The 56355-nt window shown below is 72.1% G+C and carries 48 protein-coding genes and 2 pseudogenes (1 of these 50 only partly in view); 15 read left to right on the forward strand and 35 right to left on the reverse strand.

Features of this window, described 5'->3' with window-relative positions; all coding sequences use genetic code 11:
* The first annotated feature begins 105 nt into the window (after positions 1–105).
* Positions 106–726: an L-threonylcarbamoyladenylate synthase gene (locus ACF1CT_RS16340; RefSeq protein ID WP_391784501.1), complete on the forward strand. Its 621-nt coding sequence runs from the start codon at positions 106–108 to the stop codon at positions 724–726.
* 188 nt (positions 727–914) lie between these two features.
* On the opposite strand, the gene ACF1CT_RS16345 is transcribed toward ACF1CT_RS16340, so the two are convergent.
* Positions 915–1547: a TetR/AcrR family transcriptional regulator gene (locus ACF1CT_RS16345; RefSeq protein ID WP_391784502.1), complete on the reverse strand. Its 633-nt coding sequence runs from the start codon at positions 1545–1547 to the stop codon at positions 915–917.
* A gap of 181 nt (positions 1548–1728) precedes the next feature.
* Between ACF1CT_RS16345 and ACF1CT_RS16350 the strand changes: the two genes are divergently transcribed.
* On the forward strand, positions 1729–3201 hold the full coding sequence (locus ACF1CT_RS16350; RefSeq protein WP_391784503.1) for an amidase: 1473 nt from the start codon (positions 1729–1731) through the stop codon (positions 3199–3201).
* A gap of 65 nt (positions 3202–3266) precedes the next feature.
* Here ACF1CT_RS16350 and ACF1CT_RS16355 read toward each other — a convergent pair whose 3' ends face one another.
* The 5 genes from ACF1CT_RS16355 to ctaD all read right to left on the reverse strand — a co-directional run bounded on the left by ACF1CT_RS16355 (position 3267) and on the right by ctaD (position 9530).
* Positions 3267–3737 (reverse strand): hypothetical protein, encoded by a 471-nt coding sequence (locus ACF1CT_RS16355; protein ID WP_391784504.1) that lies wholly within the window; start codon positions 3735–3737, stop codon positions 3267–3269.
* A 293-nt stretch (positions 3738–4030) separates the two neighbouring features.
* Positions 4031–4954, reverse strand: coding sequence for a hypothetical protein (locus tag ACF1CT_RS16360; RefSeq protein ID WP_391784505.1), 924 nt, complete (start codon positions 4952–4954; stop codon positions 4031–4033).
* Positions 4955–5238: 284 nt separating this feature from the next.
* Positions 5239–7275 carry a hypothetical protein gene (locus ACF1CT_RS16365; protein WP_391784506.1) on the reverse strand — a complete coding sequence of 679 codons (2037 nt, stop codon included), beginning with the start codon at positions 7273–7275 and terminating at the stop codon, positions 5239–5241.
* Positions 7276–7362: 87 nt separating this feature from the next.
* Positions 7363–7725, reverse strand: coding sequence for a hypothetical protein (locus ACF1CT_RS16370; protein ID WP_391784507.1), 363 nt, complete (start codon positions 7723–7725; stop codon positions 7363–7365).
* A gap of 50 nt (positions 7726–7775) precedes the next feature.
* The gene (gene ctaD, locus ACF1CT_RS16375; protein ID WP_391784508.1) at positions 7776–9530 is read right to left on the reverse strand and encodes a cytochrome c oxidase subunit I; all 1755 of its coding nucleotides are present in this window, start codon (positions 9528–9530) and stop codon (positions 7776–7778) included.
* A 521-nt stretch (positions 9531–10051) separates the two neighbouring features.
* Between ctaD and ACF1CT_RS16380 the strand changes: the two genes are divergently transcribed.
* The gene (locus ACF1CT_RS16380) at positions 10052–11755 is read left to right on the forward strand and encodes a GAF domain-containing protein (RefSeq protein WP_391784509.1); all 1704 of its coding nucleotides are present in this window, start codon (positions 10052–10054) and stop codon (positions 11753–11755) included.
* Positions 11756–11851: 96 nt separating this feature from the next.
* Here ACF1CT_RS16380 and ACF1CT_RS16385 read toward each other — a convergent pair whose 3' ends face one another.
* Positions 11852–12595, reverse strand: a complete 744-nt coding sequence (locus ACF1CT_RS16385) for a response regulator (RefSeq protein ID WP_391784510.1) — start codon at positions 12593–12595, stop codon at positions 11852–11854.
* Between the two features lie 251 nt (positions 12596–12846).
* Between ACF1CT_RS16385 and ACF1CT_RS16390 the strand changes: the two genes are divergently transcribed.
* On the forward strand, positions 12847–14214 hold the full coding sequence (locus ACF1CT_RS16390) for a globin domain-containing protein (protein ID WP_391784511.1): 1368 nt from the start codon (positions 12847–12849) through the stop codon (positions 14212–14214).
* Here ACF1CT_RS16390 and ACF1CT_RS16395 read toward each other — a convergent pair.
* Together ACF1CT_RS16395 and ACF1CT_RS16400 are read right to left on the reverse strand one after the other, a co-directional pair.
* A complete protein-coding gene (locus ACF1CT_RS16395) occupies positions 14165–14773 on the reverse strand; it encodes a vitamin K epoxide reductase family protein (RefSeq protein WP_391784753.1) in 609 nt (202 codons plus the stop codon). The genes ACF1CT_RS16390 and ACF1CT_RS16395 overlap by 50 nt on opposite strands.
* A 125-nt stretch (positions 14774–14898) precedes the next feature.
* A complete protein-coding gene (locus ACF1CT_RS16400) occupies positions 14899–15378 on the reverse strand; it encodes a hypothetical protein (protein ID WP_391784512.1) in 480 nt (159 codons plus the stop codon).
* 249 nt (positions 15379–15627) lie between these two features.
* Here ACF1CT_RS16400 and ACF1CT_RS16405 point away from each other — a divergent pair, with 249 nt between their 5' ends.
* Complete coding sequence (locus tag ACF1CT_RS16405) at positions 15628–16161, forward strand: pyridoxamine 5'-phosphate oxidase family protein (protein ID WP_391784513.1); 534 nt, start codon at positions 15628–15630, stop codon at positions 16159–16161.
* Between the two features lie 60 nt (positions 16162–16221).
* Here the strand turns inward: ACF1CT_RS16405 and ACF1CT_RS16410 are convergent.
* The 5 genes and pseudogenes from ACF1CT_RS16410 to ACF1CT_RS16430 all read right to left on the reverse strand — a co-directional run.
* Positions 16222–16464, reverse strand: a pseudogene (locus tag ACF1CT_RS16410) (MFS transporter); the annotation flags it as partial.
* A 27-nt stretch (positions 16465–16491) separates the two neighbouring features.
* Positions 16492–16803, reverse strand: a pseudogene (locus tag ACF1CT_RS16415) (MarR family transcriptional regulator); the annotation flags it as partial.
* A 232-nt stretch (positions 16804–17035) separates the two neighbouring features.
* Positions 17036–17620, reverse strand: coding sequence for a TerD family protein (locus tag ACF1CT_RS16420; protein ID WP_391784514.1), 585 nt, complete (start codon positions 17618–17620; stop codon positions 17036–17038).
* A 53-nt stretch (positions 17621–17673) separates the two neighbouring features.
* Positions 17674–18462 (reverse strand): polysaccharide deacetylase family protein, encoded by a 789-nt coding sequence (locus tag ACF1CT_RS16425; protein ID WP_391784515.1) that lies wholly within the window; start codon positions 18460–18462, stop codon positions 17674–17676.
* A 236-nt stretch (positions 18463–18698) separates the two neighbouring features.
* Positions 18699–19514, reverse strand: a complete 816-nt coding sequence (locus tag ACF1CT_RS16430) for an SDR family NAD(P)-dependent oxidoreductase (RefSeq protein ID WP_391784516.1) — start codon at positions 19512–19514, stop codon at positions 18699–18701.
* A gap of 432 nt (positions 19515–19946) precedes the next feature.
* Here ACF1CT_RS16430 and ACF1CT_RS16435 point away from each other — a divergent pair, with 432 nt between their 5' ends.
* A complete protein-coding gene (locus tag ACF1CT_RS16435) occupies positions 19947–21098 on the forward strand; it encodes a galactosyldiacylglycerol synthase (RefSeq protein ID WP_391784517.1) in 1152 nt (383 codons plus the stop codon).
* Positions 21099–21222: 124 nt separating this feature from the next.
* Here ACF1CT_RS16435 and ACF1CT_RS16440 read toward each other — a convergent pair whose 3' ends face one another.
* From ACF1CT_RS16440 to ACF1CT_RS16465, 6 genes are all read right to left on the reverse strand, one after another.
* Positions 21223–22359 carry a hypothetical protein gene (locus ACF1CT_RS16440; RefSeq protein WP_391784518.1) on the reverse strand — a complete coding sequence of 379 codons (1137 nt, stop codon included), beginning with the start codon at positions 22357–22359 and terminating at the stop codon, positions 21223–21225.
* Between the two features lie 142 nt (positions 22360–22501).
* On the reverse strand, positions 22502–23563 hold the full coding sequence (locus ACF1CT_RS16445) for a hypothetical protein (protein ID WP_391784519.1): 1062 nt from the start codon (positions 23561–23563) through the stop codon (positions 22502–22504).
* Positions 23560–24846, reverse strand: a complete 1287-nt coding sequence (locus ACF1CT_RS16450; RefSeq protein WP_391784520.1) for an MFS transporter — start codon at positions 24844–24846, stop codon at positions 23560–23562. The genes ACF1CT_RS16445 and ACF1CT_RS16450 overlap by 4 nt, the downstream gene beginning before the upstream one ends.
* Positions 24846–26192 carry a discoidin domain-containing protein gene (locus tag ACF1CT_RS16455; protein ID WP_391784521.1) on the reverse strand — a complete coding sequence of 449 codons (1347 nt, stop codon included), beginning with the start codon at positions 26190–26192 and terminating at the stop codon, positions 24846–24848. The genes ACF1CT_RS16450 and ACF1CT_RS16455 overlap by 1 nt, the downstream gene beginning before the upstream one ends.
* Positions 26193–26652: 460 nt before the next feature.
* On the reverse strand, positions 26653–28242 hold the full coding sequence (locus ACF1CT_RS16460; RefSeq protein WP_391784522.1) for a helix-turn-helix domain-containing protein: 1590 nt from the start codon (positions 28240–28242) through the stop codon (positions 26653–26655).
* Positions 28235–28588, reverse strand: a complete 354-nt coding sequence (locus tag ACF1CT_RS16465) for a hypothetical protein (protein ID WP_391784523.1) — start codon at positions 28586–28588, stop codon at positions 28235–28237. The genes ACF1CT_RS16460 and ACF1CT_RS16465 overlap by 8 nt, the downstream gene beginning before the upstream one ends.
* Positions 28589–28885: 297 nt before the next feature.
* Between ACF1CT_RS16465 and ACF1CT_RS16470 the strand changes: the two genes are divergently transcribed.
* Together ACF1CT_RS16470 and ACF1CT_RS16475 are read left to right on the forward strand one after the other, a co-directional pair.
* Positions 28886–29092, forward strand: a complete 207-nt coding sequence (locus ACF1CT_RS16470; RefSeq protein ID WP_391784524.1) for a DUF5988 family protein — start codon at positions 28886–28888, stop codon at positions 29090–29092.
* 438 nt (positions 29093–29530) lie between these two features.
* Entirely contained in the window at positions 29531–30103 is a 573-nt protein-coding gene (locus ACF1CT_RS16475) for a hypothetical protein (RefSeq protein ID WP_391784525.1), read from the forward strand.
* A gap of 105 nt (positions 30104–30208) precedes the next feature.
* On the opposite strand, the gene ACF1CT_RS16480 is transcribed toward ACF1CT_RS16475, so the two are convergent.
* Together ACF1CT_RS16480 and ACF1CT_RS16485 are read right to left on the reverse strand one after the other, a co-directional pair.
* Positions 30209–30724 carry a lytic polysaccharide monooxygenase auxiliary activity family 9 protein gene (locus ACF1CT_RS16480; protein ID WP_391784526.1) on the reverse strand — a complete coding sequence of 172 codons (516 nt, stop codon included), beginning with the start codon at positions 30722–30724 and terminating at the stop codon, positions 30209–30211.
* 284 nt (positions 30725–31008) lie between these two features.
* Entirely contained in the window at positions 31009–31524 is a 516-nt protein-coding gene (locus ACF1CT_RS16485) for a DinB family protein (RefSeq protein WP_391784527.1), read from the reverse strand.
* 181 nt (positions 31525–31705) lie between these two features.
* Here ACF1CT_RS16485 and ACF1CT_RS16490 point away from each other — a divergent pair, with 181 nt between their 5' ends.
* On the forward strand, positions 31706–32362 hold the full coding sequence (locus ACF1CT_RS16490) for a YoaK family protein (protein ID WP_391784528.1): 657 nt from the start codon (positions 31706–31708) through the stop codon (positions 32360–32362).
* A 463-nt stretch (positions 32363–32825) separates the two neighbouring features.
* Positions 32826–34298, forward strand: coding sequence for a PP2C family protein-serine/threonine phosphatase (locus ACF1CT_RS16495; protein ID WP_391784529.1), 1473 nt, complete (start codon positions 32826–32828; stop codon positions 34296–34298).
* Positions 34299–34468: 170 nt separating this feature from the next.
* Here ACF1CT_RS16495 and ACF1CT_RS16500 read toward each other — a convergent pair whose 3' ends face one another.
* Positions 34469–35968 (reverse strand): hypothetical protein, encoded by a 1500-nt coding sequence (locus ACF1CT_RS16500; protein ID WP_391784530.1) that lies wholly within the window; start codon positions 35966–35968, stop codon positions 34469–34471.
* A 230-nt stretch (positions 35969–36198) separates the two neighbouring features.
* Between ACF1CT_RS16500 and ACF1CT_RS16505 the strand changes: the two genes are divergently transcribed.
* Positions 36199–37335: a phosphotransferase gene (locus ACF1CT_RS16505; protein WP_391784531.1), complete on the forward strand. Its 1137-nt coding sequence runs from the start codon at positions 36199–36201 to the stop codon at positions 37333–37335.
* Between the two features lie 102 nt (positions 37336–37437).
* Here ACF1CT_RS16505 and ACF1CT_RS16510 read toward each other — a convergent pair whose 3' ends face one another.
* Positions 37438–38769 (reverse strand): N-acetylmuramoyl-L-alanine amidase, encoded by a 1332-nt coding sequence (locus ACF1CT_RS16510; RefSeq protein ID WP_391784532.1) that lies wholly within the window; start codon positions 38767–38769, stop codon positions 37438–37440.
* A gap of 397 nt (positions 38770–39166) precedes the next feature.
* On the opposite strand from ACF1CT_RS16510, the gene ACF1CT_RS16515 reads away from it, so the two are divergent.
* Entirely contained in the window at positions 39167–41380 is a 2214-nt protein-coding gene (locus tag ACF1CT_RS16515; RefSeq protein WP_391784533.1) for a germacradienol/geosmin synthase, read from the forward strand.
* Here the strand turns inward: ACF1CT_RS16515 and ACF1CT_RS16520 are convergent.
* The 6 genes from ACF1CT_RS16520 to ACF1CT_RS16545 all read right to left on the reverse strand — a co-directional run bounded on the left by ACF1CT_RS16520 (position 41356) and on the right by ACF1CT_RS16545 (position 48683).
* Positions 41356–43749, reverse strand: a complete 2394-nt coding sequence (locus ACF1CT_RS16520; RefSeq protein WP_391784534.1) for a glycoside hydrolase N-terminal domain-containing protein — start codon at positions 43747–43749, stop codon at positions 41356–41358. The genes ACF1CT_RS16515 and ACF1CT_RS16520 overlap by 25 nt on opposite strands.
* A gap of 162 nt (positions 43750–43911) precedes the next feature.
* A complete protein-coding gene (locus tag ACF1CT_RS16525; protein ID WP_391784535.1) occupies positions 43912–44412 on the reverse strand; it encodes a hypothetical protein in 501 nt (166 codons plus the stop codon).
* Between the two features lie 302 nt (positions 44413–44714).
* The gene (locus ACF1CT_RS16530; RefSeq protein ID WP_391784536.1) at positions 44715–45881 is read right to left on the reverse strand and encodes a thiolase domain-containing protein; all 1167 of its coding nucleotides are present in this window, start codon (positions 45879–45881) and stop codon (positions 44715–44717) included.
* Positions 45874–46926: a thiolase domain-containing protein gene (locus tag ACF1CT_RS16535; RefSeq protein ID WP_391784537.1), complete on the reverse strand. Its 1053-nt coding sequence runs from the start codon at positions 46924–46926 to the stop codon at positions 45874–45876. The genes ACF1CT_RS16530 and ACF1CT_RS16535 overlap by 8 nt, the downstream gene beginning before the upstream one ends.
* Positions 46927–47868 (reverse strand): Zn-ribbon domain-containing OB-fold protein, encoded by a 942-nt coding sequence (locus ACF1CT_RS16540; protein WP_391784538.1) that lies wholly within the window; start codon positions 47866–47868, stop codon positions 46927–46929. It lies immediately after the preceding gene.
* 14 nt (positions 47869–47882) lie between these two features.
* Positions 47883–48683: a crotonase/enoyl-CoA hydratase family protein gene (locus ACF1CT_RS16545; RefSeq protein ID WP_391784539.1), complete on the reverse strand. Its 801-nt coding sequence runs from the start codon at positions 48681–48683 to the stop codon at positions 47883–47885.
* Between the two features lie 205 nt (positions 48684–48888).
* Between ACF1CT_RS16545 and ACF1CT_RS16550 the strand changes: the two genes are divergently transcribed.
* The 3 genes from ACF1CT_RS16550 (at position 48889) to ACF1CT_RS16560 (ending at position 52963) form a co-directional block, all read left to right on the forward strand.
* Positions 48889–50517 (forward strand): acyl-CoA synthetase, encoded by a 1629-nt coding sequence (locus ACF1CT_RS16550; RefSeq protein WP_391784540.1) that lies wholly within the window; start codon positions 48889–48891, stop codon positions 50515–50517.
* Positions 50518–50752: 235 nt separating this feature from the next.
* On the forward strand, positions 50753–51841 hold the full coding sequence (locus tag ACF1CT_RS16555; RefSeq protein ID WP_391784541.1) for a nitrous oxide reductase family maturation protein NosD: 1089 nt from the start codon (positions 50753–50755) through the stop codon (positions 51839–51841).
* Positions 51842–51874: 33 nt separating this feature from the next.
* Positions 51875–52963, forward strand: coding sequence for a methyltransferase (locus ACF1CT_RS16560; protein ID WP_391784542.1), 1089 nt, complete (start codon positions 51875–51877; stop codon positions 52961–52963).
* A gap of 82 nt (positions 52964–53045) precedes the next feature.
* Here ACF1CT_RS16560 and ACF1CT_RS16565 read toward each other — a convergent pair whose 3' ends face one another.
* The 5 genes from ACF1CT_RS16565 to ACF1CT_RS16585 form a co-directional block, all read right to left on the reverse strand.
* Positions 53046–53378: a TcmI family type II polyketide cyclase gene (locus ACF1CT_RS16565; RefSeq protein WP_391784543.1), complete on the reverse strand. Its 333-nt coding sequence runs from the start codon at positions 53376–53378 to the stop codon at positions 53046–53048.
* 87 nt (positions 53379–53465) lie between these two features.
* On the reverse strand, positions 53466–53945 hold the full coding sequence (locus ACF1CT_RS16570; RefSeq protein ID WP_391784544.1) for an SRPBCC family protein: 480 nt from the start codon (positions 53943–53945) through the stop codon (positions 53466–53468).
* Position 53946: 1 nt separating this feature from the next.
* Positions 53947–54204: an acyl carrier protein gene (locus tag ACF1CT_RS16575; RefSeq protein ID WP_391784545.1), complete on the reverse strand. Its 258-nt coding sequence runs from the start codon at positions 54202–54204 to the stop codon at positions 53947–53949.
* Between the two features lie 15 nt (positions 54205–54219).
* On the reverse strand, positions 54220–55470 hold the full coding sequence (locus ACF1CT_RS16580; protein ID WP_391784546.1) for a beta-ketoacyl synthase N-terminal-like domain-containing protein: 1251 nt from the start codon (positions 55468–55470) through the stop codon (positions 54220–54222).
* Positions 55467–56355, reverse strand: partial view of a beta-ketoacyl-[acyl-carrier-protein] synthase family protein gene (locus tag ACF1CT_RS16585; protein ID WP_391784547.1) — the 3' portion only. It continues 380 nt past the right edge of the window; the window shows 889 of its 1269 coding nt (coding positions 381–1269); its start codon lies beyond the right edge, outside the window; it ends in the stop codon at positions 55467–55469. Before ACF1CT_RS16585 ends, ACF1CT_RS16580 begins: the two co-directional genes overlap by 4 nt.

Here is a 56355-nt window from a genome sequence, read left to right on the forward strand (position 1 = left end):
CGCCCAGATGCACAACCTCGCCCTCGCATCATGACCAGAGAACCGCCCTCACCGGCCCTGACCTGCCCGAACGCGGCCTTGTGCAACACCCTTTAGACTCGGCGGATGGCGAAGTACTTCGACGTGCACCCCGAGAACCCTCAGCCCCGCACCATCCGTTCGGTGGCCGACAGCATCCGGTCGGGGGCGCTCGTCGCGTACCCGACGGATTCCTGCTACGCGCTGGGATGCCGACTGGGCAGTCGGGACGGCATCGACCGGATCCGCTCGATCCGGAACCTCGACGACCGTCACCATTTCACCCTCATGTGCCAGAACTTCGCCCAGTTGGGCCAGTTCGTGCACATCGACAACGACGTGTTCCGTGCGATCAAGGCGGCGACACCCGGCAGCTACACCTTCATCCTCCCGGCGACGAAGGAGGTGCCGCGCCAACTGCTGCACCCCAAGAAGAAGACGGTGGGCGTCCGGATTCCCGACCACGTGGTCACCCAGGCGCTGCTCACCGAACTCGGTGAGCCGCTGCTCTCCAGCACCCTGCTCCTGCCCGACGAGGACGAACCTCTGACGCAGGGCTGGGAGATCAAGGAGCGGCTCGACCACGTGGTGGACATCGTGGTCGACTCGGGCGACTGCGGCACCGAGCCGACCACGGTCGTCGACTTCTCCGACGGCGAGGCCGACGTCGTCCGCCGAGGGGCCGGTGACGTCACCCGCTTCGAGTAAGGGCTGTCCCGCTAATCCGCGGTGGAACAGTGCGCGGCGTCGGATGCGGTGCATCGCAAGGCGGAGGGACATGCGCCTACCGGATGTATGCGGATGTTCCGGCAACGCCGCGAGGTGCCGTAGCTGCCGTCGCGCGCCCGCCAGGGATTGCGGGACAGCCCTTGGCCTTCCCGCCGCGAACGCGCGGTTCAGACGGTCCCGTGCTGTTCGTGGGGCGGATCGGCCGGCCGTTCCCAGAGGGCGCCCAGGTGCGCGTGCAGGATGTCCCGTGCCTCCGCCGGGGTCAGCCGGCCGATGAGGACATGCGTGGTGAGGCCGTCGGCGAGGGCGAGCAGCGTACGGGCCTCGCGTGGCGGATCGACGGCCGCGACGCGGTCCGCGTCGTCGGCCGCTTCCTCCAGGAGGCGGGTGACGGCCTCCTGGAGCGCCGCGTAGTTGGCCCTCAGCGTCCGGGCGAGCGGCTCGCTGACGGCCGCCTGCGCGACGAAGGCGAGCCAGACCCTGGCCTCGGCGCGGTGCTCGTCCCGGAGCAGCGAGATCTCGGTGGCCGCGTGGCCGACGGCGGTGCGGGCCGACTGGGCCGGGCTCCTGACGAGGCGGGCCCGCACCCGCTCGCCGACGCGCTCGCCGATGTGCCCGAGGGCGAAGACGAGCATCTCCTCCTTGGTACGGAAGCACCGCTGGACCGCCCCCATCGACACCTCCGCGCGGGCGGCGACATCTCGAAGGGTCACGCCCTCCAGCCCGCGCTCGTCGACGAGCCGGCAGACGGCCTCGGCGATTCGGCGGCGGCGTTCCGCGTGATCCACCTGTCTCGGCATACCGGTCGGCTCCCTGCTTCCACGGCGCTCCCCCGCACGGCGCGCTCCGTTCTGTCCTGCACCTCTGTCCTGCACCGCACTGTATCCGTCTCCCTTCCTTTATCCGATGCGGATGCATCGATTCCCGGCTACCGTTCCGATGCAAACGCATCGGAACGCTTTCGGGAAAGGACATGAGCGCATGCGCAGCCCCTTGTGGAGGATGACGGCCACCGCGCAGGCCGAGGCCGTGCGCGATGCACGGATCTCGGCCGTCGAGCTGATCGACAGCCATCTGGAACGCATCGCCGAGGTCAATCCGCGGGTGAACGCGGTCACCCAGCTCCTTGCCGAGCGCGCACGGGACGCCGCGGCCCGGACGGACCGTCGCAGGGCCGCCGGGGAAACCCTCGGGCCGCTCGCGGGGGTGCCGTTCACGGTGAAGGAGAGCACCCCCGTGGAGGGCGTGCCGACCACGTTCGGCACCGAGCGCTTCCGTGACCTGGTCGCACCGGCCGACGCACCTCCGGTCGCGCGGCTGCGCGCGGCCGGGGCCATCCCCATCGGACACAGCAACATGCCCACGCTGGTACTGGCGGGCATGCACACCCGGAGCGAATTGTTCGGCGACACGGTCAACCCGTGGAACCCCGGCCGCACCCCGGGCGGCACCAGCGGCGGTGACGGTGTCGCCGTCGCCACGGGCATGGCCGCCCTCGGCCTCGGCAACGACTCCGGAGGGTCGGTACGCATTCCCGCCCAGTTCTGCGGCGTGACGGGGCTGAAACCGACGAACGGGCGCTTCGCGGCGGACCATCGAGTCATCGGCCCGGACGACCCCGGGCCCGCCTCGCAGATGCTGGTCACCGACGGGCCGTTGGCGCGGAGCGTCGCCGACCTCCGGCTGGCGTACGAGGTACTCGCGGGGGCCGACCCCCGGGACCCGCGGGCGGTGCCGGTACCCGTGCACGGCCCGCCCCTCCCCGGCCCCGTCGAGGTCGCGGTGGTCGCTGATCCGGGCGGGCACGGCGTCCACCCCACGGTTCGTGGAGCCGTCGAGGCCGCGGCGGAGGCACTGCTCGACGCCGGGTATGCCGTGCGGGAGGTCCCGGACGTGCCGAGGCTGGACGAGGCGCTCGACGTGTACGGCCGGATCACCGTGACGGAGTTCGCCGCGAGCTGGCCGGCGGTACGCAAACTCCTCGGGCCCGGCGGGGACCGCTACATCGGGATGGCGATGGACCGGACCCCGCCCGCGAGCGCGGACGAGTTCATGAAGCTCATGGGCATCTGGCTCAACATCCGCCGCTCGTGGGCCGAATTCCTCGACGTCCACCCCCTGTTGCTCGGCCCGGTGTTCACCGAGCCGCCGGTCGAACCGGGTCTGGAGTCGCGCGACAGAGCCGGACGGGACCGAGTCGGATCGGCCATGCGCCTGTGCACCGTCACCAGTTTCGTGGGCGTGCCCGGCGTGGCCGTGCCGACCGCGGTGGTCGACGGGCTGCCGACCGGGGTACAGATCGTCGGGCGGGCGTTCCGGGAGGATCTGTGCCTCGCCGCCGCACAGGCGGTCGAGGACCGGGTCGGGGTGTTCGCGCCGATCGATCCGCGTGCGGGAGGCGGTGCGGGTCCGGACACGGACCCGGGCCGATGCGGCAACACCGCGGGCACGTGACCGCCGGTCGTCCGCCCGTCCACTGCTTCTCGGCCCGCGGCGGGCTGCCGCGGGCCGCGGGGCGCCTACCGAGGCGACGGAGGGGCGTTCACCGCCTGCCGCGCGGCCGAGACGAAGGCGAGCTTCGCCGCCACGAGGCCGTCGGGTGCCTCGTGGCGGCGCAGGCGGTCGGCGAGGACCTGCGCCGCCGAGGCGACCTCGTCCGGCCCCTCCAGGAGCACGGTGCCCAGTGCGCGTTCCAGGAGCGCCTCGTCGCCACCGCCGCCGCGCCCGCCGGACCGTTCGGTCAGGATCCGGGTCTCCGCCGCTTCGAGGAACCGCACGTAGGTCTGGCGCCGGAGGTCCAGCACACGCACCACCGCCTGCTCCTGAAGAGTCATCCGAACGGTTTCGAGCACCGCGTCGGCCTGCCGCTCCCCGGCCCGCCGTGCCGCCTCGGCCTGCCGGAGACCCGCGCTGCGGGTGTACCAGCCGGTGGCGACGCTGCCCACGATCGCGGCCCCTGCGGCGATCAGCGCGATTCCCAACTCACTCATCGCGCCATCCTCCCGGCCGGCCGGCCAGTCGCGCACCACACTTGCCGAATATGCGGTGCGGATCACCGCGCCCGGTACGGATCCGACGCGCGGTACGACCGCAATCACGTCGCCCGGCGAAACGGGAGAACCCTCCCGAACTGCGAAAACGCCAGGTTTCGGCAATCGCCCCGGTAAGCTGGAACCTTGTAGGCGATGAGCCGTGCTGCTGGCCGCGCGTTCCGCGGTGACCCTGTACCGGCTCCTGGACACGCTCCCGGTCTTCTCCGGTGACGACCGGATCACCCCCCTCTTCACCTTGGTGCCCGGGTCCGGCTTCCGCGTCGACGCGTTGTCCGTGATCGATGCCGTCGGTGGCCGGACCATGCGACCACGATCTCGTTCTCGTGGCGAGCCCGAAGGGCGAACTGAGCCTGCTCCGCGGCACACACGTGCTGCTGCCGCACGGAGCGGCTTTCAACAAGTCGATTCCGGGCGAGGGTTCGGCCGACTCCGCCTCCGGACTGGACCCCCAGTACCTGCTGTCGGCCCACGGCCACGCGCAGACCACACTGCACGCGCTGGCCCACCGCGCCCGGGTCACCCGGCTCGCCGCCGCCAGCCCGCACGCCGCCGCGCGCGCCAAGGTCGTCGGCGATCCCACCCTCGAACGCGTCCTCGCCTCGCTGGCCCTCCGCGACCGCTACCGCGCGGCGCTGGGCACCAGGCCGCGCACGCTGCTCGTCCTCGCCTCGACGTGGGGACCGGAATCCCTGCTGCGGCGGCGCCCCGAACTGCCCATGGAGCTGTCCGCCCAGCTCCCCCACGACGAGTACCAGTTGGCGCTCATCGTGCACCCCGACGAACGGAGTCTGCTCGGCAGTCACGAGCTGACCGAACGCCTGGCTCCGGCCCTCGACGCCGGTCTGGTGCTCGCGGGCCCGCACGAGGAGTGGGCAGCCGTCCTGGTAGCCGCCGACGCCCTGATCACCGGCCACGGGTCCACTGCCCTGTGCTACGCCGCGGCCGGTGACCGACCGGTCGTGGGCGTCCACCACGACGGTGCCGAGTTGATCCCCGGCAGCCCGATGGACACCCTGCTGCGCCGGGTCCCGCGGCTCGGCCCCGCCACGGCGGTACGGGAAGCGCTGGCCGCGTACCGCCCGGGCGGCGTTCGACGAGCGCGGCGAGGCGCTCGGCCGGCTGCGCGCCGAGGTGTACGCCCTTCTCGGTCTCACGCCGCCGTCCTTCGACGCCCCGCCCCGGCTGCGGCCCCCTCCCGCCGTTGCCGCCCGCCGGCCCGCCGGGCTCGGTCCGCCCGGGCATCACCTGACGGTGGAACACGGTGCCACCCGCGAGCAGTTCTCCCGTTCGGCCGGTCTGCTGTACTGCCGCGTGCTCCCGCCGACGCCCGTCGATCCGGCTGTCGAGTGGACCGCGTCCGGGTGGACCCGGCACGCTCTGTCCGCATACCCGGGCTGCCGTACTGCCGCGATCGTGCTGCCCTCGGGGCTGTCCGGGCCTACCGCCGGTCGTCCGGGCCGGGCGGAAGCAGGCCGTTGCGCCGCCGGATGTCCCGCGCGGCCGCACGATGCTCCGCCTCCTGCGCGCCCAGCCCCTGCTCCCGGTCCGTCTCGGCGAAGGCGTCGAGGATCCGCACCTGGTCGAAGGCGGAGCCGCGTCGGTGTGCACCCTCCAGCGCCTGCCGGTACAGCCGGCGGGCCTCGTCCGCGCGGCCCAGCCGTCGCAGAACCCCACCGAGCACGAACCCGGTGCGCGCGCTCATCCTCTCGCGGTGGTCCGCCACGGCCGCCTCGTACGCCTCGGACAGCAGACGACTCGCCGACTCCAGGTCACCGAGCTCGGCCCGCGCCTGACCCAACCGGTACGTCTGCAGCAGGACGCCGTACGGGTTGGGAATCGCGAGGTGCACGTCGCGGGAGCGGGCGAAATCGGCGGCCGCCGCGTTCCAGTCCCCGCGCGCGGAGTTGAGCATGCCGCGGAACTCGATGGCCGAGGCGCGGAGCTTGCGGTCCCGGTCCGATTCCCCCAGCAGGCCGACGGCCGCCATCGCGCTGTCGAGTTCGTGTCCGGCCTCGTCCAGCCGCCCCGACTCCCACAGCGGGCGGGCGAGCTGGCAACGCATCCGCACGATCCACGCCTGGTCGCCGGACCGGGCCGCGCAGGCCGCGCCGAGTCGGAAGACCTCGCTCACGTCCGACTGGTGCGGGTGGTCCAGCGCGTGGGTCCACACGGGTTCGCACAGGGCCACGGCCTCGGCGTCCAGACCTCGCGCGTGGGCCCGGCGCACGCACGCGTACAGCGTGTGCCGTTCCGCGTGCAGCCAGCGGGCCGCCCGCTCGGTCCGCACGGCCCGGACCGCGGGGTCGTCGGTCGCCCCCGGATCCTCCAGGGGAACGTCCGGGGCTCCGGGAACGGGGTCGAGGCGGTCCGCGACGACCAGGCGCCGACCGGCGGTGTACCGGTCGGCGAGCTGGGCCTGCCGCACGAACCAGCGCAGCAGACGTGCCTGTGCCTCGGCCGACTCGCCCTGTTCGTCGTGCGAGCGGGCTCGGCGCCGGGCATGCGCGTGCAACGGCCCCGGGAGCCGCATCCGGCCGTTCTCCTCCTGCCACGCCGCGGACAGTTGCAGCAGCCCCGCCCGGTCCAGCTCCTCCAGCGCGTCCTGCCCCGCTGCGGGCCCCTGCCCGAGCAGTGCGGTGGCGGACTCCGGGGTGAAGGTCGGGCCGGGGTGGTCCGGCAGCAGCCGGTAGAGCGCAGCCGCCGGGGCGGACAGGCCGCGGTAGGCCGCGTCCCAGACGCGTTCCACCCCGGACGACACGCCCTTCTCGTCCAGTTCGGAACGGAGGTCGGCGATCAGGCGCGGCAGCGGCCGCACCCGGTGGGCGCGCACCCAGCGTCCGGCGACGTGCAGGGCCGCGGGCAGACCGTGGCACATCCGCACCATGTCCCGGGCGGCCGCCGGATCGGCGGCCAGCCGTGGGTCCCGGACGACGCGCTCCAGCAGTTCCGTCGCCACGGGGTCCGTCAGCGGCGGCAGCGCCATGTCGACGGCGGCGCCGTCCTCCAGGTCGTACAGCGGGCCGTGACTCGCGACGATCACCAGGCTGTCGCCCGACGCCGGGAGCAGGGGGACGACCTCCGAGGCGTAGCGCGCGTTGTCGACGACGACGATCAGCCGGCTCGCGGACGTCATGTTCCAGTACTGCCGGCATCGCGCCCTGAACTGCCGTTCCAGAAGATCCGGTGCCACGTCGAGCGAGGTCAGCAACTGCGCCAGAACCTCACCGGGGTCCAGCTCGCCGCCCGTCCGGAAGTCGTCCAGGTCGACGGTCAGCACACCGTCCGCAAACCGGTCGCTCAGGGTGCGGGCGATGAGGAAGGCAAGTTCGGTCTTTCCCAGGCCACCCGGTCCGCTCAGCGACAGCACCAAGGGCCGGGAACGGCCCCGCCACTCCTCCACCGCGCGCACGGCGCGTTGCCGCTCCTCGTCACGGTTGACGAAGTGCACTGGTTCCGGCGGCAGTTCGACCCTCATGCAGGCTCCGATCCGATGTCGTCACCCGACATTACCCCGATCCGCCCGTGCGGATCCGTCGCCCGGAGGGCGTGCGCGGCGCCCCGCTCAGCGCTCGTCCTCGGTGTGCCGGGCGGGAGTCGCGGTGGGCATCGGGAACAGGGCGGCCCAGCGCGACTCCGCCTCGCGCCGTTCCTCGCGGCGTCGCAGCCACGCCCGGGCCGCCAGGGTGACGGTGGCGGCGAGGCCGGCCGCCGCCACCCCCGCGACCACGTGCCGGGCGACCGGCGCGAGCAGCAGGAGCATCGTGGCGGCGGCGAACGTCCACCCCGTCAGCACGGCGGCCGCGGCGGGACGCCGGGAACCGGGGCGGTCCTGGGACGCGCGCAGGTCGATGCACGCGGGCAGGTACCAGACGTGCCCCGATACGCAGATCACGGCGACACCGAGGGCCAGGACACCATGGGACATCGGGCAGCTCTCCTTCTGGGTGACGGGGCACGGACCGGTCGTCGACGGGGTCAGTGCTGAGAGGTGACGTGGTCCAGCGCGGCGATCTCCGGATGGTGCAGATCGAAGGCCGGGGACTCGCTGCGGATGCGCGGCAGGGAGGCGAAGTTGTGCCGGGGAGGCGGACAGGACGTCGCCCATTCCAGGGAGCGGCCGTATCCCCAGGGGTCGTCGACGGTGACCCGTTGGCCGTACTGGGAGGTCTTCCAGACGTTGTAGAAGAAGGGCAGGAAGGACAGTCCGAGCAGGAACGAGCCGATGGTGGAGAGGGTGTTGAGGGTGGTGAAGCCGTCGGCGGCCAGGTAGTCGGCGTACCGCCGGGGCATGCCCTGGGCGCCCAGCCAGTGCTGCACGAGGAAGGTGAGGTGGAAGCCGACCGTCAGCACCCAGAAGGTGATCTTCCCGAGGCGCTCGTCCAGCATCTTCCCGGTGAACTTCGGCCACCAGAAGTGGAACCCCGCGAACATCGCGTAGACGACGGTGCCGAAAAGCGTGTAGTGGAAGTGGGCGACCACGAAGTAGGAGTCGGACACGTGGAAGTCGAGCGGCGGTGCCGCCAGGATGACGCCGGTCAGCCCCCCGAAGACGAAGGTGACGAGGAATCCGGTGGCCCACAGCATCGGTGTCTCGAAGGAGAGCGACCCCTTCCACATCGTGCCGATCCAGTTGAAGAACTTCACCCCGGTGGGGACGGCGATCAGGAATGTCATGAAGGCGAAGAACGGCAGCAGCACACCGCCAGTGACATACATGTGGTGGGCCCAGACGGTGACGGACAGTCCGGCGATGGCGATCGTCGCGGCGACCAGTCCGACGTAGCCGAACATCGGCTTCCGGGAGAAGACCGGGACGATCTCCGAGACGATGCCGAAGAACGGCAGGGCCAGCACGTAGACCTCCGGGTGCCCGAAGAACCAGAACAGGTGCTGCCACAGCAGGGCGCCCCCGTTGGCGGGGTCGAAGATGTGCGAGCCGAACTTTCGGTCCAACTCCAGGGCGAAGAGCGCTGCGGCGAGGACCGGGAAGACGAGCAGGATGAGGACGGCGGTGAGCAGCACGTTCCAGGTGAAGATCGACATCCGGAACATGGTCATGCCCGGTGCGCGCATGCAGATGATGGTGGTGATGAAGTTCACCGCGCCGAGGATGGAACCGAAGCCGGAGAGAGCCACGCCCATGATCCACATGTCGGCGCCGATGCCCGGGGAGTGCGTGGCGTCGGACAGCGGGGCGTAGGCGAACCATCCGAAGTCGGCGGCGCCCTGCGGGGTGAGGAAGCCGGCCGCCGCGATCAGCGATCCGAAGAGGAACAGCCAGAAGGCGAGCATGTTCAGCCGGGGGAAGGCGACGTCGGGAGCGCCGATCTGAAGCGGCATCAGCCAGTTCGCGAATCCCGTGAACAGCGGCATGGCGAACAGCAGCAGCATCACCGAGCCGTGCATCGTGAACGCCTGGTTGAACTGCTCGTTGGAGATGATCTGCGTTCCGGGGCGGGCGAGTTCGGCCCGCATCACCAGCGCCATCACACCGCCGATCAGGAAGAAGGCGAACGCGGTGACGAGGTAGAGCGTGCCGATCTGCTTGTGGTCGGTCGTGGTGAGCCACGAGACGACCCGGCCGCGTGCGGGACCGGTGCCGGGAAGGGCGGCGCGGGCGTTCCCGTCGCCGGGGCGGTCCGCGCCCGGCGTGGCCACGGGCGGGGCCCCGGGGGGCTTGGGGCCCTGTGCGGGGATGGCCTCGCTGCCCTGCGATTCCGTTGCTTCCACCGGACTGTTTCCTCCAGCTGTTGCGATGCTCCGAGCGTTCTCCCGGCCGCGCGGGGCGGGCGGAAGAGGTCGGGAAGGTCCGGCGTTTCACGGGGGACGGTCTGCCGGACCTTCCCGGCGCCGCACCATGGTGGTCCGGGGCGGGGGGCGCTCCCCAGGGGCCGACGGGCACCTCCCGCGGGGGCCGACCGGCCCTGCCTCGGTCCCCGCCCAGGGCCGGTCGGCCCCCGCTCCGCACGGCGCGGGAACCGCGCACCGCCGGGCCACCGCTCTCCGGGCTGCCGTAGGCTGACAGGTCGTGTACCGGTTCCAGCCCCGCGGTGATCCGGTGAGCAGATCCCGGCGTACGGCACACGCGTACGGCACACGGCCCCAGAGAACGGCACCCGATGGCAGCGTCAGCACCTTCCGCATCCCCCTCCCCGGACTCCGCCCCCGCCGTGCCCGTGCCCGGGTCGCGCGGGGCTTCGTGCCCGCGTCATGCCGCGGCGACGTGGCCGCAGCCGAGCCGGCCGGACCGGATGCGCGGTCTGCTGGACGCCGTGATGAGTCTGGGGCGCGGGCTGGAGCTGCCCGAGGTGCTGCGTGGCATCGTCGAGGCGGCGGTGACGCTGACCGACGCGGAGTACGGGGCACTCGGCATCGTCGGCGACGGGCAGAAACTGCTGGAGTTCCTGCCGGTGGGACTGGAGCGGGAGGTCGCCGCCCGGATCGGGCAGTCGCCGTGCGGGCGCGGCATCCTCGGCGAGCTGATACGCCACCCGGAACCGCTGCGGCTCACCGATCTGGGCAGCCATCCGCGCAGCTTCGGTTTTCCGCCGCATCATCCTCCGATGCGCACGTTCCTTGGGGTGCCGATCCGGGTGCGCGACGAGGTGTTCGGCAACCTGTACCTCACCGAGAAGCGGGGCGGGGCGGGCTTCGACGACGACGACGAGGCCGTGCTCACCACCCTGTCGATCGCCGCCGGGGTCGCCATCGACAACGCCAGGATGTACGACGAGAGCCGCCGCCGGGAGCGGCGTCTGGAGGCGCTGGGCGAGATCACCCGTTCCCTGCTCTCCGGTGCGGACGCCGGCGAGGTGCTCCATCTGATCGCGGAACGGGCAAGGGAGGTGGCGGGGGCGGACCGTGCGGCGATCCTGCTGCCCACGGCCCGGCAGGGGGCCGCGGCTCAGGCTCCCGTGGGGTCGGGGGCCGAGGAGCCGGGGGCCGAGGAGCGGCTCACCGTGGCCGTCGCCCACGGGAAGGACTGCGACCGTGTGACGGGGTTGTCCGTGCCGGCGTCGGGTTCGCTTGCCGGTCTCGCCGCGCGTACCGGAACGCCCGCGCACTGTGCCGATGTCCGGACGGATCCGCGGGCGCATCCGTTCGGGGACGGCGCCGAGGACGGTCTGGGCCCGGTGGTGGCGGTGCCGTTGCGGGTCGGCACCGGGGCGATGGGGGCGCTGCGCCTCGGGCGTCCGGTCGGGCGCCCGCCGTTCGACGACACCGAGGTCGCGCTCGTGTCCGGCTTCGCCGACCAGGCGGCGATCGCCCTGGAACTGGCCCGGGGCCGGGCCGAGTCCGAGGAGCTCGCCGTGATGCACGACCGGGACCGGATCGCCCGTGATCTGCACGACCTGGCGATCCAGCGGCTGTTCGCGACCGGGATGACGCTCCAGAGCACCACCCGGGCCATCGCCGACCGTCCGGACGCGGCGGAGCGGGTCAGCCGGGCGGTGGACGACCTGGACACCACGATCCGGATCATCCGGTCCACCATCTTCGATCTGCGGACGGCGGACCGCGCGGGCCGCAGCGGGCTTCGGCACCGGATGGCGGAGACCGCGCGGACCGCGGCACGCGCCCTCGGGTTCCGTCCCTCGGTGCGGATCGACGGGCCGGTGGACACCACCGTCCCGGACGAACTTGCCGAGCACGTGGTGGCCGTCGCCGCCGAGGCGGTGTCCAACGCGTCGCGCCACGCCGGTGCGAGCCGCATCGACATCGTGCTGTCGGCGGACGACGCGGTGACGCTGACGGTCACGGACGACGGCATCGGTATCGCGGACGGCCCTGCCGCGGCCGGGGCGGAGGCGGCCGACGACGGCGCGCGGCGGGCGCGGGGCGGCGGACTGGCCAATATGCGGACCCGGGCGGAGCTGTGCGGCGGCACGCTGTCCGTGGAACGGCCGACGGGCGGCGGCACCCGGATCGTGTGGCGCGCCCCGCTCCACGGCTGACCCGCGGGCCGGGGACCCGCACCGCGTCGGGTACCGGGGCGAGTGGCGCCCCGAGGCGGGCGTGAACCGTGGGGCGGGGTGAGCCGTGAACGGGTGTCAGCTCCGCCCCGGACCGGCCCCCTCGCGGTCCTTGATCCGGCCCACGAGCATCGCGGCCTGGATCCGTCGGCCGACTCCCAGCTTCGCCAGGATCGAGGAGATGCGGTTCTTGACGGTCTTCTCGGCCAGGAAGAGGCGTTCGGCGATCTCACGGTTGGTGAGGCCCTCGCCGATGAGGTCCAGGATCTGGCGTTCCCTGGCCGTGAGCCGGTCCAGTTCCGAGAGTTCCGGCTCCTGGGCGGGGACCGGTTCGGGTCCCCTGAGCCGTGCCATGACCCGCGCGGTGGTCCGCGGGTCCAGCATCGACGTACCCGCCGCGACCGTGCGTACGGCGGCGATCAGGTCCGCTCCGTTGATCTGCTTCAGCACATAGCCGGCCGCGCCCGCCATGATGGCGTCGAACAGCGCCTCGTCGTCGTCGAAGGATGTCAGCATCAGGCAGGCGAGTTCGGGCATCAGGGCGCGCAGTTCCCGGCACACCTCGATGCCGGCGTGGTCGCCCCGGGGGTCGTCGCCGAGCCGTACGTCCAGAACGGCCACCTGGGGCCTGGTCGCGGGCACCCGCGCCAGTGCCTCCCGGGCGCAGGACGCCTCCCCGACCACCTCGATGCCGTCCTCCGCCTCCAGCAGATCGCGCACACCGCGTCGTACGACCTCGTGGTCGTCGAGGATGAAGACGCGCACGGGATCGGCCGGCCGCGGCGGGGTCGTGTTCGGCGGGGTCTTCGCTGGGTCGTTCACACCATGCTCGATCGGCTCGGGGAAAAGGCGGGCGACCACCAGTATGTGTGTCCGCCCGCCGGCCCGGGCGCCGGGGTTTCGAAACACGGGAAACAGAATCTGAACAGGGCCGAAAGGCCCTGTGACCAGGGCCGGTCGGCGAGGTGGCCGCGGTGCCATACTGACGCCGCCGAGATCGTTCCGGGCACCCCGGCGTCGCCCCGTCCCGGCCCCGCACCCCCCACCGCACCGTCCCGAGGAGTCACCCGTCCATGAACACCCCGAGCGAGGACTACCACGCACTGCTCGCCCGGCACGACGCGATGCGGCTGCGGCGGCGCATCCTGTCCCCGGCCGGCACGGAGGCCGAGCCGTGGTCCGCCCAACCGCCTCGGACGTACGACGGCACGGCGGACCAGCGGCTGATCGGTGACTGTCTGGCGCTGGTCGGCCCGTTGGACGGGCTGATCGCCGAACTGTACCGGGCCCTGTTCGACCGGCACCCGTATCTGCGGTCCCTGTTCCCCGAGTCGATGGCGTTCCAGCAGGCGCACCTCGCCGAGATCTTCCGCTATCTGATCGGCAATCTGCACCGGACGGACGACATGATCGACACGTTCGCGCAGTTGGGGCGCGACCATCGCAAACTCGGTGTGCGTCCGGCCCACTTCGAGGCCTTCGAGGCGGCACTGATCGAGGCGCTGCGTCTGCGGGCCGGCCACCGGTGGAGCGACGAACTGGAGAACGCCTGGCTGCGGATGCTGCGCCTTGCCGTCTCGGCGATGGTCAGGGGCGCCGACGAGGCGATCGCCGAACCTCCGAGCTGGGACGCGACGGTGACCTCGCACGAGCTCCGCTCGCCGGATCTCGCGGTGCTGACCGTACGCCCCCATCAGCCCTACGCCTTCACGGCGGGGCAGTACGCGTCCGTGGAGTCGCCGCTGCTGGAGCAGGCGTGGCGCCCGTACTACCTGGCCCGCGCACCGCATCCGGACGGCGATCTGGAGTTCCACGTACACGCCCGCGGCGCCGGCGGGGTGAGTGACGCGCTGGTGCACCGCACCCGGGAGGGCGACACCGTGCGCGTCGGCGCGCCGCGCGGCGCGTTGGCGCTGCCCCGTCACACCCCGTCCGCCGAGGTGCTGCTGATCGCCTCGGGCACGGGCTGGGCCGCGATGAAGTCGCTGCTCCAGCAGGTCGACGCCGAACGCTCGCGGGCCCACCGGGTACGGCTGCTGCTGGACGGCGGCGCGGGCGGCGGCATGTACGACTCGGCGTACCTGGAGGCGTTCCGGCGCGGGCGTCCCTGGCTGACCGTGCTCCCCACCGGACCCTTCACCGACCAGGGGCTGCGGACCCTGTGCGGCGGACCGGCACGGGGCCGCGGGGAGGCGTCCGGGCAGCACGTCTTCCTGGCCCTGGCCCCCGAGGTGTCCTCGTCGGACCCGACGGGGGCCGTGGCGGCCCGGCTGGCCGCCGCCGGTGTCCCGGCCGCCTGTGTCCATCACGACAGCTCCGGCGTCGTGATGGGCACGGGAGCGGCCGACGGGGCTGCCGGATACGCGGTGGCCGGCACGATCGGCGAGACGGTCACAGGAATGTCGCCCAGTACGACCAGAACCGGGTTGCTATCAGCATGACGATGACCAGGCACCAGGTCACCGGCACCGCCAGCGGGAACTCCAGTACGGCGGCGACCAGCGCCCGGGGAGCGGGCAGCACCCCGTGGCGCAGGTTGTGCACCGTGGTGTGGCAGAACATGAAGACGGTCGCCACCCAGACGAGCATGCACCACAGGCAGAGCGCACCGATCTCGTAGAGCGCCTGCGTCATCAGCCACATGCAGAAGCCGGCCCCGAGGAGGGTGCCCAGGTTCAGTCCCAGCCAGTACCACCGCCGGTAGCGTGCGCCCGCGAGCAGGCCGGCTCCGACGCCCATCACCACCCCGAAGCCGATCAGCCCCAGCAACGGGTTCGGGAAGCCGAACACCGAGGCCTGTTCGCTGCGCATCACATCCGTGCAGGACAGCACGGGGCTCAGGGAGCAGGCGGGGACGAAGCCGGGGTCGGCGAGCAGTTCGAACTTGTCGACGGTGATCATGAAGGAGCCCAGCAGCCCGAGCGCGGCGGTCACGATCAGCAGCCACCCGAATCCGGTCCGGGCACCGACACGTTCACGGTCTCCGTCGGCGCCCGGCATGCCGCCCACGGGTGAAGGGGTGTCGTCCGCCCGCCGGGTAGGCCCGTCGTCGTCTGGCCCGCTCCCCCGGTCGTGCCCGGTCCGGGAGGGCGGGGCCACCGTCCGCGGCCGCTGTGCCGGTGACCTCATGCCCTTCTCCGTTCGCAGCCGGTCGGCCAGATGACATCCACGTGGATTCCCCGCGCCCGGGCGAAGGCGACAAGGTGCGCGGTGGCGTCCCGGCCGTCCGACGGCGAGCCGTCCCACACGGCCAGTACGGTCCGGCACGTCTCCACCAGGCGCTCGTCGGCGCCGACGCACGCGTTGCGGTCGGCCGGGTCGAAGGCCAGCAGCCGCACGTGCTCGGCCAGGACCAGCAGTTCCCCGGCGGCGCGCCGGTCCCGCTCGGGCAGTACCGCGGGCACCGCCCCCTGGGCCGGCAGCAGCACCGTCAGTTTCCGCCCGGCAGCCCGGACGGCACGCCCGAACGCCAGGGGCAGGCCCGCCCCGACCCGCACGAGGGCGGCAGCGCCCTCCGCCAGGCCGTCCAGCCGTGTTCTCAGTTCCGTCTCCACCAACTCCAGAGTTCTGCTGTCGAGATCCCTGTGTCCGACGACCGCGATCACCGCGTTCCCCTCCTGCGCACTTCCGACCGAACGCACCGCACACCGGGACCCGGCCCCGGTTGCCGCCGTCGGGCCGGGCCGCGGCGTGCGGGCCCCCGCAGTGAAACCATCGGGGGCCCCGCACCGCTAGGGCCGTTCGGCCCTGGGCCGTTCGGCCCTGGCGGCGTGGAGCGGTACGCGATGTACTCGTACGGCAGACGAGCACATCAGGAACGAGGCCCGCCCCATGAGCCACGCAGGTCGACAGTCATGAGCAACGCAGGCCGCAGGCCGCCCGGATCACCGGTGTCCGTGGCCCCGGGCGGAACCGCGCGCGGATGGCCGGACGGTGTCCGGGCCCGTGGGCCGGGCGGGGCCGGGGCCCGGCGCACCGTCGAATTGACGGACCATCAGGCGATGCGGCTGCTGGCCGGGGTGTCGCTCGGACGGATCGTCTTCACCCAGCAGGCACTGCCCGCGATCCGGCCGGTGAACCATGTGCTGGACCGCGGGCGGATCGTCATCCGCACCCACCGGGACTCCGACCTGTTCGCCCAGGCGGGCCTTCACGGCGACCGGGGGGTCGTGGTCGCCTACCAGGCCGATGACATCGATCCGCTGACCCACCTGGGCTGGAGCGTCGTCGCGACGGGCTACTGCCGGCCGGTGACCGATCCCGATGCCCTGATGCGCTATCAACGGCTGATCAGGCCCTGGTCGGACCAGATGATGGAGTGCGCGGTGCACATCCGGCCCCATCTGGTCACCGGGATCCGCCTCGCCGAGGCCGGGTCCCGTGAGTGACGTCCCGGGCGGGCCCCCGCCGTCCGGGACGCACGGCGGGGCCCGGCCTCGGTGAGGCAGTCAGTGTTGTGCGGGACGCGGGACCCCTCGCGACCCGGTCGCCGCGAGGGCGGCGCCGGGCAGGCAGAGGATGCCGGTGACGGCAGCCGCGGTGTGCACACCGTTCATGAACGCCTGGCCGCTGCCCTCCACGACCGCCGCGCGAAGGCGTCCGTCCATGTCGCCGGAGACCGGGGCGACCCCCATGGCCACCGCGTCACCGGCCCCTCGCAGTCCGTCGGCCACGGGCGCCGGGACGCCGGAGGCCGGCTCCCGCCGCGCCCTCGCCGTCGGATACACATGGGCGATCCGCCTGTCGTCGGTGTCCTGCCGGCGCTCCAGCAGCCCGTGATCGGTGAGCTGGGAGACGAGCGTGCTGACGTTGTTCGGCCGCGTCAGCAGCGCGTCGGCGGCCTGCCGCACGGTGGCGCCCTCCTGCTGCGACACGCAACGCAACAGGGCGATCCGGGCCTCCGGGGGCTTGGGCCGCGGGAAGTCCGTGGCGACTCCGCGGTCCAGGGCCCGGTTCAGCGCGGGCGGGCACGACGCGAGCGCCGAGGCCATACGGTCGAGGTCCGGTGCGGACGCGCGGGAATCGGGCATGCCCGGATAGCAAGTCCGGCCACATAGGTATGTCAAAGGACGCGCCTCGGGGACCGGCCGGGATCCGGCCGGTCCCGATCCCGTCGTCGCCCCGGCCCGGACCCCCGCCGAGCCAGGCCTGGGCGGGCAGGTCGACGGGGAACGTCCACGGGGCACACCATCGGCACACGTCGACGGGGCGCGACGCGTCGACCGGGGCGGTCCGGTCGTCCGCGGGTGCGAGGCGGTCGCGCTACTTGCTGACGGCGAAGCGCATCAACGCCTGCTCGTCCCCCTGCTTGATCTTCCCGGTCTCGTTGATCACCTCAAGCTTCCAGCCCGTGCCGACACGGATCGCCTTGGCCACGGCACAACCGTTGTCGTTGGTGAGCAGGCTCGGCCAGATGTCGGCGACCTGCTGGCTGCTGCCGCCCGTCGCGTCGTACACCTTGAAGCTGATGTTGCGCGCGTTCTGGAAGGCGCTGCGCTTCTTGTACGCGGCGGCGACGAACACGATGGAGGTGATGTTCTGCGGTATCCGGGCGAACTCGACGGTCACCGTCTCGTCGTCGCCGTCGCCCTTGCCGGTCTGGTTGTCCCCACTGTGCACCAGCGAGCCGTTGCCCATCGGGTCCAGGGAGTCCAGCCCGGCCAGCCGGACCGGTTCCGCGCCCTGCAGGGCGATGGCGATCAGGTCGAGGTCGGTGCCGACCTTCTGCCGGAGTTTGCCCATCAGCCCTCCGCTGCTCCCCGACGTCGGGTCCCAGGACACCCCGATGGACAGATGCGTCACCCCGTCCAGATCGGCCGGACCGTCTTCCTTCTTCAGCGTGATCATGCGTGATCCCTCTTGGTGGTCAGACTGCTACCCCTGAAGTGTGCCTGGTGCCGTCATCGTTCGGCCCACCCGGGTGGATTTTGGCCACGCCCGCCCGGCCCGGCCGGAACGAGTCCGTGGTCGGCGAGCGGGCCGACCGTCAGCCCTGCGGCCCTGATGCCGTCGACCAGTTCGGGCAGCATCGTGAGCGCGCGGGCCCAACGCCCGGACGCCGACAGGTCGGCATCGTGCAGGAGAACCGTGCCGCCGCCGCGCAGATCGCGGCGCACCGTCGTCAGAACGCCCTCGGGGGTGGCGTCCTCCTCCCAGTCCCGGCCCCAGGCGGACCACAGGACGGGCCGCAGTCCGCAGCGCCGGGCGGCGGCCCACCGGCCACCGGTCAGAATCCCGTACGGCGGCCGGTACCACAACGGCCGTACGCCCGCGACCGTGCGGATCGCCGCCGCGGCGCGGGAGACCTCGCGCGCGTCCCGGACCGCGGCGGGGAACCACGGCCGACTGTGCGCCCACCCGTGGACGGCGAGTTCGTGGCCGCGGCGGACGATGTCCCGGCCGAGCTCCGGATGACGCAGCATGCTCCGTCCCAGCACGAAGAAGGTGGCGCGTGCCGAGAGCCGGTCCAGCGTGTCGAGGAAGAACGGGGTGGAATCGGGGTCCGGCCCGTCGTCGAAGGTAAGGGCGACGTGATGGGGGCGGCCGAGACCGGCCAGGGCGGGGAAGCAGGTACGGCGCAGACCCGGCAACCAGGTGCCGGCGGGGGCGACATGGGCGGTCAGTACGAGCGCCGCCGCTGCCAGTGGTGCGCGGAAGGCGGTGGGGATCGCCTCGCGTCGGTGTTTCATCGGGTTTCTCGTTCCTCCGTCGATGCGGTGACCGGTCCCGGCCGCGCGGGCCCCGGTGAGGGCGGTCCCGGTCGCGTCCCACTGGCCCGCGACCGCCGAGGAACGCGCCGGGCCCGTGGTCCCGGCGGCGCCCGCCGGTCCCCGCTCACCCCGGTCCGGGGAGGCCGCGGCCGTTGGCGGGGCGGCCGACAGCACCGGGGCCGGGACCGCGGCGAGGACGTTCACACGGCGGCCGCTCAGCCGAAGCGGGCCGCGAGCCGGTGGTAGAGCCGGGGCGCCACGGCGCGCACACATCCCGGCAGCCGCAGCCAGCCGGGTACGAACACCTCGTCACGGCCCGCCGTGAAGGCGTCCCAGAGCGCGTCGGCGACCTTCTCCGGCGACATGGGCCGGGGCCACGAACGGGCGTACGGCATGCCCCGCCGTTCGAAGAACGGGGTGTCCACGACGCCGGGGACCAGATGGGTGACGCGCACCCCGGTTCCGCGCAGTTCGTGGCGCAGCGCGTCGGCGAAGGTGGCGATCGCCGACTTCGCCGCCGAGTAGACGACTTCGCCGCGTACCCCGGTGGATCCCGCCACCGATCCGATCAGCATGATGTGCCCGCGTCCCGCGGCGAGCATGTGCGGGAGCAGGAGCCGCACCAGATGGACGACGGAGACCAGGTCGACGGTGAGGACCCGGTCGGCATCCGCGGCCGGCATGGTGTCGAAGGATCCGGCCCAGCCGACCCCGGCCGCCGCGACCAGCAGATCCACCCGACCGGCCGTACCGAGCGCCTCGACGACGAGCCTCTCGGTGTCGCCCCGCGACATCAGGTCCGCGCAGAGCGCCGTCGAGGACGTCGCCGCGGCGATGCCCGCCAGCCGTTCGCGGTCGCGCCCCGCGACGAGGAGCCGCCAGCCTCCTTCGGCCGCGATCCGGTGCGAGACCGCGGCTCCGATGCCCGAGGAGGCTCCCGTCACCAGGGCCACCCCGGTACGGGTGGCGCGCCCGTTTGGCACGTCGCCCTCCGGCACGCCGCGCCGGGCGGTCCCCGGACCAGATGACATGGCCTCTCCCCTGTGTCGGCACGGTGCGGCGCGATGCCCCCGCCTTCCGGGGACCGGCCCCGAGCGGACGGGGCGTGGGGCTTCGCGCCACCGGGTCTGGTTAGGAGTAGCCCGGGGGCGCCCGGGCAAAACCGTCGGCGCCCGGACCTCACTGGACCGCACCGCGGCGCTCCCGCCCGCAGAATGGGACCGACCACGTTCAGTACCCGCTGCCGCACGGCCGCCGGGTGCCGGCGGAGCGGAGGTGATCGCGTTGCCCGCTGCTCATGCGGATGGCTCCTCGGGGCCGTGCCGGGGCATCGGCCGATCGGCGGAGTCCGTCCGCGTGCCGGGACGGTCGGCGGCGCCGGAACCGGCCCGCTCCCGACGACGGGGACCAGCCGCCCGCACGGGGCACCGGCCCGTGCGCCGACGACGGACGGGAGCCCGCCGGTGAACACGTCACCCGGACGTTTCCTCGTCCTGAGCGCCGACATGGGCTCCGGGCACCACGCGGTGGCCGGTGAACTGACCCGCCGTCTGGAGGCGGACGGAGGACGGACGACGACGGTCGATGTCCTCGATCTGCTGCCCGCCGGGGTCGGCTCCGGCCTCCGCACCTTCTACCGGACGGTCATCTGTCATCTGCCGGCCGTCTACGCCGGGCTGTACGCGGCGTTCTTCCGGGGTTCGGGCGGCCCCCGGCCGAGCAGTTCCCCGTTGGCCTCGCTCGCCGGGCCGCGGCTGCTGGAGCTGGTCGCGCGGCAGCGGGCGGACGTCGTCGTCCCGGTCTTCCACCTCGCCGCCCAGCTCACCGGCGGACTGCGCGCACGCGGCGCGCTCACCGTCCCGAGCGCCGTCGTGATCACCGACTTCGCCGTTCACCGTCAGTGGCTCCACCCGGGCAACGACCTTCATCTGTGTCTGACGGCCGACGTGGCCCGCCGCGTGCGGCGGGCGGTGCGGCGCCCGGCCGTCGTCTCCGGCGCCCTGGTGGCCCCCCGGTTCCACGCCCCGGCGCCCACCGCGGCGGACTGGCGACGGCGCGTCGGCTCTCCGGACCGTCCACCGGTTCTGGTCTCGACGGGCGCCTGGGGCGCCGGGGGCGGCGTTGTGGACACCGCGCGGCTGATGGCCTCGGCGGGGTACGGACCGGTCGTGCTCTGCGGCGACAACACCCGTCTGCGCCGGAGCGTCGCCCGCGTCGAGCACGCAGAGGCCCTGGGCTGGGTCGACGACGTGCGGGGCCTCATGGCGGCCTCCCGCGCCCTCGTCGACAACGCGGCGGGCCAGACGGCGCTGGAGGCGCTGGCCGCCGGGCTGCCGGTGGTCGGATATCGCGCCATCCCGGGGCACGGGAGGGAGGGTGTGCGCCGCATGGCCGCGCACGGACTCTCGGACCACGCAGCGGATCCGTGGGCGTTGTTGCGGGCCCTGGACGACACGACCGCCGCGGGCCCGGTCCGCGAGCGACGCCTGTCCGCGGCCCGCGGTCTGTTCTCCGGTGCCGGGGTGCTCCCGCTCGAAGACCTCGTCCGGGCGGGCCGGGGGGACCGTGCCGGGGCCGGGGCTCCCCTGGCCCGCGGCGGACGGCGGGACGTCTGACCGAACCGGTACGCGGTCCTCCGGACGTTCCCGTCCCCGTTGCCCCCGTTCGCGTGCCTCGGCGCGAGCCCGCGGGGACCCTCGTCCAGGAGGCCTCCGACGCCCGCGCCGGGGAACGGACGGATCAGTAGCGCAGTGCGCCCGCGATGCCGACGCCGTCGGGAAGTGTTCCGTCGGGGACGAATCGCACCTCCGTGTCGGCGTCCAGCGCCTCCTCGATGAGACTGTCGACGATGTCCGTCTCGACGCCTTCGGGAGCCGGCTCGCCGGGCGGCACGTCGACGATGTGCAGTTGGTGGTTCTCGTCGGCGCGACCCGCCGCGCGCAGGCCCTCCTCCACCAGGACGAGGGCGGCCCGGTGCCCCATGACCGAGTTCCACACCTCCGCGAGCCCCGCCACGTACGCCTTGCGGCCGCGCGCCGCGTCCAGTTCCTCGCGGGCCCGCGCGGCCCGGTCCTCGCGGATCTTCTCGAAGACGGGTGCCAGCCGCTGCTCCAGTTGGGGAACGGCGTGTTTGTCGGCGCCCGTCAGGTCCAGCCTCCCCACCGTGGCGCCGGTGTGGCGCGAGACCTTCTCGAAGGCCGTGGTCAGCTCGGGGCTCCCCACCAGGACCAGTGGCAGCCGCCGCTCGGACATGGCCCGGGTGAAACGCTCCTCGATGTCGGTGACGTACTGCGCGATGCGCTCCGCCCGGTAGCCGGTGCGCTCCGTGCCGTACGCCGGGCCGGGAATCGCGTCCTCGCGGGAGGGAACCTGCGGTTGGGCGGGGAACCCGTGGCCGGTGGCCTCGGTCAGGTTTCCGGCATGGGCCAGGTACAGCCTGCTCTCCTCCTGGTCGAGGACCAGCACCCAGTACGGCCGTGCGAACAGATGCGCGGCGACCAGGTTGCGGGTGAGGAAGGTGTCCGTGACCTCGATGCGCTCGGGGACGTCGTGCGGAGAGCAGAACTGCCACGCCTGCGGGTCGTCGTCCGGTGCGAGCAGCACCAGCAGTCCGTCCTCGGCGCGTTGGGCGTCGAACAACCGCAGGACGGCGCTCTCGTCGAGCTGCCGCTCCAGCCGGAGGCGGCTCTCCCGGTCGACCGACGGGTCCTCCCTGACGCGCCGCGCCGCCTCGCCGAGGAGATTGCGCAGCCGGATCGGATCCTGCTCGTTGTCCGGCCTGGTCCGGTGCGTCGGCATGAGGAGCGAGATCGCCGGAAACGGGCGCGGGCGGCGCAGGTCCTTCAGTACGGCCGGGGTCAGGTCACTCGTGCGCATCCATGGCCTCCCTGGAGCGGCTGGGAACAGGTGATCGCATCCCAGGGGACCACGGCACGCCGCGACCCGCGATCGGACGCCCCACGGGCGCGCCGACGGGTGCCGACGGGTGCCGACGGGTGTCGGCACCCGGGCCCGGTGCTCAGCCCACCGCCGTCGGCGAGGATCCGCCGGCCACGGCCAGGCGGGGTGCGCCGGTGCCGTCGGCGGGAACGGTCCAGATGTCGCTCGCCCGGCCGGCGGAGCCCGGCAGGGCGTACCCGACCGCGGCATCGTCCAGCCAGGCCGCCTGGTCGTCCACGCTGTGCGTCTCGGCGAGCGCCGTCTCACGCATGGTCCGCAGGTCGAGGACGTACAACCGCCAGGGCGCGGCCGGGTCGTCGGAGACCTTCTTCTTGAAGGCGAGCCGGGTGTTGTCGGGCGACAGGGACGGGCATTCGACGTTCCGTCGCAGCGCCTTCGTCGCCCAGGTCCTCATGTCTCCCTGGACGAGGTACGTGCTGCCCCTGGTGGAGACGGTGGCGTAGAAACGGTTGTCGTCGCGGGCGAAGGACACCCCCCAGTAGTTGACGTCGGGGGCGTGGTACCGCTTGCCGTCGATGGTCAGCGGGATGTCCTCGATGGACTTGATGAGGTAGCCGGTGCGCAGGTCGAGGACGGCGGTCCGGGTGGAGAAGGCCGTGGTGGCGTACGAGTCACCGGTGGCGAACACCGTCCAGGACAGCATCCGGCCGGACGCCGAGACCCGGGCGCGGGTGGGAATGCCCGGCACGGTGATCCGGCGCTTCTCCCGAAGGTGCCGGTCGAACACGATCGCCTGGGTCCTCGGCAGCACACCGGGCCGGGTGCGCAGGCAGATGGCGCTGTCACCGGCGGCGTAGAAACGGTCGCAGGAGGGACCACCGGTGGTGCGCGCGCCGGCCGTGCGCGTGCCCACCGTGCGGGTGGCGGTCGTACGGTCGCCGTCGGCCTCGGCGAGCGGCTGGTGCGCGACGCGTCCCGTGTCCGTGTCCCGGAAGTACAGCGCGGGCCCGCTGACGGTGAACGAGGCGTCGGCGTCGGCCCGTTGCCCCTGCGCGCGGTGTTGTGCGCGCAGGGCGTAGCCGACGGAGCCGCCCGCGAGGAGGAGTACCGCGGCCGCCACGACGGCGATGCGGGACCGGGGGCCCAGCGGTGTCGCGGGCTTCGGGGACCTGGTGCTCATGCGGTCGGCCTTTCGGTGGTCGGGGCTGCCGGGTCCTCGGCACGGGGGTCGCGCGGCAGCAGCGTCCAGCCGCCCGCGAGCGCGGCGAGCAGGACCGATGCCGCTGCCCACAGCGCGGGGCCCGGTCCCCACACCGTCCAGGCGGCTCCGAAGCCTGCGGCGGCGAGCATCCGGGCCAGCGCCTGGCCGGTCTGGAGCAGGGCGAGTCCGCTCGCCCTGCCGTCGGCGGGGAGCACGGGTGAGGCGAGGGCCATCAGCACGCCGTCGGTGGTGGCGTAGAAGACACCGAGCAGGACGAGGACGGGTACGACGAGGAGCGGGAGCGGGCCACCGGCCGGGGCGAGGAGCACGACGTACACGCCGAGCAGGGCGATGTGTCCGTGCAGGAACGGCAGCCGTCGGCCGACCCGGTCCGCGATCCGGCCCGCCGGGACCGCGAGCAGCAGGTAGCACGCCGCCGCGCCGAGCGGCAGCAGCGGGAACCAGCCGATGGGCAGGTCGAGGCGTTGCTGGAGCAGGAGGTAGACGAAGGCGTCGCCGATGGTGGCGGCGCCGAGCAGGGCGGCGGCTCCGAGGATCTTCCTGAAGCCCCGGTCGCGGAGCGCGCCGAACACCTCGCGCCGCCGGGGCGCCGGTCTCGCCGCGGGCGCCGGCCGGTGCCCGGGTACGTACAGGACAAGGAGCAGTACGCCGAGCAGGCCGACGCAGAAGCTGACGACGAACACCGCGTCGTAGGCGTCGGCGGTGGCCCAGAGCAGGGCGAACGCGGCGAGCGGGCCGAGCAGGGCGCCGGTGGTGTCCATCGCCCGGTGCACGCCGAAGGACCTGCCGAGTGTCTCGGGTCTGCTGCTCAGGGTGATCATGGCGTCGCGGGGCGCGGTGCGGATGCCCTTGCCGACACGGTCGGCGGCGAGTGCCGCCGCGATCCCGGCGGTGGCGCCGCCCGCGAGGAGCAGGCCGAGCCGGGAGAGGGCCGAGAGGGCGTAGCCGGTGCCGGCGACCCGCTTGTGCCGGTGCCCGCGGTCGGCGGCATGTCCGCCGACCAGTCGGACGATGGCGGTCGCACCGTTGAACAGGCCGTCCAGGAAGCCGAATTGGAGGGGCGAGAGACCCAGTCCGAGGACCAGGTAGAGCGGCAGCACCGCGGTGACCATCTCGGAGGAGATGTCGGTGACGAGGCTGACCGTGCCGAGTGCGAGGACGGTGCCGGGGACACGCCGGCCCGCCCCGCCCGTGCGGGGCGGAGCCGGCGTGTCCCGGCGGCCTGTGGTCGCCAGGTACATCAGTGGCAGGTGTACTTCGGGCTGGTGTCCTTGGCCTTGCCGTCGGTGCCGACGTAGCTCCAGCTGTAGCCGGAGTCGGTGAAGTCCAGTTTCAGGACCCCGTATTGACCGCTGATCCGCTTCTGGCTGTTGGGCTGGACGTCCTCGATGGGGTAGGGCTCGGCGCCACCCATGCCGCCGATGATCTCGGTGATTCCGTCGGCGGTGGCCTTCCCGTCGGGGTTCTGCGGGGCGAATCGTTCGTAGTGGTGGTCGTGCCCGTTGAGCACGAGGTCGGCCTTGGCCCCGTAGAGGAGTTTCCAGACCGGCCGGCTGACCGGGTCGTTGCCGTGTCCGCCCGAGGAGTACAGCGGGTGGTGCCAGAAGGCGGCGATGCACGCCTTGTCGTTGGCGGCCAGGTCGGCCTTGAGCCAGTCGGTCTGGGCGCTCTTGTCGAGGGAGTTGGAGTCGAGGGCGATGAAGTGCCAGTTGCCCTCGTCGAAGCTGTAGTAGGTCTTGCCCTGCGGGTAGGCGATGGCGCCGAAGTACGCCTTGTAGCCGGCCAGGGATCCGGCGGGGTCGTACGTCTCGTGGTTGCCCGGTACCGGGTGCGTCTTGCTCTTGAAGGCGCCCCAGGTCTTGTCGTAGTAGGCGCGGTAGTCGGCGATCCGGGCGTCGTCGTACTGGTTGTCGCCCATCGTCAGGTAGAACTTCGGATTGATCTGCTGGGCCAGTGCGGCGGTCCTGGGGTGGGCGCAGTCGCTGTCGGAGGCAGTGCACTGGGCGGCGATGTCACCGGCGGCGACCACGGTGAAGGCGCCGGTCTGCGGGGGCGTGCCGTCGACGGTGCCGTACACCTCGACCTCGTGCAGCGAGTAGCCGTACGAGGTGCCGCGCGTGGTTCCGTACACGCGCAGGTAGCGGCCCCTGCCGGTGAGGCCGGGCCAGTCGTCGGTGCCGCCGTTCCCCGCCTTCTCCTCGGCGAGCCGGGTCCAGGCCGTGCCGTCGGCGGAGATCTCGATCCGGTACGCCTTGGCGTACGCGGCCTCCCAGTCCAGTCTCACCCGCGTCACCTCGGCGGTGGAGCCGAGGTCGACGCGGATCCACTGCGGGTCCTTGCCCTCGGCGCTCGCCCAACGGGTGGCCGGGTCGCCGTCGAAGGCGTTCTGCGGGCCGAGGCCGGAGTCCTCGCTGGAGGACGCGGTGGCCGGTTTGCCACGGGAGATGAGGGGGTCGGCCGCGGCGCCGGCCCGGTCGGGGTGGGCGAGCAGCAGGGCGCCCACGAGGGCGAGTACGGCGACGACGACCACGCCCGCCGTGCGGCGCCGCGTGGGTGCGAGAAGGGGAACTGAGCCGTTCAGGTGCATACCTGGACTCCTGGCCTGTGGGGTGGCGAGAGCTGGGCATCGGTTCGACCGCGCCCGTCCCGGACGGACGGGGCCGCATCCCGGCGGCCGGGGCAGAGCTCTCGCTGAGCGCGTCATGCCCACGGATCGGGCACCGCGCCAGGCCGCCGCCCGGAATGCTAGCGAACAGTAAAGTTTCCTACCAGTCCCCAATTCGCTTTGTTCCGGGGCGCGTTCGGGAGTGATCGACGGCTTGCGGACGCGCGTTGGGGGCGCGACGCGCCCTCCGCACGCCCGTTCCCGAAACGTGCCCGGTCGCCGCGCCGGACAGCGGCGGACAGCGCCGTCCGCACGACTGCGCCGGGCATTGGCGCTCACGGGCGGGGGGGAGCCCATCGCACCCCGGGCGCAGGGCCCCCTCGCCGGGGCCCGGGCATCCGGCCTCCGCGTCACCGGCGGGTGCGCGGAACCGGCCACCGCCTCACCCGTCGGCGTCCTCGTCGTCGCCGACGGTGTAGACGTCCTTGACCTTGACCTCGGTGACGCCCCGGCCCTCGGGGAACACCCGGCGCCAGTCGCCCACGACGTGGAGTTCGTCGGTGCCCATCGCCCGCACGACCGCGAGACCGCCCTCATGCGCCCTGAGGGCCTTCGTCCACAGGTTGGCAAAGGCCTGCGAGCGGATGATGTGCATCCAGTCCGGCCGGTACAGCTCCCGGTTGTAGTTCGACTCCCCCATGGTGGAGACGAACTTCGAGTACATGGCCTTCACGTACTCCAGTGTCACCTCGTCACCGGCGGCGATCGCCGTGTCCCTGGCGTCCTTGAGGGCGACGCGGAACTTCTCCAGCAGGTTCTCGGTGGCCCCCGAGGTGAAGGACTCATGGATCCGGGGAGGCTCGCACAGTCCGTACTTCGGCCCCGAGAGGCGCAGCAGCAGGCGCAGCGTCGGTTCGGTCACCCACAACGGGCCGGGTTCGTCCCGGTTGCCGATCGGATTGGGCAGCACCGCCGCGTGCTCCCACTCGGGCGGGGTGATCAGGTGGACACCGGCGCGGCGGCGGTCGTGGCCGAAGCCGGTCGAATGCTCGAGCTGCCCCAGCGGCAGATGCGTCTTGAGCGCGGAGAGGTAGGCACCGTTGACGTCGAGCGCCGTCACCTCATGCCGTCCGGGCGGGAGTTCCCGGCGTGTCCATTTCGGGCGGGCCTCCCAGACCTGGTCCGCGCCCCGGGACGTCTGCTTCTTCAGGATGTCGGGGATCCAGGGGTGGGCGATCACGTCGTAGCGCGCGCCCTTGCGGGTTTCGTCCAGCAGGCGCATCGCGTCCGGGATCGCGCGCTTCGCCAGTGCGGCGACGGCGGCGTCGATGTCGCCGCGGTGCTCGGCGAGCACGCCCCGCACCACTTGATGGATCAGGTCGGCCGGGCCGGACGGTTCCCGGAGCACACGCCGTGCCGTCGTACGCGGTCCGTCCGCAGCGGAGGCGGATGACCGTTGCGGGGACTGCCGGGGGGCGGGTCCGGCACCGCGGTCGGCACCGGACGCGGTGGGGGCGGCGCCGGTCGCCGAGGCGGCCGGACGGCAGTCGGCGGCGTCCAGGTGCTGGGCGAACCCCGCGACCCGTTGCCCGGCGGGGTGCCCGCACAGCACACACGGCTCGGCGGTGGCGAGGGGCTCCACGTCGTCGTTCCCCGGCCCGGGATCCGGGGCGGCCTCGCCGGCGCGCTCGGTGCCGCGGGGCGCGGGGGCGGGGCTCCCGACCGGCGCCGCCGCGGAGCGCGGCTCCGGCTCGGGCCCGGTGTCCGCCGCCGGACCCGGCTCGGGCTCGGGGCCGAGCTTGGCGTTCAGCCCGTCCAGCAGATACGCGTACTTGGCGCGCGTCTCACCGGAAGGGTCGCGGCCGTTCTCCCACCCGGCCACGGTCGACGGGCCCACGCCGAGCGCCCGGGCCACCTGCGCCCTGGACAGCCTGGCCCGCTCCCGCAGCGCGCGTCGCGCGTCGGCGGCCGGGAGCTCGGCCTCGGGGCCGACGACGGCCAGCAGCGAGTCGATGGCGTCGAATTCACCCACCGGACCGCCCTCCTCGAATGTAGGTGACGGGGTTGCGGGACAGGTGCGGGCTGGGGGTGGGGCGACCGACGCGCGGGTCGTCGCGCAGGATTTCCCCTTCGAGCGCGTAGCGGTCCCCGTGCTTGGAGATGCCGGTGATCCTCGCCACCGCGAGCACGGTGCCCGAGGTGTTGATGATCTGCGCCTCGCTCTCGGACAGGGCGCGGTCGGCATTGAACTTCCAGAGCCCCCGGCCGGCTTCCCACGCCTCGTCCTCGCTCATACCGGCACGCCAGCCGAGGACGGTCCGGGCCAGGGAGTCGCCCACGCCGGCGGCGCGTTCCGCACCGATCTGGATCTGCAGCACCCGTCCGCCCCTCGGAGACTTCTCAACTTGTTACGAAGTTAGCATCGCCGCCGGGCCGCCACCGCACCACACGTCGGCCCGGACGGTGCACCGCGCGCCGGAGCTCCTCCCGGTCCGGGCGGAACGACCGCGGAACCCGAACCGGAGACCGGGGCCGATGTGGGCGGCCGGGATCCGGGGCCGGGGCCGGGGGCCGGGTCATGGCTCCGGGCTCCGGGCTCCGGCGGGAGTCACGGCGGACCGGATGTCGGCGCGTCATGGAGGAGCCCCGCCCCCTCACCGGCGAAACTCCCCTTCATGACCAACACACCCAAGGCGTTCCTCGACGGCGGCCCCGACGATCTTCCCGAGCGCATCGTCCCGGTCACGGACACGGGGGGCGATCTCAAGATCTCGTTCCGCGGCGGATACGAGCACTTCAGGGTCACCACGCGCCACCAGGAGACCCCGGAGGGCCAATTGCCCGTCTACGAATGGTGGGAACGCACCGAGTTCCCGGGCTGAACACCGCCCGCCACGGACCACCGCCCACGGCCGGGCGACGAGCGGGCACAACACCGGACGGGAGGCAGGTCGTGCCGACCGGCCGGCACGATCCCACACGCCTCAGGGAAAGCACCAGGCCAGGGGCACGATCGCCACACCCCGGGGAACGGCGTGAGCCATTTTCCTGGCACGTCAACAAACGACACGCCGTCGCCGGGGTGAGCGGGCTTCAGAAAGTCGCCCGGACGGACCAACGTTTCATCAACTCACCGGAAACCATGGAGAGTTATCAAATGATCAGATAATCCGGAAATAGCATTTGGCGTACTTTCTGTACCTCGATCGACGTTCCGGGGGTGCGGGGCAACGTGTCCGATATGACAGGTATGAGGACCGTCAGTACGTTCAGTCTCGGGCCGACTGCTCAGCCGGCCTCTCTGAGACAGGAGAAGTGACATGGCTACCCGTTCCACCGTTGTGACCGCCGCTGTGGCGGCCGCCGCGGCCCTGGCCGCCACCGGCATCACGTACGCCTCGGCCGCCACCACCGAACCGCCGGTCCAGGCGGCCCCCGTCGTCCAGCAGGCCGCCGCCCCCACCACGGCCCTCAACGGCGGCGACGCCGGCAAGGGCAACGAGGGCAAGGGCAATGAGGGCCGGGGCAACGAGGGCAAGGACTACGGCAGGGGTCACGACCGCGGCGGTCGCGACCACTACGAAGGCCGCATCCACATCAACGAGCGCACCTACTCCGACGAGCGCGGCGGCTGCATCACCGTCGTCAGCGGGCTCGGTTCCAAGAGCCTCAACATCCGCAACGAGAGCCGCCGGAGCGTCGAGGTCTTCCGCGGTGCCACCTGCGACAACGGCGCCCCGATCGCGACCGTCGGACCGCACAGCTCCAGCGACGGGGTCTTCCCCGGCCACGTCAGGGGCGGCGTGCACGTCCACGACGGAGTCGTCGGCAGCTTCCGCGTGATCGAGCACCACGGTGACCGCGGCGGCGACCGCGGCGGCGACCGCTACTGACCCGACCGTCCATCCACACACAACCCCGGCCCGCCGGAATCGGGCCGGGGTTCCGTGTGCGTCGGGCAACCCGGGAGGTCCGGGACTCGGCGGCCCCGGCCCCGGTCAGCCGACGTTCACGTCGATGCAGGCGTAGAAGGCGTTCGCGGTGTCGGCGATGTTCCACACCGCGAGAACCTTCTGCTTGCCGGTCAGCCCACCGAAGTTCACCTGGTGGGTGACCGTGGCACCGGGCTGAGCACCGTTGTCGTTGAATTCCGCGATCTTCCGGCCGCCCGCGAAGTACTGCCAGGTGCTCGTGGCGTGCCGGGCGGTCAGGACCCACTGGAAGGAGGTGGTCCCGCTCACCGGGGTCACCTTCCAGCCCTTGGAGTCGTTGTCGAGATCGGCGAAACGGCTGTTTCCGCCGCTGCAACTGGTCAGCCCCTTGGGGCCTTCCACGCTCTGCGGCTCGTACTTGATCTCTCCGCAGCTCACGGTCCCGGCGGCGCACTGGGCCTGGCGGCTCGGCGGCGACGAGATGTATCCGTGGGCGCTGGCGGAACCGGCCGGCAGGCTCAGGGCCAGTACGGGGGCGAGCAGAGCACCTACGGCGGCGGCTGTCTTCCTTTTCGTGTGCATGCTTCTCCTTCACATGAGGCGTCGCCGCGCACAGTCGGATAGTGGGGACCCGGCCATGGCGGACCGGCCTCTCCAGTGTGGGGACCAAGAGGCGCGAAGGGCACTGCAGAACCTACGGGAGCATGCACCCGGCAGTCGCAGGCGTCCGAAGGCTGCCTTGCACTTGGACTAGACCATAACCAATGGCGACTCGGCGTCAAGAGTGCCGGCAGGAGGGAAGTTCACCGGCACGACATCTGGACGTCCCGGCCGGCCCGCCCGCCCGGAACGTCCGCCGTGACGCGTCAGCCGCCCGTCACGCCGTCGAGGCGTTCGCGCAGCAGGTCGGCGTGACCGATGTGACGCGCGTACTCCCCGATCATGTGCAGATGCACCATGCGCAGCGAGTACTCCTCACCGGCGTGGGTGAAGGTGTCGTCCAGCGAGGCATCGGCGACGATCGCGTCCGCCAGTCGGCGCTCCTCGACCAGACGCCCGTAGTCCTCCTCCGCCCGGGCGGGGTCCAGATCCTCGAAGTCGGCGTCCTTCCCCTTCGCCGGGTCGTACATCTCGTCCAGGTCCTCGCCGGCGAACCGTCGGCGGAACCAGACGCGTTCGACCTTCGCCATGTGGCGGATCAGCCCGAGAAGCGTGAGGGCCGACGGCTCCACCGTCCGCTCGGCGAGTTGCTCCCCGGTGAGCCCGGCACACTTGTGCAGCAGGGTGTCGCGGTACCACGCGAGGTACCCGGTGATCATGTCGCGCTCACCCGCCACGAGTGAACCGGACATGCGCTCGACGTGCGGTGCTTTCCAAGTCATGCCCCGATCCTGCACCGTCCGCGGTGGACCGGGCCATCCCGTGCACGCCCGCGGGGACGGATCGGCCGCGCACGGATGCCGCGCGGGCCGGGACCGCGCGACCACGCCGCGCCTCCGGCTCGCCGCGCCGCACCGAGGACGGATCGGCCCGATCGGGTACCGCCGCACCGAGAATGACGGCGTGTCCACTGTTTCCCCCTCCACCGGCCACGGCTCCCGGGGCGAATGGGCCATGCTGCTCCTCTCGGCCGCCTCGGGAGCGGCGGACGCCTTCGTCTTCATCTGCGTCGGTCAGGTCTTCGCCGGAGTGATGACCGGAAACCTCGTCCTGTTGGGCGCTTCCGCCGTCGGCACCGGTGAGCACGGGGCGGCCCCGCGGGTGCTCACCGCGCTCGCCGGGTACGGCGTCGGGGTCGCGTTCGCGGCATGGGCGGCCGAGCGGTTGCGGTGGCCGCCGCCGGTGACGCTGCTGTTCGAGGTGGCACTGCTGGCGGCGGGGGCCGCGCTGTGGTGGCTCGACCCGGTCGGCTCCGACCGCGACCGGCTGGGGCTGCTGGCCCTCATCTCCACGGCCATGGGGATCCAGGGACGCGTCCTCAGGACTCCCACGAACTACTTCACCGGCACACTCACCTCTCTCCTGGGCCGCACGGCGCTGCGGTCCTGGCAACAGGGGGATCGCTGGGTATCGGGTCGGCTGCTGGCGGTCGTGGTGGGCGCCGCCGTCACCGCGCTGGCGGTACGGGTCCGGCCGGACGTGGCGGCCGCGGTCGCGGTGGTGCCCGCGGCCGGCGCCCTGCTGATCGAGGCCGCGCCGTGGCGGTGGACCCGCGGCTGAAGCCCCTGGGCGGGGCCCACGCCTTCGGGGTCGTCGCGAGCGGCGCACGCCCGGCGAGGGGGCCCCGGCCGGATCGGGGGTCGCCGGCCGGGGCGGTCAGGACGGGGGACGCCGAAACAGCCCCCACATAGATGAATGATAAACCACCACCTTCACTCCCGGACCGCCGGACGGCGGCCACGAAACGACGCGCGCCCCCTTCCCCGCTCCGGTCGCACGTCATCCATCGACGGCGCACAACCGGCGCACAAGCAGCGCATTCACCCTCCGCCCACATGATCCAACGTCCGCCGACAGAAAGTTTGTTCGATAAAGAGCCACTCCGCACCGCCGGTGGCATATGCCGCAAGCAACAACGTATCGAGTGTTGCCGAATCCCTTACACACCCCTGCGGCCTGTGCGACAGTCGACCCCGGCCCACCCTTCAGACCTGGTCGCGCCGCGCCTGTATCGGAGTACGAGATGCCGTCCCCTCTGTCCGCGGACCGCCCCGCCCCCCGGCCGCCCGAACATGACGCCGTCGAGCTGTTGATCGATCGGACCCGGCAGTTGCGCGGCGCGGTGGACGCGGTACGGCGGGACGCGGTGCTCATCGACGACGAGGACCCACAGGCACGCTGGCAGCGCGCGCTCTGCGAACTGGCGGTCCACCACCTCGACGATCTCGGCACACAACTGGGGCAGCTCAGGGAAGGACTCGCACGGGAAACGCCCCGAACGGCGCGGCGGGCCGGGGAGGCCTCCGACCGGAACGGCCCCGACGACGCGTCCGATCCGCCGGAACCCGGTCCACCCATCGGCAGAGTGGGCAGCGCCGAGTGGAATCTGCTGACCGACGAAGTCACCTGGTCCGAAGAGCTGTTCCAGATCTTCGGCAGGTCGCCCGACAGCGGCCCGCTCTCCCTGGACGACCTCCCGTCCGTGCTTCTCCCCGAGGACCAGCCACTGCTCACCGCACTGGTCACGGACTGCCTGGTGGACGGGAAGCCGATAGACGGCGAATTCCGCATCCGGGTGGCGGACGGACACACGCGCACGCTCCACATGAGGGGCGAGCCGGTTCTGGACACGGACGGCTGCACCGCCTCGATGTGGGCGGTTCTGCGTGATGTCAGCGAACTGCGCAGCAGCCAGCGGACGGTACGACGGACCCGGGAATCACTGCACCGTCGCCGCCACATGGCCCGGACCGAGCACAGGATGGCGGTCGAGCTCCAGGAGGCCGTACTGCCCCCGTGGCGGGGATCGCTGCGCCTGCCCTCGCACGGCGCGGGCGCGCTGGACATCGCCGCCCACTACCTTCCGTCGGCGTCGAGTTCCCTGATCGGCGGCGACTGGTACGACGCCCTGGAACTGCCGGACGGCAGGACGGTGCTCACCGTGGGCGACCTGACCGGGCACGGCATCCAGGCCACCTCGTCCATGGCGATGCTGCTGGGCGCGCTGCGCGGGATGGCCGTGGCCGGGATCGAGCCCGGGGCCCTGATGGGCCACCTCAACCAGTTACTCGAATCGTCCGCCCGGCCGGCCCTCGGCAGCGCGATGTGCTGCCGCTTCGACCCGGCGGACGGCACTCTCGTCTGGGCGCAGGCGGGGCACCCCGCACCGCTGCTGTTCCGCAACGGAGAGGGGTGCCCGCTGCCACCGCCCGACGGCGTCCTGCTCGGCGCGGCGTCCAAGGTCGCCTACGAGCAGGACGAAGTGAACCTGCTGCCCGGCGACGTGCTGGTCCTGCACACCGACGGACTGAGCCGTCACAGCGACCGGGATGCGGGCCCGGACGCCCTGCTCGCCCTCGCACCGCGCTTCGCACACGCGCGCACGGCACAGGAGTGCGTGCGTACGGTCGTCACGGAGTTCGGTGGCACCGAACGCCTGGACGACGCGTGTGTGCTGATCGCCCGCATCAGTGGGCTCGGCGGCACACATGCGTGAACACGGACATCTGCGAACGCCGCGGAACGACGTGGGAGGAAGGGACCGCCCACGGGCGTGCCGTCCGGACGGCCGACGGCCGAGCACGGATTCGGTCGGACGGTGAGAAGAGGGGCTGTCGTCGGTCGTGCCTCCACGACCGGCACCCGATCGCGCGGTGCCCGCGCTTGTCAGATCTCGGACGAGCGCCTGGGCTGCTTGATGACGGAGTGCTGCGGCATGGAGACCTTGATCTCCTCGCGCAGGTCCTCGATCTTCGCGTAGCCCGCGAACTGGCCCGTCAATCGGTACATCTCGCGCAGCCTGTCCCAGGTGCGGTGCGAGGAGGTCTCCCCCATCGTCACCAGCGCCAGTCGCGCGTAGCGGTCGGCCTGTTCGGGATCGTCGGCGATGAAGCACGCCGAGGCGAGTGAGATGTAGTCGAAGATCTTGGACCGCTGGCGGCCGTTGACCCGGAGTTCCAGAGCCCGCTTGGCATGGCGCTGGGCCACCGCCGCCACCGACGGGTCGTGTTCGGCGAGCGTACGGAACGCCAGGGCCTGCATGCCGTGCAGATCCGCCTCGTCGAACATCTGCATCCAGCTCGGGGGCGGCACGTCGCCCTTGTCCGAGACGAACAGTTCCTCGGCCTTGCCCAGCGTGCGCCGCATCGTCTGGCCCCGTCCCATCGACGCCTGTGCCCACGCCTCGATGGTGTACAGCATCGCCCGGGTACGCGGCAGGACCATGTCACCGGAGCCGGACCTGGCCAGCTTCATCAGGTCGAGTGCCTCGTCCGGGCGGCCGAGGTGGACCATCTGACGAGCCGCCCGGGACAGCGCCTCGCCCGCGCGCGGGCGATCGCCGCCCTCACGTGCGGCGTGGGCGGCGATGACGAAGTACTTCTGCGCGGTGGGTTCGAGACCGATGTCGTGGGACATCCATCCCGCGAGCACCGAGAGATTGGCGGCGACGCCCCAGAGCCGACGTTGCAGATGATCGGGATGCCGGTAGGCGAGCATGCCCCCCACCTCGTTGAGCTGGCCCACCACGGCCTTGCGCTGAAGGCCGCCGCCCCGGGACGCGTCCCAGGCGCGGAACACCTCGACGGACCGTTCGAGCGCCTCGATCTCCTCCGATCCGATGGGCGCCGCCTCGTACCGGTCGAATCCGGCGGAGTCGGCGTGCGTGGGGACTTCCGTCCGTGGGACGTCGGCCGCGAGCACGGGGTCGCTGTGCAACCAGTCGTGCATCGGGCCGGTGATGGTCGATCCTGCGGCGAGCGCGGCGCCCGCGCTCACCAAGCCGCGTCGGTTGAGCATGAGGTCCATTCCCGTGAATTCGGTGAGGACCGCTGCCGTCCGCTCGGGCGCCCAGGGCAGTCCGTCGGGATTGTTCTCCGTCCCGACCTCTCGCCGTCTCCCCACACGCCCGCGTCGGCCGAACCCGAGGTCCTCGATGGTCACGACACGGCCGAGCCGCTCGGTGAACAGGGCTGCCAGCACCTTGGGCACGGGATCGCGGGGGGACTCCCCCGTCTCGATCCAACGCCTCACCCGCGAGGTGTCGGTGGCCAGTTGCGGATGGCCCATGGCCGCCGCCTGCCGGTTCACCAGTCTCGCGAGTTCGCCCTTGGACCAGCCGGCGAGGCCGAACAGGTCGGACAGGCGGGTGTTGGGTTCTCCGGTCACGTCAAGCCCCCAGGTTCTCGGCTGTGTTGACAGTAACCCCCTGTCAGATGCGTCGCGACTATTCGCCAGGGTTCGCCAGGGTTCGCCAGATGGTCTGCCACCCGCGCCCCGGTGTCAGGTAGGAAAGCGCCACCCCGCCCGGCAGCCCTAGGTACTCCCCAGGGTGCCGAACGGCCGCCGGCGGGGCGGCGCACGCAACTTGTCGGCGCACGAAGGGATCTGTCTCGCCCATGTACACAGCATCGTCCTCCGTGACCGCCCCGCCCCGGCCGCTTCGTCCCCTGGGGGCGGGCGGCGGACCGTACCTCGCTCCGCACGCCGCGGCGTCGGCGCCCGGGGCGGTCCGGCCGCGGCGACCGGTGGGGGTGGGCGGCGCGCCGCTCAGCGGACGGCTGGACCTGTCCGGTCCGCAGGGCGCCCAGCTGAGGATGGTGATCGCCTCGGTGCAACGGATCTGCCCGGAGTTCAACCCGGTACAGGTTCTGCGCCGCAGCGGCCGTTCGGTGCTCCTGGTCGGCTCCACCGGACGCACGACGGCGGTCGCCAAGTGCTTACTCGACCACTCACCCGCCTGGTCGGAGCGGTTCCGCCACGAAATAGCCGCATATCGCGCGTTCGTCCGGCACCGTCCGCCGGTACGGGCGCCCCGGCTCATCGCGGCCGACCCGGAGAACTGCGTCCTGGTGATCGAGCGGATGCCCGGCCGGGTGGCGGCGTTGACCCGGCACCCCTCGGAGGCACCGCCCAGGGCCGACGTACGGACCGTGCTGGGTGCGGTCGCCCGCGTCAACGCGTGGCGCCCGGCCCCCGGACTGTTCGACGCACCGCTGGACTACGCCTCCCGAATCGCCCGGTATCACGAGCTCGGGCTGTTCACCGATCGTGATCTCGGCGACCTGCAGAAGCTGTTGCACGGCCTGGCCCAGACGGGCGGCCGCCCGACGACATGGCAGTTCTGCCACGGTGACGCGCTGCTCTCCAACATCCTGTTGTCGCCCACCGGGCCGGTGCTGGTGGACTGGGAACACGCGGGCTGGTACCTGCCGGGATTCGACCTGGCGACGCTCTGGGCGGTGCTGGGTGACGCACCCGCGGCACGGCGCCAGATCAGCCAGCTCGCGCAGGCGGCCGGACCCGCGTCGCGCGACGCGTTCCTGGTGAACCTGATGCTGGTGCTGACGCGTGAGATCCGTACCTATGAGACGGCGGTCCAGCGGGCCATGCGCGAGCCGGTGCCCCCGGGCGCCGGCCAGGACCGGCCGGGCGCGCTCTCGTCGAGCGAGGAGCAGCGGTTGTTGCTGCGTCGCCTGCACGACGACTGCGCGATGGCCCGTCGGGCCGTTCGTGCCGCGGTCGGCACTCGCTGACCATTCCAGGGGGACACGCCGCGGGTCCGGTGCCGACACACCGGGCCCGCGGCGCTGTCGTGCGATGGGCCGTGACCGGAGTCCGCGGCGCGTCGTGCGCGCTCAGTGCGCGCGCACGATGTCCACGTCGGACGCCTTGACGAAGGCGACGCGGTGGCCGATCTGCACCGTCACGTACTTCTGCCCGCCCCGGAAGTACGCGTGGTCGAACGGGTGGGAGGAGTCGATCGTCGGGGAGTAGAAGTAGCCCGTGGGGGCCTCTCCGCCGCCGGGGTAGGACTGGCCGGCCTTGATCGTGTACGGGAGCGGCGAGCCCACCGGCCCGTCCCCGAAGCCTGCCGGGTACTCGGACTTCTCGGGGTACGCCACACCGTAGACCGGCACCTCGTCGTGTCCCGCCCGGGGCCTGACCACGTATCCGGCGGTGGGTGTGGTGGTCCGGGTGTGCGACGGGGTGCGGAACCACGCCTTTCGTCCGTACCACCAGATCGCCGTCCAGCCCGGCGCGCGGTCCGCGACGACGGCCTGCTGGGTGGCGCTGATCTTGCTGCCCCAGTCGGCGGCGCAGTTCGTGCCGGGCGAGCCGTCCGTGTGCAGACCGGGGTCGGAGAACAGCGGCGCGTCGGTGGACGGGGCGGTGTGGAGCGGGACGGCGCCGGAACCCTGCACGGGCAGGTCGACGCCCTTCTCGCAGTCCCGGAACGCCTGCTTGTTCTTCTTGAAGTCCGGGCTGAGCGTGATGAGTTCGCTGTTCTTGCGGGCGGTCGGCACGGTGGGCTCGCCGAGCAGCGCCATGAAGCGGTTCCAGTCCCAGTACGGGCCCGGGTCCCAGTGCATGTTCTTCGTTCCGGACGCGCTGGTCGGTGGCACGCCGTCGTGGCCGATGATGTGCTGGCGGTCGAGCGGGATGTCGTACTTGGCTGCGAGGTAGCGCACCAGCCGGGCGGTCGAGCGGTACATCTCGGGGGTGTACCAGGTGGCGCCCTCGACGGCGACGCCTTCCTGTTCGATGCCGATCGAGTGGCTGTTGACGTACCAGTTGCCCGCCTGCCAGGCGACGTCCTTGTTCTTCACCATCTGGGTGACGTGGCCGTCCGCCGAGCGCACCACGTAGTGGGCGGACGCCTGCTTCAGCGGATTCCGGAAGATCTCCAGGGTGGTGTCGAAGTCCTCCTCGGTGTCGTGCAGGACGATGAACTTGATCTTGTTGGTGTGGGGCCGGTCGGAGGTGTCGTAGTTCCCGTACGTCTCCTTGTCGGCCGGATCGCCGGTCTGTTGGTAGGCCGCCGGTACCCAGTCGCAGGCGAGGGAGCGCGGGCACTCGGGCCGCACCTCGTCCGCGCCGGCCTGTGTGGTGGGGCTGAGCAGTGCCATGCTCAGCGCGCCGACCGTCGTCATCGCGACCGCGAGTCCGGTCCTCTGCTTGGACGTCATGACAACCTTCCCTGGAGACGTGCGTGGAGCCGTGCGTGCGTGGAGCCGTGCGTGGTCCGATCTCGCTGTTCCGTGGTGCGCGCACACTCTCCGACCTGAGATGACAGCACGTCAAGAGTGCGGCGGACCCGGCGGATCGAGCCAGTGGACCAGACCACTGGCACCCTCTTTGACCTGCGGAGGGAAGACTCCGGGGCAATGGCGGCGGCGCCTGGTTTCCACTGGTTCCGAAGGGACGGGGCCGAAGGCCGGCGCACGGGGACACGCCTCACCCGGGACGACCATTTGTGTGACTAATCCTTCTTGTGCGTACCCCGATCGGCGGCAGGGTAGGGCTCGCGCGGACAACCGGTTCGTGCGGCCTGCGCACGGCGACATCCCGAAAGGCCCGACACACATGGCTCAGCCCTTCACCCTGCCGGACTTCTACGTCCCGTATCCGGCGCGGCTCAACCCCCATGTCGAGGAGGCGCGGCGGCACACCAAGAAGTGGGCGCGCGGCATGGGAATGCTGGAGGGTTCGGGCATCTGGGAGGAGAGGGACCTCGACTCCCACGACTACGCGCTGCTGTGCGCGTACACCCATCCCGACTGCTCGTCCGAGGCGCTGTCGCTGGTGACGGACTGGTATGTCTGGGTCTTCTTCTTCGACGACCACTTCCTGGAGCTGTTCAAGCGGACCCCCGACCGCGAGGGCGGCAAGCGGTACCTGGACCGGCTGCCGGCCTTCATGCCGATGGAACGCGGGGCGCCGATGCCCGAGCCGACGAATCCGGTCGAGGCGGGTCTGGCCGATCTGTGGGCGCGGACGGTGCCCAGCATGTCCGACGCCTGGCGGGCCCGGTTCGCCGAGGCCACGAAGAACCTTCTCGACGAGTCGTTGTGGGAACTCGCCAACATCAACGAGGGGCGCATCGCGAACCCCGTCGAGTACATCGAGATGCGGCGCAAGGTGGGCGGTGCGCCGTGGTCGGCGGGGCTCGTGGAGTACGCGGCGGGTGCGGAGGTCCCCGCGGCGGTGGCCGAGGAGCGCGCGCTGCACGTGCTGCGGGATGCCTTCTCCGACGCCGTGCACCTGCGCAACGACCTGTTCTCGTACCAGCGGGAGGTCGAGGACGAGGGCGAGAACAGCAATGGCGTACTGGTGCTCGAACACTTCCTCGGGTGTTCCACACAGGAGGCCGCCGAGGCGGTGAACGATCTGCTGACCTCACGGCTCCAGCAGTTCGAGAACACCGCGCTCACCGAAGTCCCCCCGCTGTGCGTGGAGAAGGGCCTCGACCCGGCCCGGACCGCGGCGGTTCTCGCCTACGCCAAGGGCCTGCAGGACTGGCAGTCGGGCGGGCACGAATGGCACATGCGTTCCAGCCGCTACATGAACGACGGCGGCAGGGCCGGGGGCGCGCCCGTCCCCGGCATGGCCGCCGCGTCGATCGTGCTGACGGCCCGCTCGGAGTCGGCCCGGCTGCGCAGTCACACCCATGTGCCGTACCAGCACGTCGGCCCGTCCCTGCTGCCCGACTTCGATCTGCCGTTCGGTACGACGCTCAGCCCGCATCTGGACGGGGCACGGGTCCGGATCGTCGACTGGTCGCGGCGGATGGGGATCCTGGAGGCCCAGCCGGGCGTACCGGGCTCGCACATCTGGGACGAGGAACGGCTCGTCGCGTTCGACCTGCCGTTGTGCGCGGCGGGACTGCATCCGGACGCGACCCCGGGGGAACTGGATCTCTCCTCGCAGTGGCTGACCTGGGGAACGTACGGCGACGACTGGTTCCCCGTGGTGCACGGGCGGGCCCGGGATCTGGCGGGGGCCAAGCTCGCCAATGCGCGCCTCTCGCTGTTCATGCCGCTGGACGGGGGCGGGACGCCCGAACCGGTGAACGCGCTGGAGCGGGGGCTCGGCGATCTGTGGTCGCGGACCTCGGCCCCGATGGACGAGGCCGCGCGGCGCGCGTTCCGCAAGGCGGTCGAGGACATGACCGCGAGCTGGGTGTGGGAGCTCGCGAACCAGGTCCAGAACCGCATCCCGGACCCGGTGGACTACGTGGAGATGCGGCGCAGGACCTTCGGCTCCGACCTCACGATGAGCCTGTGCCGGCTGGGCCACGGCCGGAAGGTGCCGCAGGCGATCTACCGCAGCGGCCCGATGCGCTCGCTGGAGAACGCGGCGGCGGACTACGCCTGTCTGCTCAACGACCTGTTCTCGTACCAGAAGGAGATCGAGTACGAGGGCGAGGTGCACAACGGCGTCCTGGTGGTGCAGAACTTCTTCGGGGTGGACTATCCCACCGGCGTGGAGATCGTGTACGACCTGATGAAGTCGCGGCTGCGGCAGTTCCTGCACGTCGCCGAGCAGGAACTACCGGTGCTGTACGACGACTTCGAGCTGGGGGCGGAGGCGCGGGAGACGCTGGCCGGGTACGTTCTCGAACTGAAGCACTGGCTCGCGGGCATCCTGATCTGGCACCGCGACTGCCGTCGCTACCGGGAGCAGGATCTGCGCCGGGGCACCGCCACCCCGGCGCGCCTGAGCGGACCCACCGGGATCGGTGTGTCGGCGGCCCGGGTGACGGCGCTGTTCGCTCAGCTCTCGGGCAGCAGCGTGTAGCGCCCTCCCGCACGCGCGGTGAAGACCCTCTCGCCGCTCGCGAACAGCGTGCTGCGGACGGTCGCCTCGCGGCTGCGGCCCGCCGTGATCACCACACGGCGGGCCTGCCCGGCGGCCCAGTCGATGTCGACGGTGAAGCCGCCCCGGGCGCGCAGTCCGCGTACCGATCCGTCCGGCCAGGCGGCCGGGAGGGCCGGGAGGATCTCGACGGTGCCGTGGTGGCTCTGCAGCAGCATCTCGGCGATGCCCGCGGTGGCTCCGAGGTTCCCGTCGATCTGGAACGGCGGGTGGGTGTCCCAGAGGTTGGGCAGGGTGGAGTTCCTGAGCTGTTCCGCGAGCATCCGGTGGGCGTGGTCGCCGTCCCGCAGTCTCGCCCAGAAGTTGATCTTCCATGCCCTGGACCAGCCGGTGCCGCCGTCGCCGCGCGCCCGCAGGGAGACCTCGGCCGCCTCGGCCCACTTCGTGCCGGGTTCGATCTGCCTGCCGGGGTGGAGGGCGAAGAGGTGGGAGACGTGGCGGTGGGTGTCGGCCGGGTCGTCCCGGTCGGCCTTCCACTCCTGGAGCTGGCCCCAGGATCCGGTCCGCAGTCCGGGGTCGAGCCGGGCGAGGGCCGACTCCAGCCGGGTTCGGAAGGCGGGCGCGTCACCGAGGGTGCGGGCGGCCTCCAGGGTGTTGGTGAACAGGTCGTGGACGATCTGCTGGGACATGGCGGCACCGGCGGTGAAGTCGCCGTGCTCGGGCGAGTAGCCGGGGGTGACGACGAGGAGTCCGTCGCGCGGGTCGGTACGCAGGTTGGCCAGCCAGAACTCGGCCGCCTCCTTCATCGCGGGGTAGGCGGTGGAGCGCAGGTAGCCGGTGGAGCCGCCGAACCGGTAGTGCTCGTACATCTGCTGGGTGAGCCAGGCGGCGGCCTCGGGGAACCAGAAGGCGGTGGACCAGTCGTGGACGCCGGTGAAGCCGTACGGGTTGGTCTCGTTGTGCACGACCCAGCCGTCCGTGCCGAACATCTCCTCGGCCGTTCTCCGGCCGGGGGCGCGCATCGCCTCGACGCAGCGGTCGTACGGTGCGGTGGTCTCGGGGAGGTTGGTGACCTCGGCGGGCCAGTAGTTCATCTGCAGGTTGATGTTGCCGTGGTAGTCGGCGGACCAGGGCGGGGTGGTGGAGTTGTTCCAGACGCCCTGGAGGTTGGCGGGCAGGGAGCCGGCCCGTGAGGAGGCGATCAGCAGGTAGCGGCCGTACTGGAAGAACAGTGCCGCCAGGGCCCGGTCGGCCGGGCCCGTGCCGTCGGTGTGTTCGGTGAGCAACCGGTCGGTGGGCAGGTCGGGCAGGGGCGGCGCGATGTCGAGGGAGACCCTGTCGAAGAGGGCACGGTGGTCGCGCACGTGGGTGTCGCGCAGTTTCTCGTACGGGGCGCGGGCGGCACGGTCCACGGCGGTGGTGACCGCCCGGTGCGGATCGTCGCCGCGGTAGCCGGGGTAGCGGTCGGCGTAGTCGGTGGCTGCGGCGAGGACGAACCAGGCACGGTCGGCGCCGCGGACGGTGAGCGTGCCGTCCGCGCCGGGGGTGACGGTGCCGCCGTGGGTCCGGACCCGGACCTGGGCCTCGAAGCGCAGCCCGTTGTCCTTCAGGGCGCCGCGGACGGTGAGCCGGTCCCGGTCGGCGGTGAGTGTGTGGTCGTCACGGGGCGAGGTGTGCCGCAGGGTGAACGACACCTGCCCGGGGCGGTCCGCGGCGAGGTGCCCCACGACGACCCGGTCCGGGTGGGAGACGAAGAACTCCCGTGTGTGGACGGCCCCTTGGTGGGTGTAGGTGACGGAGGCAAGGGCGTTGCGCAGGTCGAGGGTGCGCCGGTAGGCGGCGTCGGGAGCCTCGGGGGCGTCCGCCAGGTCCAGCCACAGGTCGCCGAGGACCTGGTAGGAGCCGTAGCCGCGGCGCGGCTGGCCGAGCCGGGTCGCGACGGTGTCCGGATCGAGGGCGCCCCGCTCGTCGAGCCGTTCCCGCACCTCGGCGAGGGCGCCCGGCCGGGGTGTGGTCCAGTTCCCGAAGTCGTAGCCGTCCGAGGAACCGGGGCCACCGGTCCACAGCGTCTTCTCGTTGAGGGTGAGCCGCTCGGAGGCGAGGGTGCCGAACACACTCGCGCCGAGCGCGCCACCTCCGAGGGGAAGCGACTCGCGTTCCCAGTCGGTGGCCGGGGCGCTGTAGCGCAGTGTCAGGTCCGCTGTCGCGCGGCTCGCACGGTCCGATCCCGGCGGCTCCGTCGATTCATCGGAGGTGCCGACAGCCTTCGCCGTGCCCGAGAGGGCGGGAATTCCCAGCGCAAGAGCGCCTGTTGCACCTATCGCTGTCTTCACCGTGGTACGTCGAGTCATCCCGGAAGTCATGCGGGCGACGGTAAAGGTCCGACGAATGGGCGACAAGGCATACGGCGGAGCGGCCTCTTGGACGGAGGTCGCGAGTACCTGGACGCTTGCGCGCCGACGCGCCCCTCACACCGTGCGGGCGGAGGGCGCGGGCATCGGCGGAGGGACGTTTCAGCCCTGCTGGAACAGCTCGGCGGGCAGGGGCTTCAGCAGCGTGTACAGATCGTCGGTGATCGGCCGGTCCCAGCTGGCGATGGTGACGAGCACGCCGTCGCTCCGGTCGAACTGGACGCAGGAGATCCGGCTCTCGGAGAGCTTCACGCGGCGGACGATCAGCAGGTTGTCGCCCTGCATCACCGGCATGTCCTCGGTGCCGGTGACCTCGACCGGTTCGTCGTTCTCCAGCGCGAGCAGCAGCTGGGCGACCTCGAACGGGGCCTGGCCCTCCTCGGTCTCGCGGGCGGGCGAGCCCTCCGGGAGGTTGCCGATGATCATCGCGGGGCCCCGGCCGCCGAACAGGTCGTAGCGCAGGAAGACACCCTGGCAGCTCCCGTCCGGCGCGGGCAGCAGTCCCGCGCCGAGGTTGCCGGGCCAGTCTCCCGGGTCCATGGCCAGGACGTCGAAGTCGGGGCCCGCGGGTGTGGCTGCACTGCGGCGGCGGAGGAAGGACATGCGGACATCGTACGTGGCCCGGCTCACGTCGCGGAGCCGGGTCCGGGCGCACCCGTCCCGCGGTACGGCCCGCCGGACCGGCCGGACGCCCTGTCGGACCGGTGCCCGCCGTGTCGCTCCCGCGGCCCGTCGTCTCCGGCATCGGGACGGCCTCCGCGCCCGGGGCCGGGGCCGTCGTGTCGCGGCCCGGTTCCGCGTCGGTGCGGGCCGGTGACACGGCGGCGGTGGGCCGTCCGGGTGGTTCGGGCCGTCGGGGCGGCACCGCGGCCGGGTCCTCCCCCGGATTCCGGTCGGCCCCGCGATCAGTTGCCGGGGGGCTCCGCTCCCACCAGCCACATGGAGAAGAACTGTGCCCCGCCGCCGTAGGCGTGGCCGAGCGCCTTGCGCGCCCCGTCGATCTGGTGCTCGCCGGCCCGTCCCCGTACCTGCAACGCGGCCTCGGCGAAGCGGATCATGCCCGAGGCGCCGATGGGGTTGGTGGAGAGCACGCCGCCGGAGGGGTTCACGGGGAGGTCGCCGTCGAGCTCGGTGACGCCGGACTCGGTGAGTTTCCAGCCCTCGCCCTCGTCCGCGAAGCCGAGGTTCTCCAGCCACATCGGCTCGTACCAGGAGAACGGCACGTACATCTCCACGGCGTCGATCTCCCGGCGCGGGTCGGTGATCCCCGCCTGCCGGTAGACGTCGGCGGCGCAGTCCCGGCCGGCGCGCGGGGAGACGAAGTCCTTGCCGGCGAAGAGCGTCGGCTCGCTGCGCATCGCGCCGCCGTGCACCCAGGCGGGTGGGTGCGGTGAACGGTCCGCTCCGGCACGGTCGGTGAGGATCATCGCGCAGGCCCCGTCGGAGGACGGGCAGGTCTCCGAATAGCGGATGGGGTCCCAGAGCATCGGGGCGGAGCGGACCTTCTCCAGGGTGATGTCCGGGTCGTGGATGTGTGCGTACGGATTCTTCAGCGCGTTGCGGCGGTCCTTGTACGCGACGAGCGAACCTGTCGTCCCGGGTGCGCCGCTGCGCCGCATGTAGGCCCTCACGTGCGGGGCGAAGAAGCCGCCCGCCCCGGCGAGCAGCGGTTGCTGGAAGGGGATCGGGAGCGAGAGGCCCCACATGGCGTTCGACTCGGACTGCTTCTCGAAGGCGAGGGTGAGGACGGTGCGGTGCACCCGCGCGGCGACCAGGTTGGCGGCGACCAGCGCGGTGGAGCCGCCGACCGAGCCCGCGGTGTGCACCCGCAGCACGGGTTTGCCGACCGCGCCGAGCGCGTCGGCGAGGTACAGCTCGGGCATCATCAGGCCCTCGAAGAAGTCGGGGGCCTTGCCGATGACGACGGCGTCGATGTCCGCCCAGGTCAGCCCGGCGTCCTCCAGGGCCCGGAGGGCGGCCTCGCGGACGAGTCCGGCGATGGAGACGTCCCGGCGGGCCGAGACGTGCTTCGTCTGGCCGATGCCGACGACGGCCACGGGCTCCTCAGGCATGAGCGCTCTCCCCTTCGAGTACGGCGACCAGGTTCTGTTGCAGGCAGGGCCCGGAGGTGGCGTGGGCGAGCGCCCGGTCGGACTCGCCGCGGTGGATGCGCGCCGCGGCCTCGCCGAGCCGGATCAGACCGGCGGCCATGACCGGGTTGGCGGCGAGGGCGCCCCCGGACGGATTGACGGTGACGGTGCCGTCGAGCCGGAGCGCCTTGCGCAGCACCACTTCCTGGGAGGTGAACGGGGCGTGCAGCTCGGCGGTGTCCACGGGGCGTTCGAAGACCCCGGCCCGTTCGGCGGCGAGCCGGGTGGACGGCGACTCGGTGAGTTCGCGCACCCCCAGGCTGTGGGCCTCGACGCGGTGGTCGATGCCGCGGATCCAGGCGGGGCGCGGGCACAGGGCCCGCGCGGTGTCGTCGGCGGCGAGGATCACGGCCGCCGCGCCGTCGCCGACGGGCGGGCAGTCGCCGGTGCGCAGCGGCCCCACGACGTAGTCGCCCGCCGGGACCGGTCCGGTGAGCTGGGCGTGCGGGTTGTCCGCGGCGGCGGTGCGGCTGCGGGCGGCGATCGCGGCGAGTGCGGCCTCGTCGGTGTCGCCCGCGTCGATCAGCGCCTGGGCCTGGAGTGCGGCGAGCGCGACGGAGTCCGGCCAGAGCGGGCCGACGTAGTACGGGTCGAGCTGGCGGGTGAGGACGTCGCGTACGGTGCCGGGTGAGGACTTTCCGTAGGAGTAGACGAGCGCGGTGTCCGCCTGTCCGGTGCGGATCTTGACCCATGCCTCGTACAGCGCCCAGGCTCCGTCCATCTCCACGTGGGACTCGGAGATCGGCGGGTAGGCGCCGACCCCGTCGAGCGCCATGGTGAAGGAGAAGGCGCGGCCCGCGAGGTAGTCGCTGGAGCCGGAGCAGGTGAAGCCGATGTCCCCGGCCACGAGGCCGGTCGCGTCGAGGACCCGGTGGAGCACCGGCATCAGCATCTCGACCTCGGAGAGTTCGTCGGTGCGCCGCAGGTGATCCGTCTGGGCGAAGGCGACGATCGCCACGTCTCGCATCTACAGCAGCTCCTTGTACGTGTCGTAGTCGGCGTCCGGCTCCCCGGTCGGCCGGTAGTGGTCGGGATGGCGTCCTTCCCCGGTCCAGACGGGTTCGACCCGCAGGCCCATGCGCACCCGGTCGTAGGGGATGCCGCCGATCCGGGCGTGCAGGGCGAGGTCCGCCCCGTCGAGGGCGACGTGGGCGTAGACGTAGGGGACCTCGATGTCGAGGTTCCGGGCCTTGATGTTGACGACGCAGAAGGTGGTGACCGTGCCGCGCGGGCCGGCCTCGACCCGTTCGGTGGTGGCGACGCCGCAGGTGGGGCAGGCGCCTCGGGGCGGTACGTACACCTTGGCGCAGGACGGGCAGCGTTCCCCGACGACGCGGTGCTCGCGGAGCGCTTCGAGGTACGCGGTCTGGGCGCGGCCCGGTGTGTAGCGGTAGTCGAGCCGGGCGGGGGTGACGATGCCGTGCACGGGGTCGGTGAACTCGCCGCTGTGCGGGGCGCTTTCGCCCGCCTCGCCCTCGTACGGCTCGAAGCAGGCGATGTCCGTGATCGCGCCGGTGCGCTCGGCCGCCCAGCGGATCCGGACGCGCATGCCGGTGCGGACGGCGCCGGGGCCGGGGGCGTGCAGGGCGTGCAGCAGGGAGGTGTCGGCGCCGTCGAGCCGCACCAGGATCCAGGCGAAGGGGGTGTCGAGCGGCTGGCCGGGACGCGGGGCGGGGTTCCAGGCCCAGGTGGTGACGGTTCCGGTGGGCGCGACCTCGGTCAGGTCGCGGATCTCCGCCGCGGTGACGGGGTCGTACTCGACGGGCGGGACCAGGATCTTTCCCGCCTCGGTGCGGACACCGAGGACGGTGCGTTCGCGCAGTCCGGTGAGGAAGGCGCTCTGGACCGGTCCCAGGGAGCGGGTGAAGGGGAATTCGACCACCAGGGGTGCGCTGAGGATGTCGGGCACGGTTGCCTCCGTGTTCAGGAGCGCCGGTAGACGGGCGGGCGCTTCTCGGCGAAGGCGCGGGCGCCTTCCTTGGCGTCGTCGGTGGCGAAGATCGGCCACCCGCGTTTCAGTTCGGCCGCGAGGCCCTCGGTCTCGGTCAGGTCGGCGCTCTCGTACACGGACGCCTTGACGGCCTCGACGGCGAGCGGTCCGCAGGCGTTGATCCGCTCGGCGACGTCGAGGGCCGTTTCCAGGGCGGTGCCGTCGGGCACGACGCGGCCGATCAGCCCGATGGCGGCGGCCTCCCCGGCGCTGTAGGGGCGTCCGGTGAGGAGCATTTCGAGCGCGTGGGTGCGGGCGATCTGGCGCGGCAGCCGCACCGTGGAGCCGCCGATGGGGAAGAGACCGCGCACGACCTCGAAGAGTCCGAAGGTGGCGCCCGCTCCGGCGATCCGGATGTCGGTGCCCTGGAGGATCTCTGTGCCGCCCGCCACGCAATGGCCCTCGACGGCGGCGACGACCGGTTTGCGCGGGCGGTGGTGCCGCAGCATCGCCTTCCAGTGCAGGTCGGGGTCGGCCGTCATCCGGTCGCGGTACTCCTCGCCCGCCATCCCCGTGCCGGCCAGGGCCTTGAGGTCCATTCCGGCGCAGAAACAGCCACCGGCGCCGGTGAGGACGATCGATCGGACCGTGTCGTCCGCGTCCGCGGCCAGCCAGCCGTCGTACAGCCCGACCAGCATCGGCAGCGACAGGGCGTTCTTCGCCTCGGGCCTGTTCAGGGTGAGGACCAGTGTGGCGCCCTCGCGCCGCACGGTGAGGTGTTCGGTACCACCCATGGTTCGCCTGCCTCCCGTCTCACGACCTGGCGGCCCTCCGGCGGGCCCTGCCGGTCGCGGCACTGGAACAGGTTGCAGTAGGCGGAGGACCAGTTCAATAGTTTTCTGACAGGTAGTCAGATTTATTCGGCGGCGCCCTTCCCACTTGCGCCTCCCGGCGCTCTAATGACGCCGTGTCAGTCAGCAGCCGGGGTCAGGAGGAACGGTGGAGTACAACCTTGCCGACCTGTTCGAGTCGGTCGTCGACGCGGTCCCGGGACGCGAGGCGCTCGTCTACGTCGACCATCCCGGTACGGGTGCGGAACGCCGGCTGACGTACGCGGAGCTGGACGCGGCGGCCAACCGCGTCGCCCACCACCTGCTGGACAGCGGGATCACCGCCGGTGAACACCTGGGGCTGCACCTCTACAACGGAATCGAGTACCTCCAGACGTTACTTGCCTGCCTCAAGGCCCGTATCGTCCCGGTCAACGTCAACTACCGCTATGTGGAAGATGAGTTGGTCTACCTCTACCGGGACGCGGATCTGGCGGCCCTGGTCTTCGACGCCGAGTTCGACGACCGGGTCCGGGCCGCCGCCCCGAAGGCCCCGGCCCTGCGTCACCTGATCCGGGTGGGCGGGCCGCCGGCGGGCGCGGACGGCCCGGACGCCGTGGCGTTCACGGACGCGGAGGCGGCGGGGAGCCCGGGGCGCGGTTTCCCCCGGCGTTCGGCCGACGACCAGTTCATCATCTACACGGGGGGCACCACCGGCATGCCCAAGGGCGTGATGTGGCGCCAGGAGGATCTCTTCTTCTCCGGCCTCGGCGGGGGCGCGCCGACCGGCGAGCCGGTGAAGTCCCCGCAGGAGCTGGCCGAGCGGGTGGCCGCGGGCGGGGACGGGATCACCTTCTTCCCCACTCCCCCGCTGATGCACGGGACGTCGACGCTCACCGCGTTCATCGCCTTCAATTTCGGCCAACGGGTGGTCGTCCACCGCAAGTTCGTACCCGCCGAGGTGCTGCGGACGATCGAGAGGGAGAAGGTCACCAGCGTCTCGCTGGTGGGCGACGCGATGCTGCGGCCGCTCATCGACGCCCTGAAGGGACCGCTGAGGGGCACCGACTGCTCGCCGTTGTTCTCGGTCTCCAGTTCGGGCGCGATCATGTCGGACTCGGTGCGCGCGGAGTTCCAGTCGCTGGTGCCGTCGGCGATGCTGCTCAACAACTTCGGTTCCTCGGAGTCCGGTTTCAACGGCACGGCGACGGCCGACTCGGGCCCCGAGAGGGGATTCCGGCTCCAGGTCAACTCCCGAACGGCCGTGGTCGATCCCGTGACGCTCGAACCGACCGCCCCCGGCGAGCCGGGGCGGATCGCCCAGTGCGGCCATGTGCCGCTCGGCTACTACAACGATCCGCGCAAGACCGCCGAGACCTTCTTCCACCGGGGCGGGCAGCGCTGGGTCCTGCTCGGCGACATGGCGACCGTGGACGCGGACGGCATCGTCACCGTCCTCGGCCGGGGCTCGCAGTGCATCAACACCGGGGGCGAGAAGGTGTACCCCGAGGAGGTCGAGCAGGCGCTGAAGGCGCATCCGGACGTGTACGACGCACTGGTCGCCGGAGTGCCGGACGAGCGGTGGGGCAGTCACGTCGCGGCCGTCGTGCAGTTGCGCGAGGGGGCGGCCGAGCCCTCGCTCGACGACGTGCAGACCCACTGCCGGTCCCGGCTGGCGGGCTACAAGGTCCCGCGACGGCTGGTGATCATCCCGCGAATCCGGCGCTCCCCGAGCGGCAAGGCCGACTACCGGTGGGCCCGCGCGGTCGCCGCCACCGGGCGCGACCACGAGGACTGAGACCCGGTACCGGGGCCGGAGCACGCCGGCCGGCCCCCGGGCACCCGAACGGCCCCGCCCGGGACCGCCGGGCGGATGGACCGTGACGACCGGAGCCGATCCGGCGAAGTGCCGCGGCAGGACGTCCGCCTCCGGCGCGGGGCGGCGGGCCCGCCGTGAGCCATTGCGGCTATGCCGGGTACCCGACCGCTCACCCTATGTGGCAAAGGGGGGAAATCGCCCATAGCTTCGGCACATGAGAAACCGACACCTCAAGGCCCTGGTCCCGGTCGCGGTCCTCTCGACCGCGGGACTCGGGGCGTCCATACCCTCCGCCTCGGCCACGAGCCCCCATGTGGTGCGGCCGGGCCAGTCGATCCAGAAGGCGGTGGACGCGGCGGCGCCGGGTGACACCGTCGTCGTCCAGCCCGGCACGTACCGGGAGACGGTCCTGATCACCAAGCCCGGGCTCACCCTGCGCGGCCACGGCGACCGGACCGTCATCCGTCCGCCCGACAAGCAGGCGCCGGGCGCGGCCGCCGACGGCTGCGCGAAGGCCGGCAGCGGCATCTGCGTCCTGGGACGGTCCGGCCGGACCGTCGACAACGTGACCGTCGACTCGCTGACCGTCTCCGGCTTCCGGAAGCACGGTGTGTGGGCGTCCTGGACGGACCGGTTGTCCGTGCGACGCGTGACCGCCGACCACAACGGTGTCTGGGGCATCGCCCAGGAACGCTCCACCCGGGGCTCGTTCACGGGCAACACCGCACGCGCCAACGGCGACGCGGGCATCTTCGTCGCCAACTCCGTCGACGAGGAGGGCGGCGCCACCGACACCCGGGGCACCGAGCTGCGGGAGAACACACTGACGGACAACCGCATAGGCTTCACCGCCAGACGCGTCAGGAACCTCTTGGTCCACGACAACACGTTCACCGGGAACTGCAGTGGTGTGTTCGTGGTGGGCGACGAGGGGAAGCCGCAGGCCGGAGCCATGACGATCCGGGCGAACCGGATCACCGCGAACAACAAGTACTGCGCCAAGACGGAACGGCTGCCCGCCATCCAGGGCGCCGGCATCGTACTGACCGGCACCGTCGACACCCAGGTGCGGGCGAACACGATCACCGACAACGTGGGCGCCACGCCGATGTCCGGCGGCGTCGTGCTGTTCAAGAGCTTCGTGGGCGCGAAGAACACCGGCAACACCGTCAGCGGCAACGTCACGCTCGGCAACAAGCCCGCCGACCTCGCCGACGGCGACCCCGGCAAGGGCACCACCGGCAAGAGCAACACCTTCACCACCAACGTCTGCGCGAGGTCCGCACCGGCCGGGATGTGCTGACCGGCGCACCCGCACGAGGAGAAGCGATTCAGCATGACCACTGTGAGTTCCACCCCCGCCCCCACCCCCGCCTCGACCACCGTCCACGCCGCCGTCCCGCATCCCGTGGCGACCCCGCAGCCGGCCATGCAGCTGCGCGAGATCGTCTTCGGGGCGGCCCGGGCCGCCGCCGTGCGCGCCGCGGCCCGCCTCGGCGTCGCCGACGCGCTGGGCGACACACCCGCGGACGCGCAGGAGCTCGCGACGCTGGTGGGAACCGAACCGGCGCCGCTGCGCAGGCTGCTGCGCGCACTGTCCTGCTGCGGGATCTTCGCCGAGACACCGGACGGACGCTTCGTCCACACCGAGATGTCCCGGCTGCTGCGCGAGGACGACCCGCACAGCCTGCGCGACATCTCGCTGTGGTGCACGGAGCCCTGGACCTGGGAGGTGTGGCCCCGTCTCGACGAAGCGGTGCGCACCGGCCGCAGCGTCTTCCCGGACGTGCACGGCAAGGGCTTCTTCGACTACCTGCACCAGGACGCCCATGAGTCGGCGCAGATCTTCAACCGGGCCATGACCACCTCCAGCGTGCAGTCCGCGCTGGACGTCGCCGAACTCCTCGACCTCACCGGGGTGTCCCGCGTCGCCGACATCGGCGGCGGCCAGGGTCACGTCCTGGCGAGTCTGCTGGAGAAGCACCCCTCGCTCCGCGGCACCCTGATGGACCTTCCGGGCGTGGTGGCGCGCGCCGACGCCCGGCTGCGGGACGAGGGGGCGCTCGTCGGCCGCACCCGGATCGTGGCCGGGGACTGCCGCGAGGCCATCCCCGTCGAGGCCGACCTGTACATCATCAAGAACATCCTGGAGTGGGACGACGACAGCACGCGCCGGACCCTGCGCAACGTGGTCGCCGCGGCCCGCCCCGGGGCCCGGGTCGTCGTCATCGAGAACCTCGTCGACGACAGCCCCTCGATGCGGTTCACCACCGCGATGGACCTGCTGCTGCTCCTCAACGTCGGCGGTGCGAAGCACACCACGGAGAGTCTGGTCGGCCGGATCTCCGGCGCCGGTCTGACGATCGACAGGATCGTGCCGGTCAACGCCTACCTGCACGCCTTCGAGTGCGTGGTGCCGGGCTGAGCCAGCCGCGCGAACGGGGGAGTGCCCCGGGTCCGGCCGTTCGGCCGGACCCGGGGCGCTCCCCCGTTCGGTCCGCGCGGGGCTACCCGGCGCTCTCCCGTTCCCACCGGTAGAACTCGTGGGCCATGGCGTCCTTGGGGCTGCGCCAGGTCTCCGGGTCGTACGCGCTCACATAGGTGCTGAGCCTGTCGCTGATGGCCTTGAACTCCGGATGCCGCGTCACCTTGGCGATCTCGGGGCCGGGCGGGCGCTCCGACTCGATGAGATGCAGGTAGACGTCGCCGAACTGGAAGAGCTTGCGCCGGGTGACGCCGACGAGGTGCGGCAGTTCGGTGCTGTCGGAGGCGGCGAACAGGTCGGCGATGTCCGGTGCCGAGCCGGGCGCCATCCGGGCGACGATCAGGGCGTGGTGCATCGTTGCGGGCCTTTCTCGGTCCCGGCCCGGCACCCGGGTCGTGACCGGGTGCCGGGCCGTGTGTGTGCGGGGAGGGCGGGGCCGGGGTCAGCCGGCTGACACCGAGGCGGTGCGGCGCCCGCGGGCACGCTGCTCGATCTTGTCCCGGATGAGTCCCATCTGGACCTTGGAGTTGCGGTTGATGTTGTCGGTCATCCACGCGTCGTCGACGGGCGCGTCGGGCCGCATCGCGAAGTCCTGGGTCCAGTGCATCCTCGTGCCGCCGGGGACCTCCGAGTACTCCCATCGGATGTCCATGTGCTGGAACGGGCCCGGCTCGACCCGACGGGCGCGGACCGTGCGGGCGGCACGGTCGACGGTGCGCTCGGAGACCCAGCTCCAGACCTTGTCGTTCTCGTCGGGGTGCATGGTCAGGCGGAACTTCGTCCGGTCGCCGTCGCGTTCGACGATCTCGACCGCGGCGTACTCGCTGAACAGGTCCGGCCAGTTCTCCAGGTCGTTCGTCACGTCCCAGACCAGGTCCAGGGGCGCGGCGATGGTGATCTCGTTCTCGGTGTGTCCGGGCACGTCAGGCTCCTTGCATGAGGCTGTTGTTGACGAGGTCGAGGAATTCCCGTGGGGTCTTGCAGCGGTCGGCGTCGGTCGGCAGCGCCCTGCCGTGCCGGTTCTCCAGCACGCCGACGATGCCGAGGAGGCCCAGCGAGTCGAGGCCGAACTCGTCGAAGGCGATCCCGGGGCGCTGTTCCATCTCGCGCGGGTCCACGGTGAGCCCGGCGCCCTTCTTCATCAGAGCGGCGAGTTCGGCATAGGTCAGTCGGTCGGACATGAGTACTTCTCCTTCTCACGAGGGGGTGTCGGTGGAGGCCCGCAGCACCATCGCCGCGTTCGAGCCCATGAGCCCGCGGCTGAGCACCAGCGCCGTCCGCAGCTCGGCGGGGCGGGCGCTGCCGGTGACGACGTCGAGGTCGTGGCAGACCTCGTAGACGTTCGGCGTGGGCGGTATCAGGGCGTTCTCCATGGAGAGCACGGCGGCGGCCGCGTCCAGCACCGGTGCTCCGCAGTAGGCGCGGCCGGTACCGGACTTGGGCGCCGTCACCGGGACCTGCCGGCCGTGCGCGCCGAGCGCGTCGGCGATGGCGAGTGCCTCGGCCCGGTCGGCGGCCGGTACGCCGAGCGCGTCCGCGAAGACGACATCGATCTCGTCCGGTGCGCAGTCGGCCTCGCGCAGCGCGCCGATGATCGCCTGGGCGAGTCCCTCGCGGGACTCCTCCCAACGGGCCGCGCCGGTGAAGGTGGCGGCGTGCCCGGCGACTTCGGCCCGGACCCGGGCCCCGCGCCGACGGGCCGACTGCTCCTCCTCGACCACCAGCATGGCGCCGCCCTCGGCCGGGACGAAGCCGCAGGCGTCGGAGGTGAACGGCAGGTAGGCGCGGTTCGGTTCGTCGCGGGTGCTCAGGTCGGCGTAGCCGAGCTGGCAGACCACCGAGTAGGGCGCCAGCGGGGCCTCGGCCGCGCCGACCACCACCGCCTCGGCCCCGCCGCGGATCGAACGGGCGGCGTGTGCCAGCGCGTCCAGACCGCCCGCCTCGTCGCTGGCCACGACCGCGCACGGCCCCTTGAAGCCGCCGCGGATCGAGATCTGGCCGGTGCTGGCGGCGTAGAACCAGGCGATGGACTGGTACGGACCCACGTAGGTGGGCCCCTGCCCCCACAGGCGTTGGAGTTCACGCTGACCGAACTCGCCGCCGCCGGAACCGGCCGCGGTCACCACACCGACGTCGAACGGCGCGTCCTCGTAGTCGGCGCGGCCCAGCCGGGCGTCGTCCAGCGCGATGTCCGCGGCGGCCATCGCGAAGTGGGTGAACCGGTCGGTCTGGACGACGAAGCGCTCCTCGATCAGCTCGGCCGCCTCGAAGCCCCGTACCTCGCCCGCGACCCGCAGCGGAAGGTGCTCGCACCCCTCGCGGGTGACCCGGTCCAGGACGCTGATCCCTTCGTGGGTCCGTTTCCAGAACGCCTCGGTGCCGGTTCCGTTGGGGGCGACGACACCGATGCCGGTGACGACGGTGCGCCGCGTTCTGCGGGTTCTCATGGTGTCCTCCCACCTGTTCGGCTCAGGGCCACCGCGGACTGGAATCCGCCGAAGCCGCTTCCGACCGAGAGGACGTTGCGCAGCTTCAGCGGACGGGCGGTGCGCGGCACGTAGTCGAGGTCGCACTCCGGGTCCGGGGTCTCGTAGTTGGCCGTCGGCGGCACCGTCTGGTGGACCAGGGCGAGCACGCAGGCGGCGATCTCTATCGCCCCGATCGCCCCCAGCGAGTGGCCGACCATGGATTTGATCGAGCTCATCGGCACTTCGTGGGCGTGCGCGCCCAGCGCCCGCTTCACGGCGGCCGTCTCGTGCCGGTCGTTCTGCTTGGTGCCCGAACCGTGCGCGTTGACGTAGTCGATCTGCGAGCCGTCGAGACGGGCGTGGCCGAGTGCGCGGTCGATCGCCTCGGCCATCTCCAGCCCCTCGGGGGTCAGCCCGGTCATGTGGTAGGCGTTGCCGAACGTGGCGTAGCCGGTGATCTCGCAGTACACGGTCGCGCCGCGGGCCCGGGCGTGCTCCAGCTCCTCCAGGACGAGCACCGCGCCGCCCTCGCCCATGACGAACCCGTCACGACGGGCGTCGAACGGCCGGGAGGCGTGCTCCGGGTCGTCGTTGTTGGGCGAGGTGGCCTTGATCGCGTCGAAGCACGCCACGGTGATCGGGGTGATCGGCGAGTCGGACGCCCCGGCGACGCAGACGTCAGCGCGGCCCTCCTCGATGGTCTGGAAGGCGTAGCCGATGGCGTCGAGGCCGGAGGTGCAGCCCGTGGACACGGTCTGCACCGGTCCGTGCGCGCCCACCTGTTCGGCGACCGCGGAGGCCAGGGTGCTGGGCGAGAAGGCGCGTTCCAGATGGGGACCGGCGGGCCGGTGGTCGACGTCCCAG

Origin of the sequence: Streptomyces sp. NPDC014734 (genome assembly GCF_043083325.1) — a bacterium.
GTDB lineage: Bacteria > Actinomycetota > Actinomycetes > Streptomycetales > Streptomycetaceae > Streptomyces.

What these genes read in the sequence shown, in the direction of transcription:
- ACF1CT_RS16340 (WP_391784501.1), top strand. Translation starts at nt 106, where the DNA reads ATGGCGAAGTACTTCGACGTGCACCCCGAGAACCCTCAGCCCCGCACC.
- ACF1CT_RS16345 (WP_391784502.1), bottom strand. Translation starts at nt 1,547, where the DNA reads ATGCCGAGACAGGTGGATCACGCGGAACGCCGCCGCCGAATCGCCGAG.
- ACF1CT_RS16350 (WP_391784503.1), top strand. Translation starts at nt 1,729, where the DNA reads ATGCGCAGCCCCTTGTGGAGGATGACGGCCACCGCGCAGGCCGAGGCC.
- ACF1CT_RS16355 (WP_391784504.1), bottom strand. Translation starts at nt 3,737, where the DNA reads ATGAGTGAGTTGGGAATCGCGCTGATCGCCGCAGGGGCCGCGATCGTG.
- ACF1CT_RS16365 (WP_391784506.1), bottom strand. Translation starts at nt 7,275, where the DNA reads ATGAGGGTCGAACTGCCGCCGGAACCAGTGCACTTCGTCAACCGTGAC.
- ACF1CT_RS16370 (WP_391784507.1), bottom strand. Translation starts at nt 7,725, where the DNA reads ATGTCCCATGGTGTCCTGGCCCTCGGTGTCGCCGTGATCTGCGTATCG.
- ACF1CT_RS16380 (WP_391784509.1), top strand. Translation starts at nt 10,052, where the DNA reads ATGCGCGGTCTGCTGGACGCCGTGATGAGTCTGGGGCGCGGGCTGGAG.
- ACF1CT_RS16390 (WP_391784511.1), top strand. Translation starts at nt 12,847, where the DNA reads ATGAACACCCCGAGCGAGGACTACCACGCACTGCTCGCCCGGCACGAC.
- ACF1CT_RS16395 (WP_391784753.1), bottom strand. Translation starts at nt 14,773, where the DNA reads ATGCCGGGCGCCGACGGAGACCGTGAACGTGTCGGTGCCCGGACCGGA.
- ACF1CT_RS16405 (WP_391784513.1), top strand. Translation starts at nt 15,628, where the DNA reads ATGAGCAACGCAGGCCGCAGGCCGCCCGGATCACCGGTGTCCGTGGCC.
- ACF1CT_RS16420 (WP_391784514.1), bottom strand. Translation starts at nt 17,620, where the DNA reads ATGATCACGCTGAAGAAGGAAGACGGTCCGGCCGATCTGGACGGGGTG.
- ACF1CT_RS16425 (WP_391784515.1), bottom strand. Translation starts at nt 18,462, where the DNA reads ATGAAACACCGACGCGAGGCGATCCCCACCGCCTTCCGCGCACCACTG.
- ACF1CT_RS16430 (WP_391784516.1), bottom strand. Translation starts at nt 19,514, where the DNA reads ATGTCATCTGGTCCGGGGACCGCCCGGCGCGGCGTGCCGGAGGGCGAC.
- ACF1CT_RS16440 (WP_391784518.1), bottom strand. Translation starts at nt 22,359, where the DNA reads ATGCGCACGAGTGACCTGACCCCGGCCGTACTGAAGGACCTGCGCCGC.
- ACF1CT_RS16445 (WP_391784519.1), bottom strand. Translation starts at nt 23,563, where the DNA reads ATGAGCACCAGGTCCCCGAAGCCCGCGACACCGCTGGGCCCCCGGTCC.
- ACF1CT_RS16450 (WP_391784520.1), bottom strand. Translation starts at nt 24,846, where the DNA reads ATGTACCTGGCGACCACAGGCCGCCGGGACACGCCGGCTCCGCCCCGC.
- ACF1CT_RS16455 (WP_391784521.1), bottom strand. Translation starts at nt 26,192, where the DNA reads ATGCACCTGAACGGCTCAGTTCCCCTTCTCGCACCCACGCGGCGCCGC.
- ACF1CT_RS16470 (WP_391784524.1), top strand. Translation starts at nt 28,886, where the DNA reads ATGACCAACACACCCAAGGCGTTCCTCGACGGCGGCCCCGACGATCTT.
- ACF1CT_RS16475 (WP_391784525.1), top strand. Translation starts at nt 29,531, where the DNA reads ATGGCTACCCGTTCCACCGTTGTGACCGCCGCTGTGGCGGCCGCCGCG.
- ACF1CT_RS16480 (WP_391784526.1), bottom strand. Translation starts at nt 30,724, where the DNA reads ATGCACACGAAAAGGAAGACAGCCGCCGCCGTAGGTGCTCTGCTCGCC.
- ACF1CT_RS16485 (WP_391784527.1), bottom strand. Translation starts at nt 31,524, where the DNA reads ATGACTTGGAAAGCACCGCACGTCGAGCGCATGTCCGGTTCACTCGTG.
- ACF1CT_RS16495 (WP_391784529.1), top strand. Translation starts at nt 32,826, where the DNA reads ATGCCGTCCCCTCTGTCCGCGGACCGCCCCGCCCCCCGGCCGCCCGAA.
- ACF1CT_RS16505 (WP_391784531.1), top strand. Translation starts at nt 36,199, where the DNA reads ATGTACACAGCATCGTCCTCCGTGACCGCCCCGCCCCGGCCGCTTCGT.
- ACF1CT_RS16510 (WP_391784532.1), bottom strand. Translation starts at nt 38,769, where the DNA reads ATGACGTCCAAGCAGAGGACCGGACTCGCGGTCGCGATGACGACGGTC.
- ACF1CT_RS16515 (WP_391784533.1), top strand. Translation starts at nt 39,167, where the DNA reads ATGGCTCAGCCCTTCACCCTGCCGGACTTCTACGTCCCGTATCCGGCG.
- ACF1CT_RS16520 (WP_391784534.1), bottom strand. Translation starts at nt 43,749, where the DNA reads ATGACTCGACGTACCACGGTGAAGACAGCGATAGGTGCAACAGGCGCT.
- ACF1CT_RS16525 (WP_391784535.1), bottom strand. Translation starts at nt 44,412, where the DNA reads ATGTCCTTCCTCCGCCGCCGCAGTGCAGCCACACCCGCGGGCCCCGAC.
- ACF1CT_RS16530 (WP_391784536.1), bottom strand. Translation starts at nt 45,881, where the DNA reads ATGCCTGAGGAGCCCGTGGCCGTCGTCGGCATCGGCCAGACGAAGCAC.
- ACF1CT_RS16535 (WP_391784537.1), bottom strand. Translation starts at nt 46,926, where the DNA reads ATGCGAGACGTGGCGATCGTCGCCTTCGCCCAGACGGATCACCTGCGG.
- ACF1CT_RS16545 (WP_391784539.1), bottom strand. Translation starts at nt 48,683, where the DNA reads ATGGGTGGTACCGAACACCTCACCGTGCGGCGCGAGGGCGCCACACTG.
- ACF1CT_RS16555 (WP_391784541.1), top strand. Translation starts at nt 50,753, where the DNA reads ATGAGAAACCGACACCTCAAGGCCCTGGTCCCGGTCGCGGTCCTCTCG.
- ACF1CT_RS16560 (WP_391784542.1), top strand. Translation starts at nt 51,875, where the DNA reads ATGACCACTGTGAGTTCCACCCCCGCCCCCACCCCCGCCTCGACCACC.
- ACF1CT_RS16565 (WP_391784543.1), bottom strand. Translation starts at nt 53,378, where the DNA reads ATGCACCACGCCCTGATCGTCGCCCGGATGGCGCCCGGCTCGGCACCG.
- ACF1CT_RS16575 (WP_391784545.1), bottom strand. Translation starts at nt 54,204, where the DNA reads ATGTCCGACCGACTGACCTATGCCGAACTCGCCGCTCTGATGAAGAAG.
- ACF1CT_RS16580 (WP_391784546.1), bottom strand. Translation starts at nt 55,470, where the DNA reads ATGAGAACCCGCAGAACGCGGCGCACCGTCGTCACCGGCATCGGTGTC.